This window comes from Oscillibacter acetigenes (assembly GCF_025567605.1).
GTDB classification, from domain to species: Bacteria; Bacillota; Clostridia; order Oscillospirales; family Oscillospiraceae; genus Oscillibacter; species Oscillibacter welbionis.
Genome location: NZ_JAOQKG010000003.1, coordinates 186,142 through 237,131, shown reverse-complemented (window position 1 = coordinate 237,131; position 50,990 = coordinate 186,142). Strand labels below are relative to the sequence as shown.

The following is a 50,990-nucleotide window of genomic DNA, read 5'->3' as shown; positions in this document are numbered from 1 at the left end:
TCGCCAATGTGGCAGGTGCCGATCAGCAGCATGCACAGCCGGGACTGGCCAATGCCGCCGCCGATGGACTGGGGCAGCTGGCCGTTCAGCAGCATCTTGTGGAAGGGCAGCTCCCGGCGCTGGTTGCAGTTCGCGGCGGTCAGCTGGCGGTCCAGAGCCGCGGCGTCCACCCGGATGCCCATGGAGGACAGCTCGAAGCTCCGCTCCAGAATGGGGTTCCACATGAGGATATCGCCGTTCAGCTCCCAATCGTCGTAGTCGGGAGCGCGGCCGTCATGGCGCTTGCCGGAGGCTAGGGTCTTGCCGATCTGCATCAGAAACACGGTGTGATGCTTGCGGCAGATCTCCACCTCCCGCTCGTTGGGCGTCAGGTCGGGATAGCGGTCCTCCAGCTCCTGGGTGGTGATGAAGTACACGTCCCGGTCCGGCTTGAAGGTCAGGGCAGGGAAGGCGTTGCGCAGGGCAGCGGAGGTGTCGCAGATGGCGCCCACGATGTCGCGCACCGTCTCCTTCAGGTACAGCACGTTCCGGTCTTTGGGAGAGATATGCTTCTCCCAGTCCCACTGGTCCACATAGATGGAGTGGAGGTTGTCCACCTCCTCGTCCCGCCGGATGGCGTTCATGTTGGTGTAGAGGCCCGTTCCCTCGGGGAACTCGTACCGCTTCAGGGCCAGGCGCTTCCATTTGGCCAGGGAGTGGACCACCTGACCGTCGGTGCCCACATCGGGGATGTCAAAGGAGACAGGACGCTCCACGCCGTTCAGGTCATCGTTCAGGCCGGTGCGGCCGTCCACGAACAGGGGGGCGGAGACCCGGTGCAGGTTCAGGCGCACACAAAGGCTGTGCTGAAACTCCTGGTGGATCAGCTCGATGGCCCGCTGGAGCTCGTTGTTGCTGAGGGGCATCCGGTAGCCGGAGGGGATGGTGGTTTTACTCATAGTCGGAAATGCATCCTTTCTGTGGATTGTGATTCAGAGGAACAGCCCCGCGGCGAGGGGCGTCACGTAGGCCTCCGTCAGCGCCGCCAGGATCAGCAGCGGCAGCAGAAGGAAGACCAGCAGCCGGGCCGCCAGCCCCAGGCACGCGCCCAGAGGAAGGGCGGCCGGATCGCGGCGGCAGCGGCGGGTCAGGTGCCCGCAGATGTACAGCCCCATGGAAAAGGCCAGGATCAAGGCGGGCAGCTCGAAAATCCCGTGGGGCAGCAGGCTGGCGGCATACAGCAGCATGGTGGTGTCCGTGGCAGCATAGCAGGCGGCGAGGCCGCCCAGCAGCACCGCGTTCACGCCCAGCGCCAGGGCCGGGAGACGCACAAAGGGGATCAGCCCATAGAGCATGGTGACGGCACAGGCCCGCAGATTGTTGGCCAGCAGCAGAAGCGGGGAGAGGTTCCCGGCCCCGTCCGTCAGGTCCATGCCCTGGAACAGGTGCTGGAGATAGGCGGAAAAGCCGAGCCGCAGCTCCGGCACCGCCAGACACACGCCGAAGGCCAGGAAGACCAGCAGGAAAAAGGCGATGGCGGCGCGCCGGACCTCGGCCTCATATCCGTTCCGCCAGGCCCGGAGCACCGGGGCGAACTGGGCCGCCAGAAACCGCCTCATGCCCGGAGCTTGTCCAGGCCCAGCCGCAGGCGGCGCAGGGTCTCATCCTTACCAAGGATGTGGCAGATCTCCACGGCGCCGCCGGGGGTCACCAGCTTGCCGGCCGCGGCGATCCGCACCGGCCACATGAGGGTGGCGTTCTTCACGCCCAGGTGTTCCGCCAGGGCGATCAGGGTGTCGTGGACTGCGTCCGCCGTCCAGTCGCCGATGCCCTCCAGGGCGGGGATGGCGGCCTCCAGCATGGCCTGGGAGACCTCGGGATTCGTCTTGGATTTCTTGTTGGTGAAGCACTCCACGCCGTAGTCCGGCAGCTGGTCGAAGAAATCCACCTTCTCCGGGATCTCGGTCAGCTTCTCACAGCGGGCCTGGAGCAGGGCGGCCACGGCGGACACATCAATGGCGGGGTTCTTCACGGCCTCACGGATATAGGGCTCCGCCGCTTTGGCGAAGTCCTCCGGCGCCATGGCGCGGAGATACGTGGCGTTGAAGTACGTGAGCTTGTCGATGTCAAAAATGGCGGGGGACTTGGAGATACCGGCGATATCGAAGGCCTCCACCAGCTCGCTGAGGGAGAAGATCTCCTGCTCGCTGCGCTCGCCCTTGGGGGCCCAGCCCAGCAGAGCCACATAGTTCAAAATGGCCTCCGTCAGATAGCCCTGGGCCTTCAGGTCCTCGTAGGAGGGGTCCCCGTGGCGCTTGGACATCTTGTTGTGCTGGTCCCGCATAACGGGGGAGCAGTGGACGTAGGTGGGGATGTCCCAGCCGAAGGCCTCGTACAGCAGATTGTACTTGGGGGCGGAGCTGAGGTACTCGCTGCCCCGTACCACGTGGGTGATGCCCATCAGGTGGTCGTCCACCACATTGGCGAAGTTGTAGGTGGGCAGGCCGTCCCGCTTCAGCAGCACCTGGTCGTCCAGGGTCTTGTTCTCCACGGTGATGTCGCCGAAGGACACGTCGTGGAAGGTGGTGGTGCCCTCGCGGGGGATCCGCTGGCGGATCACATAGGGCTCGCCGGCCTCCACACGCTGTCGGGCCTCCTCCGGGGACAGATCCCGGCAGGGATCGTCGGCGCGGTCAAAGTCACCGGCGTCCTCCTCGGATGCGGCCTTCTCGCAGAAGCAGTAGTAGGCGGCGCCCTTTTCCACCAGCAGGTGGGCGTAGGGCTGATACAGGTCCCGGCGCTCCGACTGGATATAGGGGCCCACGGGGCCGCCTACGTCGGGGCCCTCGTCATGGGTCAGGCCGCACTCCGCCATGGTGCGGTAAATTACGTCCGTGGCGCCCTCCACCAGGCGGCCCTGGTCGGTGTCCTCGATCCGCAGGATGAACGTGCCGCCGGCGTGCCGGGCGATGAGCCAGGTGTACAGGGCCGTCCGCAGATTGCCCACGTGCATATAGCCGGTGGGAGAGGGGGCGAACCGGGTGCGGACCTTCCCCTTGGGGATGCGGGCCTCCATCTCCTGGAAAAAGCTCTGATCCAATGCCATGCAAATACCTCCATATCGGGTAAATTACAAAAAATAACAACGTACATTATCCCCTGAAACCCTTGGAATGTCAAGGGCTGATTCTGTCCGGCGGCACACGGGCGCCGGACGCGGGGGGCAGGGTGGGGGCGGTATACATCCGCTCCGGGAGATGGTCGTCCCCGGTGACCATGGTCAGAAACGTCCAGCCGTACCGCTCGTAAAAGGCGGTGTGGTCCGTCACCAGGTAGAGCCGGGGGATCCCCATGGCGCCCAGGTCCCGCCGGATGAAGTCCAGCAGGCGCCCGGCGGTCCCGCGGCCCCGCCAGGGGGGCTCCACAAACAGGGCGCAGAGATTGGGCGTCAGGTCCTTCCGGTCGTGGAAGTCGTTTGCGATGACGCCGGCCCCGGCCAGCAGGCGCCCGCCGTCCCGGACCACGTACCACTGGGGAACCGGCGCCTTCCGGCGGAGGCACTGCTCCATGCTCTCCCGGTAGGACTCCGCCGGGATTCCCCAGCGGCGGCTGAACCAGACGGCGGCCGCGTCCGCCAGGACGGGCGCGTCCCGCAGGGGGAGAATGGGCTGTTCCATACGGCTCCTTTCTGAGACTGCGAATATACAGCAAAAAATCCCGAACCGGGTGGTTCGGGATTTCGTTTGTCCATGTCAGACCGCTCTGGTGACCTTGCCGGAACGCATACACCGGGTACAAACATACACATGGCGGGGAGAGCCGTCGACAATTGCCTTCACACGCTTCACATTGGGCTTCCACATCCGATTGGAACGCCGATGAGAGTGAGAGACCTTGATGCCGAACGTAACGCCCTTATCGCAGAACTCGCACTTAGCCATCCGTTGCACCTCCTTGCTGTTGCGTACTTCCATGCCATCTGCAGGCACAACTGGTATCATAACAGAAAAGTTTTGAAAATGCAAGTAAAATTTTCAAAAAAACACAAGCTTTTTTCAACTGTACGCCAAGGGGGCGTCAGCGCACCGCCGCTTCCCCGGCAAATACCGCCGCAACGCCGAGGATCAGGCTTGCCGCCGCATAGAGCAGGGCCGCCGCCGTGCGCCCGCTTTGCAGAAGATCTCCGGTTTCCAGGGCAAAAGAGGAGAAGGTGGTGAAGCCCCCGCACACCCCTGCCTTCAGGAAGAGCACCAGCTTGGGGTCGGGGGCGGCCCGCTTCAGGGCCAGCGCCGTCACGGCGCCGATGAGAAAGGAGCCGATCAGGTTGATGGCAAGCGTCCGGACGGGAAAGCCCCAGTCCCTTCCCAGTGGAATCTGCCCAGCCAGATAACGGCACACGGACCCCAGGAATCCCCCAAGCCCCACGGCAATACAGTTCAGCATGGATGCCACGCTCCTTTTCATGTCATCTGTGGAAATACCACCGGCCGCACCTATGGTAACACAACCGGCGGCCGGAGGCAAGAGCCCGCCCCGCTCCGACAGACCGGCCGGATTCGGCCGCGGGCACAGGGCCCGACCGGGAAACCGGCGGCTGGGTGTTGCGCAAGCGGTGAGATTCATATATAATAGAGTTACTTCCGCACACCGGAGCGCGGGTGCGGCGATCCATCCACCGCGCCGGGCGTGGGCCCGGCCTGGGAGAAAACCGGCGTCCCAGTCCCGGGCGCCGCAAGAAAAGGGGAGGACACGATGCAAGAACATGGCCTGAAGATCTCGGAGCTGGTCACCCTCTTCAATCTGGAGGTGCTGAACAGGGGCAGCGACTATGACACGGCGCTGCTCACTATCACGGACGTGAACCGTCCCGGCCTCCAGTTTCATAGCTTCTACGACTACTTTGACCCCCGCCGCCTCCAGGTGCTGGGCAAGGCGGAGATCACCTATCTCAAGGGGTTGACGACGGAGCAGCGGCGCAAGTGCTTCGACGACCTGTTTCTTTACGACATCCCGGCCCTGGTGATCTCCCGGGGGCTGGACTGCTTCCCGGAGTGCCTGGAGAGCGCCCGGGTCCACGAGCGGACGCTGCTGCGGACCGAGGAGACCACCGTGGAGTTCACCAGCCACACCATCGAGTATCTGAACCGGGTGCTGGCGCCCTGCGTCACCCGCCACGGCGTACTGCTGGACATCTCCGGCGAGGGCGTGATGATTACCGGCGACTCCGGCATCGGCAAGAGCGAGTCCGCCATTGAGCTCATCATGCGGGGCCACCGGCTGGTGGCGGATGACGCGGTGGAGATCCGCCGCATCTCCAACCAGCTGATCGGCACCGCGCCGGAGGTGATCCGCCATTATATCGAGCTGCGGGGTATCGGCGTCATCGACGTGCGCCAGCTCTTCGGTATGAGCGCCATCATGGAGGAATCCCGGATCGACCTGGTGGTCCAGTTCGAGCAGTGGGACGAGACGAAGTTTTATGACCGGCTGGGCATTGAGGATCACCACATCGACATCATGGGCGTGGAGATCCCCTGCGTCACCATCCCGGTGCGGCCGGGCCGGAACCTGGCCAGCATCGTGGAGGTGGCGGCCATGAACAACCGCCACCGGCGTTACGGCTTCAACGCCGCCCAGGAGCTGGCCCAGCGGGTGGACCTGCGGGCGGAGCAGGGCAGCCGGAAACAGAAATGAGCGGATTCTTCATCGGTATCGACGTGGGCGGCACCAACCTGAAGGCGGGCCTGACGGACGAGACGGGCCGCCTTCTGGCGGCGGCGCGCCGCCCCCTGGACTTCCGGGGGGCGGAGACCTTTGCGGCGGACCTGGCGGATCTGGCGGCGGAGGTGCTCTCCACCGCCGGAGCGGTGCCCGGGGACGCGGAGGGCGTGGGCATCGGCCTGCCGGGGGCCGTCTCCGGCGGAGAGGTTCTGTACACCACCAACATCCCCCTGGAGCGGACGGATCTGGCGGCCCTGTTCCGCCGGCGGCTGGACCTGCCGGTGCTGCTGGGCAACGACGCGGACTGTGCTGCCGTAGGGGAGTATTTCCAGGGCGCGGGCCGGGGTCTGCGGGACTTCGTGGTGCTGACCCTGGGCACCGGCCTGGGGGCCGGAATCATTCTGGACGGCCGCCTGCGGGGCGGCGAATCCTCCAGCGAGGCGGGGCACATGGTGCTCCATGCTGGAGGAGAGCCCTGCCCCTGCGGGCGCAGGGGCTGCTGGGAACAGTACGCCTCCGCCACGGCGCTGATTCGCCGGACGGAGGCGGCCATGGCCGCCCATCCGGAGAGCGCCCTCTGCCGTCTGGCAGAAGAGGCCGGCGGCGTGGACGGCCGGACGCCCTTTCTGGCGGCAGAGGCGGGGGACGAGACGGCCCTTGCCGTCTGCCGCGCCTATGTGGAGGAGCTGGCGGAGGGCACGGCCAGTCTCATCAACATCCTCCGGCCGGAGGCGGTGGCCTTCGGCGGAGGTGTGGCCGGGGCGCCGGAGCATCTGCTGCTGGAGCCCCTGCGCCGCCGGGTCGGGGCGCTGTGCTTCTCCCGCCACGGCGGGCGGGCCACCCGCATCCTCCGGGCGGAGCTGGGCAACGACGCCGGCGTCATCGGTGCGGCCCTGCTGGGCCGGGTAATCTGAAGTATGAGGAGGTCCAGAAATGGACTGGTGGATCACATTTGACCAGCAGGCGGCGGATTATCTGCCGGACCTGCGGATCGAGAAGGAGGAGCCCATGGACCGGCACACCTCCTTCCGCATCGGGGGGCCGGCCCGGCGCATGGCTTTTCCGGAGCGGGGAGAGCAGCTGGTGCTGCTGCTGGACATGGCCGCCCGCTGCGGCGCCCGTCCCCTGGTGATGGGCAACGGAACCAACCTGCTGGCCCCGGACGAGGGGCTGGACCGGCTGGTGATCGACACCTCCGCCGGCCTGAGCCGAGTGGAGGCCGGCGGGACGCCGGGGACCATTCTGGCGGAGGCGGGGGCCTCCCTGGCCCGGGTGGCGGATTTCGCCTGCCGGCAGGGGCTGGCGGGCCTGGAATTCGCCCACGGCATCCCGGGCACGGTGGGCGGCGCGGTGTGCATGAATGCCGGCGCCTACGGCGGGGAGATGGCCCAGGTGGTGCGGGAGGCAACCCTGCTGCTGCCGGAGGAGGGCATCCGGACCCTCACCGGGGCGGAGATGGCCTTCGGCTACCGCCGCAGCTTTCTGACGGATCACCCGGATGCGGTGGTGCTGCGGGCGGAGTTCTGCCTGACGCCCGGCAACCCGGCGGCAATCCGGGGCCGGATGAAGGAGCTGCTGGAAAAGCGCAGGGCCAGCCAGCCGCTGGAGTTCCCCAGCGCGGGCAGCACCTTCAAGCGGCCGGAGGGCTATTACGCCGGGACGCTGATCGACCAATGCGGCCTGAAGGGGCTGACGGTGGGCGGCGCCCAGGTCAGCGAGAAGCATGCGGGCTTTGTCATCAACCGGGGCGGCGCCACCTGCGCCGACGTGAAGGAGCTGATCCGCCAGATCCAGGAGCGGGTCTTTGCGCAGGCCGGCGTCCGGCTGGAGCCGGAGGTCCGGATCATCGACTGAGAAAGGGGCGGTGCGGACATGGAAATCCTCATCATCTCCGGCCTCTCCGGGGCCGGGAAGAGCAAGGCGGCCTCCTTTTTGGAGGACATGGGCTTTTATATCGTGGACAATATGCCCGCCGCCATGATCCTGAAATTTGCGGAGTTCTGCGCCGGGGGCAACGGCCGCTACGACCGGGTGGCCCTGGTGTACGACGTGCGGACGGCCAGCTCCTTCACGGAGCTGTTCGACGTGCTGGATAAGCTGAAGGACATGGAGGCCCAGTGCCGGATGCTGTTTCTGGAGGCCGCGCCGGAGGTCATCATCAAGCGGTACAAGGAGACCCGCCGCCGCCATCCCCTGGCGGCAGACACCGACTCCCTGGAGGAGGCGGTGAAGAAGGAGCGGGCCATGATGGCCCCCGTCAAGGAGCGGGCGGACTTTGTCATCGACACCTCCCGCACCTCCACCGCCCAGCTGCGGGGAGAGCTGCTGCGCCTCTTCGGCCAGGAGGGGGAGAAGGGGGGGATGACAGTGAGCGTCACCTCCTTCGGCTTCAAGTACGGCCTGCCTCTGGAGGCGGATCTGGTGTTTGACGTGCGGTTCATGCCGAATCCCTTCTATATGGAGGACCTGCGTCCCCGGACGGGGCTGGACCAGGCGGTGGCGGACTATGTGTTCCACTTCCCACAGACCCAGGACTACATGCGCCGTTTGGAGGACCTGCTGGCCTTCTCCCTGCCCCTGTACGCGGAGGAGGGAAAGACCTCTCTCACCATCGCCGTGGGCTGCACGGGGGGTCACCACCGCTCCGTGGCGGTGACCCATGCCCTGGCGGGCTTCATCCACGGCCTGGGCTATCAGGTGCTGGAGAACCACCGGGACATGACCCGGGGAGGCTGAGCCGTGAGGGAGCAGGAATACCGCGTCCCCCGAGCCCATGGCCCCAAGGTGGCCGTCATCGGCGGCGGCCACGGCCTGTCCAACATGCTGCGGGGACTGAAGCAATATACGGAGAACATCTCCGCCATCGTCACGGTGGCGGATGATGGCGGCGGCTCCGGCATGCTGCGCCAGGACCTGGGGATGCCTCCGCCGGGGGACATCCGCAGCTGTATGGAGGCCCTGGCAAACACGGAGCCGGTGATGCGGGAGCTGCTCCACTACCGCTTCACCGAGGGGAGCCTGGCGGGGCAGAGCTTCGGCAACCTGTTTCTGGCGGCGCTGAACGGCATCTCCCCGTCCTTTGACGCGGCGGTGCGCCGCATGAGCCAGGTCCTGGCCATCACCGGACGGGTGCTGCCGGTGACCACGGCGGACGTCCAGCTGGAGGCGGAATTTGAGAACGGCGCCACGGTGGTGGGGGAGTCCAAGATCTTTTACTGCAAAAAGCAGGAGGACTGCCGCATCCGCCAGGTGCGTCTGATCCCCTCCCGGCCCAAGGCCCTGCCGGAGGCGGTCTCCGCCATCGCCGACGCGGATATGATCGTCCTGGGGCCCGGCAGCCTGTACACCAGCATCATCCCCAATCTGCTGGTGGATGGCATCGTGAAGGCGATCCGGGAGTCCGACGCCCTGAAGGTCTATGTCTGCAACGTCATGACCCAGGAGGGGGAGACGGAGGGCTACACCGTATCCGACCACATTGCCGCCATCTTCGCCCATTCGGCGCAGGGCCTGTTCCGCCTGTGCCTCACCAACTCCTCGCCCATCCCCAAGGCGGTGGCCGCCCGGTACGCGGAGGAGGGGGCCGAGCGCATCCGCTGCGACAAGTCCGCATGCGCGGCCTTGGGCGTGGAGGTCGTGGAGCGGCCGGTGGCCACGGTGGAGAGCGGCTTTGTCCGCCACAGCTCCGCGGCCCTGGCCCGGGAGCTGATCCTGCTCCATGCGGAGCGGAGCGTCCGGATCGCCGGTGCCCGATTCCGCCCCCGGGAGGACGCCTACCAGATGGAGGAGCAGAAATGAGCCCCACAATTACCCAGAGTTGGAGGAGACCCACCCATGTCCTTTTCCTTTGAAGCCAAAAACGAGCTGTGCCGCCTGCCGGTGCAGAAGCTGTGCTGCGCCCGGGCGGAGGCCTACGGCATCCTGCTGTACTGCAACACCTTCAGCGCAAGCGAGGTGCGGATCATCACCGGGAACCCCGCTCTGGCTGCCCGGCTTCCCAAGCTGTTTCACCGGGCCTTCGGCCTGCGGTTCGACCGGCTGCCGGAGGAGGGGGAGAGCGGCAAGCTGGTGTTCCAGATCACAGACGGCGGCAAGCTCCGCCGGATCGTGGACCTGCTGGGCTTCAGCCCGGAGCAGAACCTGGCCCTGCACATCAACTTCGGACTGCTGGAGGAGGAGTGCTGCCGGGCGTCCTTCCTGCGGGGGGTGTTCTTCGCCGGGGGCAGCGTCACGGACCCGGCCAAGCGGTACCACCTGGAGCTGGCGACCTCCCACCTGCAGGTGAGCCGGGAGCTGGAGGTGCTGCTGCGGGAGTGCGGCTATCCCCCCAAGAGCGTGGCCCGCAACGGCAGCTTCATCACCTACTTCAAGCAGAGCGACCAGATCGAGGACTTCCTGACGCTGATCGGTGCGCCCGTGGCCGCCATGAGCGTCATGTCCGCCAAGCTGGAAAAGGACCTGCGCAACAGCGTTAACCGCCGCCTCAACTGCGACAGCGCCAATCTGGACAAGGCGGTGGAGGCGGCCCAGGAACAGCTGGAATCGATCCGGAAGCTCCAGCGGGCGGGCCTCCTGGACCAGCTGCCGGACAAGCTCCAGCTGACGGCGGCCCTGCGGCTGGAGAATCCGGAGCTGACCCTCAGTGAGCTGGCGGAGGAGTTTGACCCGCCGGTGACCAAGTCCTGCCTGAACCACCGGCTGCGGAAGATCACCCAGCTGGCAAAAGGGCTGTAAAGTAAATGCGCTTTACAATTTATCAAAGAAAAGTTGGAGGAATATACAATGGATCGCTGTGCGGCAGCCTATGCATATCACAAACAGGGGTATAACTGTGCCCAGTCTGTGGCCGGGGCCTTTGCGGACCTGACGGGCACGGCGCCGGAGCAGCTGATGGCCGCCATGGGCGGCTTCGGCGGCGGCGTGGGCGGCAGCCATGAGGAGCTGTGCGGCGCCGTCAGCGGCGGCGTGCTGGTGCTGAGTCTGCTGCACCCCCATACGGACGGAGAGGACAGGGCCGGAAAGGTGCGCCTCTACGCCCAGGCCAAGGAGTTCCGCCGCCGGTTCCAGGAGGTGTTCGGCCTGACCCGGTGCGGAGACCTGCTGCGGGCCCGGCCCGGCGTCACAGAGAGGAACCCGGCCTCCCAGCGGCTGGGAGTCACCGCCCACTGCGACAACATGATCGTCACGGCTGTGGAGATCCTGGAGCAGATGCTGCAGGAGGAGCCCGCATGACCTGGGCAGAGCTGTATTCAGAGGCTGCGCGGCCCACGCTGGAGGAAATCGACGCCTATGCGCATACGCCCCTTTGGCCGCAGCTGCGCGCGTATCTGGCGGCGGCCTATGGAGCGGGACCGCGGCTGGAGTACAGCCGGTGCGGTCTGGAGCCGGGATGGAATGTGAAGTTCCGCAGGGGCAGCAAGTCTCTCTGCACGGTCTACCTGCGGCCTGGGTTTGTGACGGCCATGGTTTCTGTCGCGCCCAAGGATGAGGAGGCCGCCCAGATGGTCCTGCTCACCTGCACGGCAGAGACACAGGCGGTCTACCATCGGTCCGCTGCATCCAAAATGGGCCGCTGGCTCATGCTGGACATCACGTCACCGGAGATGCTGGAGGATGTGAAAGCTCTGCTGGCCGTGCGGGTCAAGCCCGCAGAGTGAGCACCCCGCCCTTTGCAAGGACGGCGCGTGCGATTTTGGAAAGGAACATGCTATGTCTTTTGTCCATCTCCACGTTCATACGGAATTCAGCTTATTGGACGGCGCCTGCCGCATCCGGGACCTGCCCGGCATCGTGAAGGCCATGGGCCAGACCGCCTGCGCTGTCACGGACCACGGCGTCATGTACGGTGCCGTGGACTTTTACCGCGCCTGCAAGGCGGAGGGGGTCAAGCCTATCATCGGCTGCGAGGTGTACGTCACCCCCCAGGGCCGGACCCGGTTCGACAAGGTCCACGAGCTGGACGCGGAGAGCCGCCATCTGGTGCTGCTCTGCGAGAACGAGGAGGGCTACCGGAACCTGTCCTACCTGGTGTCCATGGGGTGGACAGAGGGCTTCTATATCAAGCCCCGGATCGACCTGGAGCTGCTGCGGCAGTACAGCGGGGGACTGATCGCCCTGTCGGCCTGCCTCGCCGGGGAGATCCCCCGGCGGCTGCGGAACGGGGAGTACGAGAACGCCAAGGCCTATGCCCTAGAGCTCTCCCACATCTTCGGCCCGGACCGCTTCTATCTGGAGCTCCAGGACCACGGCATCCGGGACCAGGCCATCGTGAACCAGGGCATCCTCCGCATCCACCGGGAGACGGGGCTGCCTATGGTGTGCACCAACGACGCGCACTACCTCCGGAAGGAGGACGCGGAGGCCCACGATGTACTGCTGTGCATCCAGACCGGCAAGACCATCGACGACGAGAACCGGATGCGCTATGAGCCCCGGAACTTCTACCTCCGCAGCGAGGAGGAGATGGCGGCCCTGTTCGCGGGCTACGAGGGCGCGCTGGAGAACACGTCGAAGATCGCCGACATGTGCAATCTGGACTTTTCCTTCGGCAAGTACCACCTGCCGGAATTCCGGCTGCCGGAGGGGTACGACAGCTTCTCCTATCTGAAAAAGCTCTGCGACGAGGGCTATCGGGAGCGGTATGGAACGGACGACCAGTACCGGGACCAGCTCCGGTACGAGCAGGACATGATCGAGAAGATGGGCTTCACCGACTACTTCCTGATCGTCTCCGACTTCGTCCGCTATGCCAGAAGCGCAGGCATCCCCGTGGGTCCCGGCCGGGGCAGCGCCGCGGGCAGCATGGTCAGCTACTGCCTCCACATCACGGACATCGACCCCATGAAGTACAACCTGTACTTCGAGCGGTTCCTGAACCCGGAGCGGGTCAGCATGCCGGATATCGACATGGACTTCGGCGACACCCGCCGGGGCGAGGTGGTGGACTACGTCCGCCGGAAGTACGGGGATGACCACGTGGCCCAGATCGTCACCTTCGGCACCATGGCCGCCCGGGGCGTGATCCGGGACGTGGGCCGGGTGATGAACATGCCCTATGCCGACGTGGACGTGATCGCCAAGCAGGTGCCCGCCGGGCCCGGCGCCCTCCACATCACCCTGGACGACGCCCTGCGCCTGTCCAAGCCCCTGCGGGAGCAGTACGAGACCGATGAGCAGGTGAAAAAGCTCATCGACACCGCCAAGGCCCTGGAGGGGATGCCCCGCCACGCCTCCACCCACGCCGCCGGCGTGGTCATCACCAAGCGGCCGGTGTACGAGTACGTGCCCCTGGCGAAGAACGACGACGCCGTGGTGTGCCAGTACGTCATGACCACCCTGGAGGAGCTGGGCCTCCTGAAGATGGACTTCCTGGGGCTGCGGAACCTGACGGTGCTGGATGACGCGGTGAAGATGGTCCAGGAGCGCCTGCCGGACTTCAAGCTCTCGGACATCCCGGAGGACGACCCGGAGACCTTTGAGATGATCTCTGCCGGCAAGACCTCCGGCGTGTTCCAGATGGAGTCCGCGGGCATGACCGGCGTGTGCGTGGGCCTGCGGCCCCAGAACATCGAGGACATCACCGCCATCATCGCGCTCTACCGCCCCGGCCCCATGGACTCCATCCCCCGGTTCATCGCCTGCAAGCATGACTCCAGCAAGATCAAGTACCTCCACCCGTCCCTGGAGCCGATCCTCTCCGTCACCTACGGGTGCATCGTCTACCAGGAGCAGGTGATCCAGATCTTCCAGCAGCTGGCGGGATACTCTCTGGGGCAGGCGGACATGGTGCGCCGGGCCATCTCCAAGAAAAAGGCCGCCCAGATCGAGAAGGAGCGGGAGGCATTCCTCCACGGCGATCCGGAGCGGAACATTGCGGGCTGCGTGGCAAACGGCATCCCGGAGGAGACGGCTCAGGCCATCTATCAGGATATCTACGACTTTGCCAACTACGCGTTCAACAAGGCCCACGCCGTGTCCTACGCGGTGGTGGCCTATCAGACCGCCTGGTTCAAGTGCCACTACACCCGGGAGTACATGGCGGCGCTGCTGACCAGCGTGCTGGACAACTCCGACAAGGTGGCGGGCTACATCAGCGAGTGCCGGGACTGCGGCATCGCCCTGCTGCCGCCGGACATCAACCGCTCCGCCGACCGCTTTACTGTGGAGGAGGGGGGCATCCGCTTCGGGCTGGTGGCCATCAAGAACATCGGCCGGGGCTTCATCCAGGCGGTGATGCGGGAGCGGGAGCAGGCGCCCTTCACGTCCCTCTACGACTTCTGCGACCGAATGGCGGGCAGCGACATCAACAAGCGGGCGGTGGAGAACCTGATCCGCTCCGGCGCCTTCGATGCCCTGGGGGCCAGGCGGTCCCAGCTGATCCAGGTGTACGAGTCCGTCATGGACGCGGTGGCGGACAGCCGCCGCCAGAACTTGGAGGGGCAGATGGATTTCTTCTCCCTGGCGGACGGCAGCAGCGGCGGGAGAAAGAATGTGAAGGAAATCCCCTTGCCGGACATCGACGAGTACACCCCCGAGGAACGGATGCTGATGGAGAAGGAGACCACGGGCCTCTATCTCTCCGGCCACCCCATGGACCAGTACCGGGAGGCGGTGCGGCGGCTGGGGGCGCCCACTATCGGCTCCATTCTGGGAGACTTCGCCCAGGAGGGCGGCCCCACACGGTTCGCCGACGACCAGCGGATCACCATCTGCGGCATCGTCACCTCCAGCAAGACGAAGACCACCCGCAACAACTCCCTGATGGCCTATGTGACGGTGGAGGACGACACCGCCTCCATCGAGCTGCTGTGCTTCGCCCGGGTGCTGGAGTCCTGCGGGCCGTACCTGAAGGAGAACCAGGCAGTGGTGGTGAAGGGGCGGCTCTCCGTCCGGGACGAGAAAGCGCCCCAGATCCTCTGCGACAGCGCGTATCCGCTCTCTGCCGCAGGCGCTCCGGCGGCGGAAGGGCAGGCCGCGAAAGCGCCGGATCAGGTGCTGTACCTGAAGTTCCCTAGCCTGGACCACCCCAGCGTGCGCCACATGAAGCTGGTGTTCCAGATGTTTCCCGGCAACGCCGCTGTGAAGATGGTGATGGCGGACACCCGCAAGGTCTACGGCACCCATGCAAGCCTCCACGAGGCCCTGCTGCAGGAGGCCCGGGAGACGTTGGGAGAGGCCAATGTGGTGGTGAAATAGAACGGAACGCCCGTGTCCAAAAGGACACGGGCGTTTTTCATTCACAAGCGCCGTTTCAGCTTCAAGACCAGCTCCACAACCCCGGCGCCCAGGGTCAGGCAGGCGGCCTGGATGGTCCAGAGCATTGGCCCTTCACTGCCGGGGATGGGGATTGTGCTGGCCCAGAGGAAAAGGATCAGGGCCAAAGCTGCCGCCCCCGCTGTCAGCAGCCAGCCGCGCCGCCAGCGGCGCAGCAGCCAGCGGAACAGCAGACCGGCCAGAAGGGGGAAGACCGCGACGAGCATCCAGTTCCATACGATCTGAAGCAAGAGAATCCCTCCTTATCTCCCAAAACGGGCCGACAGGCCGTGGAGCGGGGACCCGGCGGCCAGGAGAAGGAGCCCCCTCGCCGCCCCTCCTTACGGGGCCTCGTCCTCGGGCTCGGAGGACATCAGGGCCCGCATGATCTCGCCATACAGCCGCTCCGGGGATTTCTGGAACCGCTCCGTCAGCATGGCGGCCATGTCCTCCCGGGGGATGGCCAGCCGCAGGTCCATCACGCTGCCCATGTCGTCCGACAGCTCCAGCCGCACCGTGTAGGTGCCGTTGGGCCGCTTCTCCGTGGAGGCCTTCACCTGGCTCTTGCGCCGCAGGTGGCGGTTGCAGGCCGCCAGGTTCTTGTCGCACCGCAGCCGCACGGAGTAGGGGAGGCTGGACTCGCAGATCCGGCTGTTCCGCAGGCCCTTGTCGGTGATGGCGTACAGCCCGTCCGCAGACAGCGTCAGATGCTCAGTCCGCACCAGATCGGAGAGGCACTCGGCAAAGTCGAAATAGTCCACGCCCTCGTCGCACATGGCCAGATCCCACACGGTATCAAAGGGAATCGGCTCGATCACCCGGGCGGTGATATACAGAATCAGAAACTTGATCTCCAGCTTGTCATGGATAAAGCCGGGCATCCGCGTCACCTCCTTGGAATGGGATTGGATACAATTGTATTATACCGCAGGACCGCCGGGTTTGTATAGTCCGAATTTCCCCGCCGCCGCACCAATGGGAGCCGGGCGCATACACTGGATTGAAAGAGCTTCTCTTTCATCCAGCTACTTATTAGGAGGTATTGCAATGCCCGAGAAAGTTATGCCCGGTCCCGTGGAGGACTCCTGCGGCATCCGGGAGGCGGTTTGCATCCATACCAGGAAGATTTTTGATTCCTGCCGCGATAAGGACTGCATCGAGGACCTGCGGTTTTACCCCAAGCTGCAGTGTGTGGACATCATCAACCGCGCCCTGTCCGTGAAGGGCGGCAGCGCCAAGCTGCTGTACGTCTATGTGGATGTGGAGCCCGTCAGCTTCAACCGGGGCTTCTACACCGTGGATATGCGCTTCTTCTACCATGTGACGCTCCAGGCCTATCTCAGCTGCCCGGTGCCGGTGACGGTGGAGGGCCTGTGCGTCTTTGACAAGCGGGCCATCCTGTTCGGCAGCGAGGGGAACGCCAAGATCTTCTCCTCCGAGATGCGGGCCGGAGAGCCGGATCCCCAGATGATGCAGCGGTCCAACACGCCCATCGCCGTGGTGGAGGCCGTGGACCCCATCGTGCTGGACGCCCGCATCATGGACTGCTGCTGCAAGCGGGACTGCGACTGCGACCTGTGTGAAATCCCCACCTTCGTGGGCGACTGCTTCGGCGGGGAGCTGTCCAGCGGGGACGACAGCCGACGGATCTATGTGACCCTGGGCCAGTTCTCCATCGTCCGGCTGGAGCGGGACACCCAGCTGCTGGTGCCCGTCTACGACTACTGTATGCCCGACAAGGAGTGCGCCTGCGGCGACGGCTGCGAGGACCCCTGCGCTCTGTTCCGGAACATCTCCTTCCCGGTGGGCGAGTTCTTCCCGCCCAACACCGTCAAGCGGCCGGAGAGCTGCGACGACATCAAGAGCTGCTGCAAGTGAGCGGCAGACCAACAGGACCCCGGCTGCTTGCCGGGGTCCTGTTTTGCTACATCCTGTGCCGGTACCAGAGGGTGAGGCCCCATTCCAGAAGCCCCCAGGCGAGGCAGAACCCAACCAGCCCCCAGGTGATCCACATGGGCAGCTCCAGAAAGCGGGCATAGGCCGCGCCGAAATACAGGACCGCGCCCTGCATGACCCGGGCGGCCCGGGCCGCCGCCTTTTCGCAGATCATGGTGTTCCGCTCGTCGTGCTGTTCTTTGTAAGCCTGAACGAGTACCGGGTCGCGAATCCGAATGACCCGACACAGCAGGGAGCCGAGGGAACCGCCCACCAGTACGGACCCACCCGCAGCCAGCAGAGCAAAGACGGGCTTGGGGAGATGCTGGGGGAATTGGAGCGGGACCGCGCACAGCAGAAGCCCCGCCGCGATCAACAGCAGATACCAGCGCTTTTTCATCCCGGCGCACCCCTTACATCTCCCGCTCGTAGCGGATCATGAGATACAGCTCCAGCACGGATTTGGCTACGAAGACACCGGTGGCAGCCAGGGGGACCCACAGGGGCGCATCCAGGCCGATGGAGAGCCATGCCGCCGCCAGAACGTTCCACTGGAGGACCTCGCCGGACACGGCCTTGGCCCGGTTCCGGATAGCCACATTCCGCTCGTCTTTTTGTTCGATGTCGTGCTGCCGGGCCATCTCCGGGTGCTTCGCCTCGTGGCGGAGGTTCAGCAGGGTGGACCCCGCCATGGCCAGCAGGCCGGAGCCTATGCCGCAGAGCATCCCGCCCAGGGAATCGGGCACCCGGCCGTCCAGCAGCAGGGACAGGACCAGCAGGACGATGCCCATGGCCAGAAGTCCCTGGAACAGGCGCTTTTTTTGTGTGCGGTTCATACAGAGTCCCTCCTTCAATACTGACGGCGGTACCAGACGGTGAACATCCAGTCCAGAAGCAGTTTTACGCAGGCCAGGCCCAGCAGGGTGATGTTGACCCACTTGGGCACGCCGAAGAAGTACAGGTAGGCAGCGCCGAACAGCAGCAGCCACAGCAGCACGTCCCCGGCCCGGGCCCTGGCCATGGCCCGGATCATGGCGCCCCGCTCGTCGTGGTCCTCCCGGTCCCGCTCCCGCCGGGCGGGGTCCAGGTCTCGGGTGGACAGCAGCTCCGCCATGGCGCAGAAGAACAGGAGGCCGCCTGCAAGGCCAAAAAACCCCGGCACAGCGGCGGGAGCGGCGGGAAACGTCCGCGCCGCCCAGAGGGCGGCCCCCGCTAGCAGCGCCCCCGCCGCGGCGGCCGAGAGATACCAGCGTGTGTTCCGCTTCATGACAGCGCCTCCTCACATCTTCCGCTGGAGCCATTTGTAAAGCCCCAGGAACGCCAAAGTGTAAAACAGATAGATGCCGATGAACACCCAGCCCACCCAGTCGGGAATGCCGAACCGTTCAAAGCTCTGGAAAATCAGGCCGGAGACCACCAGCAGTCCGACGGTCCAAAATCCGGCGATGCAGCCGGCCCGGTCCCGGATGGCCTGGTTCCGCTCGTCGCATTGGGCCTTCTGCCTCTGCCGGTAGTCCGGGTCCCGGGAGAGCCGTTTCAGCTGGAGCAACGTCCCGGCGCAGGTGCCGAACAGCACCGCCCCGGCCATACCCAGCAGGGAGGCCGCGCCGCCGGAGAGACCGGGCGCACCCGGCGCATTCAGGACGAACATCGGGATGCAGCAGAGCAGCCCCGCGATTGCCAGGGACATCAATATGACCTGCTTCTTCATGTGCCATCCTCCTCATAGATGAAAATGTCCTCAATGGTGGTGCCGAAGTACCGGGCCAGCTTGAAGGCCAGCAGGATGGAGGGGTTGTACCGCCCGTTTTCCAACGACCCGATGGTCTGGCGGGACACCTCCAGCGCCTCCGCCAGCTCCTCCTGCTTGATCCCCCTGGCCTTGCGCAGCGCCTCCAGGCGGTTTTTCAAGGGCGATTCCCCCTTTCATACGCCCCATCCGCTTCTGACGGATGGAAAGTTTGCTTTCCGTCTTCAACTTAGCACACTTCCGGTACCATGTCAAGTACGCTTTCCATTTTTCCGGGCTTGTCCCATTTTTCCACTGAGGGAGTCATATCCGGGGACAACCCCTCATAGAGTATAGCGTGTTACGAAAGGGGGCGCGGCCCGTGAAGGAGGAAGAACGCCGCTATGAGGAGGCGGCCCGGGTGCTGCCGGGCCGCCTGCGGGAACAGGCTCTGGCCCAGCCGCCGGAGGTCCGGCAGATGGCGGAGGAGTTCCGCCTCCGGGCGGGGCAGCCGCTGGCGGTGCTGCTGCCGGAGGGGGAGCGGTCCCTGGGGGCCGCCGTGACGCCGGAGGATCTGGAGACTCTCTGCGACCTTGCCACCGACTACTCCCGCTATGCGGCGGAGGAGACCCTGCGGGAGGGGTATCTCTCCGTGCGGGGCGGCTTCCGGGTGGGGCTGTGCGGCACGGCGGTGATGAAGGACGGGGAGAGCACCGCCCTGCGGGACCTGTCCTCCGCCGCTGTCCGCATCGCCCGGGAGCAGAGGGGGATCGGGGAGGCGGTGGCGCCCCGGCTGTTTCGGGACGGGCGGTATCAGAACACCCTGCTGCTGTCGCCCCCCGGCGGCGGCAAGACCACGCTGCTGCGGGATCTGGTGCGGTGCCTCTCCTCCGGCGGCACCGGCAGGCCGGGTCTGCGGGTCTCCCTTATCGATGAGCGGGGGGAGGTGGCAGTGATGGTCCGGGGGAGGCCCCAGATGGACGTGGGGCCCCGGACGGACGTGCTGGACGCCTGCCCCAAGGCCCTGGGCATCCCCATGGCCCTGCGGGCCATGAACCCCCAGGTCATCGCCGTGGACGAGATCACGGCGGAGGCGGACCTCCGGGCCGCCATGCAGGCCGCCGGGTGCGGCGTGGGGCTGCTGGCCACCATCCACGCCGCCGATGCCGCAGAGCTGACCCAGCGGCCGCTGTACCGGCAGCTGCTGGCGGAGAAGGTGTTCCGGCTGGCGGTGCGCATCCGCCGGGATGAGGCCGGAAGGACATACGAAGTGGAGGAACTGCCATGGTGAAGCTGGTGGGCGCGGTGTGTATCCTGGGGGCCGGGACCTGGGCCTGGCGGCGGTCGGCGGCGGAGCGCAGGCGGGAGTTGGACACGCTGGCGGACCTGACCGCCCTGCTGGACCGCATGGGGGAGGAGATCCGGCTCCGCCGGACCAGCCTGCCCCGGCTGCTGGGGTCCCTGGGCCGGGACCGGACGGGACCTGTCCGGGACTTTTGTACATCGGTGGCGGCGTCGCTGGCGCGGGGCGCGCCCCTGGGGCAGAGCTGGCGGTCCGCCGCGGAGGCGCTGCCCCTCGGTCCAGAGAGCCGGACCGCCCTGACCGCCCTGGGAGATTCCCTCCAGGGGGATGAGGAGAGCGTATGTAAAGCATTAACCCTTGCCGGAAAGATCCTGGAAAAAAACCTGGCGGCGGCCCGGGACCACAGGCAGGAGACGGAGAAGCGGTCCGCGGCGCTGTGGCTTTCCAGCGCGGCGCTGCTGGTGATTTTACTGATTTGAGGATAGACGCATGGAAGTGGATTTGATTTTCAAGATCGCCGCCATCGGCATCCTGGTGGCGGTGCTGAACCAGCTGCTGATCCGCTCGGGCCGGGAGGAGCAGGGGCTGATGGTGGTGCTGGCAGGGCTGGTGTGCGTGCTGATGCTGATGGTCCGAGAGATCAGCGACCTGTTCGACCTCATCAAGTCCCTGTTCGATTTCTGACATGGAGCAGGTCATCCAGGTGACGGGGCTGTGCGTGGTGGGGGCGCTGCTGGCCCTGGTGGTGAAGCGGGGCAGTCCGGAGACGGCGCTGCTGCTGGCGGTGGGGGCCGCCGTGGTGGTGGCCCTGGCCCTGGCGGGCGTGGTGAAGGAGCTGCTGGCCTTCCTGGGGGAGCTGGGGTCGGCCAGCGGCGTGTCCGCGGACCTGTTTGTGCCCCTGTACAAGACCATCGGCATCGCCCTGGTGGTGCAGGTGGGAGGCAACCTCTGCCGGGACGCGGGGGAGAGCGCCCTGGCCTCCGTGGTGGAGACGGCGGGGACCCTCTGCGCCCTGCTGGCGGCCCTGCCGCTGCTGCGGGCGGTGCTGGACATGCTGTTGGAGCTGATGGGATGAAATGGTGGATCTGTTTGACGGCGCTGGTGCTGGCGCTGACCACCTCCGCCGCGGCGGCGGACCTGCCGGCGGAGCTGGAGCGGGCCGCCCCGGAGGCGGCGGAGGATCTCACGGGCGGGGACCTCTCCGGCGGGACAGGCTTTGCCCAGGGGGTGGGGAACATTTTAGACCGGCTGGCGGACCAGGTGGGGGACGTGGTCCGGGAGCGCACCCGGGGCGCGGCGGCGGTGCTGCTGGTGGTGGTGCTGTGCGGCGTGGTGGAGGGCTTCGCCCAGGGGACCGGGGGGAAGGGGGCGGCGTTCCTGCCCATGGCGGGGGCGCTGTCCATCACCCTGGCCTCCGCCGGGAGCCTGGACTCCCTGATGGGGCTGGGCAGCCGGACCATCGGGGAGCTGGCGGACTTCTCCCAGGCGCTGCTGCCCACCCTGGCGGCGGCCACGGCGGCCAGCGGGGCCGTCACCACCGCCACGGTGCAGCAGGTGTCCACGGTGTTCTTCGTGGATCTGCTGCTGCGGCTGATCCGGCAGCTGCTGCTGCCGCTGGTGTACCTGTACATCGGATTGCTGACGGCGGCGGCCTGCCTGCCGGAAAACCGGCTGGGGGCCATTGCCGAGGCGCTGAAAAAGCTGGTGACCTGGATCCTCACCACGGCGCTGCTGGTGTTCACCATCTACCTCTCCATCGTGCGGATCATCTCCGGCTCCGCCGACAGCGCCACGGTGAAGGTGGCAAAGGCCGCCATCTCCGGCGTGGTGCCGGTGGTGGGAGGCATCATCGCCGACGCGTCGGAGACGGTGCTGGCCGGGGCCGGGATGCTGAAGAACACCATCGGCGTCTTCGGGATGCTGGCCATCCTGGCGGCCTGCGCCTATCCTTTCCTGCAGCTGGGGGTCCAGTACCTGCTGTACAAGCTGACGGCGTATCTGGCCTCCGTGGTGGGGGCGCCGGGGCTGTGCAAGCTCATCGACGGGCTGGGAGGCGCCTTCGGCCTGATTCTGGGCATGACCGGCGGCTGCGCGCTGCTGCTGCTCATCTCCGTGCTGGCCTCCGTGGGGGCGGTGATGCCATGATGGAGGCGGTGCGGGCGTGGCTGACCTCCGTGGTACTGGTGTCGGTGCTGCTGTCGGCGGCCCAGAGCCTGATCCCGCCGGGCACCGTGCGGAAGGCGGCGGGCTTCACCGGCGGGCTCATCCTGCTGCTGGTGCTGCTGCGGCCGGTGCTGGGGGCAGACCTGGAGCATCTGGAGCTGGATTTCGACCACTACCAGGCGGCGGTGGAGGAACGGCAGGAGGAGCTGGCCGACACACAGACCGAGGCCATGGCTTCTATCATAGCGGAGCAGACAGAAGCATATATATTGGACAAAGCGGGCGAGCTGGGGCTGGAGGTGACCGTCCGGGTGGAGACGCGGACGGAGGGAAACGGCATCCCGGTGCCCTGGTCCGCGGAGCTGACGGGCAGCTGGTCGCAGGCGCTGGCGTCGGCGCTGGAGACGGAACTGGGCATCCCGGCGGAGAGGCAGGTTTGGCATGAGCGGGAAGCAGAAAACTGAAGGAGTGCGAAGGATATGGGACAAGTACAAATTCGTGGCGCTGGTGGCGCTGGCGGGAGCCGTGCTGCTGCTGTGGCCCGGCGGGGACGGGAAGACGGCGGAGCGCGCCTCGCCCCAGGCGGCCGCCCTGGTGGAGGCGGAGCTCCAGCAGGAGATGGAGGACATTCTGGGCCGCATCCAGGGCGTGGGGGAGGTGCAGGTGCTGCTGACCGTGGAATCGGACGGCGAGCGGCAGCTGGCACAGGACTCGGAGCTCTCTTACAGCGGCTCCACCGCGGCGCCGGAGGACTACTCCCGTTCCTCCCAGACCGTGCTGGTGGACGACGGGAGCGCCGAGGCGCCGGTGGTGACCCGGACGGTGTATCCCACCTATCGGGGGGCCCTGGTGGTGTGCCAGGGCGGGGACCGGGCGGACGTGAAGCTGGCGGTGACGGAGGCGGTGGCGGCCCTGACCGGCCTTTCCGCAGACCGCATCACCGTGGCAAAATCGCAGTGATGATTTGGAGGAGGAGACAGCCCATGAGCGCGAGATGGAAGCGGAATACCGTGGTGGCCACGATGGTGCTGCTGGTGTGCGCAGCAGTGGCCCTGAACTGGAAGTACACCGGCGAGCAGGCGGCGGACGCCGTGGAGGAGACCGGCACCAAGATCCTGGGGGAAGCCACGCTGGTCAGCGGTCAGGAGGACGGCGGCGAGGCCGGGACGGATGAGGAGGCGGTCTACACCGGCGGGGACTACTTCGCCTCCGCCCGGCTGACCCGCCAGCAGGCCAGGGACAACGCCATCTCCCTGCTGCAGGAGGCGGCGGACCAGTCCGGGGCCGACGCGGCGGTGGCCAACGAGGCGTCGGAGGGCATCCAGGTGCTGGCGGGCTACACCATGAAGGAGGCCCAGATCGAAAACCTGGTGACCGCCAAGGGCTATACCGACTGCGTGGCCTTCATGGGGGAGGACAGCATCAGCGTGGTGGTGGACACCGGCACCGGCGAGCTGACGGCCGAGGACGTGGCCAAGATCACCGACATCGCCATGACGGAGACCGGATACCCAGCCAGCGGCATCAAGATCATGGCCTCAAATTAGCTGTTGTATTTTCCCGGGAAACATGGTAAAATAACACCCTGGAACCATTCTTCTGGGACGCGGCGGGCGACCCCCGTCTCTACCAAGGATCAAACAGTGAGGAGAGGCTTACGATGGGCGAGAGCAAAGAGTATATGACGCTGCCGGAGGAGAACGGGAGCATCAACATTTCCGAGGAAGTGATTGCCGCCATCGCCGTGGGCGCCGTCCGGGATGTGGAGGGCGTGTCCGGCATGGTGACTGCCATGGGCGGCAGCGTCACGGACCTGGTCCACAACAAGAAGAACGCCCAGAAGGGCGCCAAGGGTGTGAAGATCGACATGACCGGCGCCGCCCTGGTGCTGGACATCTATCTGACGGTGGAGTACGGCCACCCCATCCCCACGGTGGCGGAAAATGCCCAAAAGGCCGTCATCGGCGCGGTGGAGGCCATGACCGGCTGCTCTGTGGAGGCGGTCAACATCCACGTGGGCGGCGTGACGCTGGCCTGAGTCCCGGATGGGAATGAGAGAGAAAAGGACGTAGTTGAGGTTATGGTACGGAACACCGCGCGAGAGATCGCCATTCATCTGTCCTACGAGCTGAGCTTCACCGACAAGCCGGTGGAGGAGCTGCTGGACGAGCGCCTGACACCGGAGTCCTTCGCCGCCCTGGCGGAGGAGGACCCGCTGTATCAGGAGACGCCCAACGCCAAGCAGGCGGACTACATCCGCCGCCTGGTGCGGGGCGTGGCCGACCACGCTCCGGAGCTGGACGGGTATATCGCCAAATACGCCAAGGGGTGGAATTTTGCCCGGATCCCCCTGGTGGCCTCCGCCATCATGCGGGTGGCCATGTATGAGATTTTGTACATGCCGGACATCCCCCACGGCGCCTCCATCAACGAGGCGGTGGAGATCGCCAAGAAGTATGAGACGCCGGAGACGGTGAAGTTCATCAACGGCATCCTGGGCACCTTCGTGCGCCGGGAGACAGCGGAATAAGGGCAGTCCTGCGGAGCGGGACGGGGGCGTGACGCCGCCGTCCGGCTCCTCGTTTTCTGCCCGCAGGGACCAAGGAGCAAACGCGTATGGAACCACATATCTATGGTGTCACAGAGGTGAATCAGCTGGTGAAGGGCCTGCTGGACAGTGCCCCGGCTTTACAGGGCGTCGCCGTCCGGGGAGAGTTGTCCAACTACAAGATCTACCCCTCCGGCCACCACTATTTCACCCTGAAAGATCAGGAGGGGGCCCTCCGGTGCGTCATGTTCCGGGGACAGGCCTCCCGCCTCCGGTTCCGGCCGGAGAACGGCATGAAGGCCGTGGCCTCCGGCCGCATCACCGTGTTCCCCCGGGACGGGGCCTATCAGCTCTACTGCGACTCCCTGATCCCGGAGGGGGTGGGGGACCTGGCGGTGGCCTTCCAGCAGTTAAAAGAAAAGCTGTGGAAGGAGGGCCTCTTTGACCCTGCCCACAAAAAGCCCCTGCCGCCCTATCCGGAGAAAATCGCCATCGTCACCTCCGGCGCCGGGGCGGCGGTCCACGACATGATCCGCATCCTCCGCCGCCGGTATCCCATCGCCAGGGTGATCCTGCTGCCGGTGCGGGTCCAGGGGGCCGAGGCCCCGCCGGAGATCGTGGGGGCCATCCGGTACGCGGACAGGTGGAAGATCGGGGACGTCATCATCACCGGCCGGGGCGGCGGGTCCATGGAGGACCTGTGGGCCTTCAACGACGAGCGGGTGGCCCGGGCCATCTACGACTGTGAGACGCCCATCATCTCCGCCGTGGGCCACGAGCCGGACGTGACCATCGCCGACTTTGTGGCGGATGCGCGGGCGTCCACCCCCTCCAACGCGGCGGAGATCGCCGTGCCGGACCAGGTGGAGCTGCTGCGGTGGCTCCGGGGCGCAGGGGAGCGGATGGCGAGAAGCGAGACGGCGCGGCTGGAGACCGCCCGGCAGCGGCTCACCGCCCTGGCGGCCAAGCGGGTGATGACGGACGGAATGGCCTACGTCCAGGACAAGCGGCTGGACCTGGACCACTTACAGCAGCGGCTGGGGGACGTGACCGGCGCGGTGCTGGGGCGGCACCGGCAGAAATTCGCGGCCCTGGCGGCGTCGCTGGACGCCATGAGCCCACTGGCGGTGCTGGGCCGGGGCTACGCCGTGGCCCGGGATGAGCAAGGGAAGATCTTGAAAAGCTGGCGGGAGACGGCGCCGGGCAGCCGGGTGTCCGTCACGTTGGGAGAGGGCGGCTTCACCGCCGTGGTGGACAAGCCCTATACGAAGGAGGAACAGCCATGAGCGCGAAGAAACAGACGTTCGAGCAGGAGATCGCCCGGCTGGAGGAGATCGTGGCGGCACTGGAGAAGGGGGATGCCCCCCTGGCGGACTCTCTGGCGTTGTTTGAGGAGGGGACGAAGCTGATCGCCGCCTGCTCCCAGGAGCTGGACGTGGCGGAGCAGAAGGTGGTCAAGCTGATGAAGGGCCCCGACGGCGCGCCGGTGGAGCTGCCCTTCGGAGAGGAGGAGCAGGGATGAGCGAACAGGTGTTTCAGACCCGGTATGAGACCTACCGCACGGCGGTGGAGTCGTATCTGGAGACCCTCTTTGCCGGGAGTCCGGACTGGCGGGACCTGTATGAGTCCATGCGATACAGCCTGCTGGCGGGGGGCAAGCGCATCCGGCCGGTGCTGACCCTGGAGTTTGCCCGGCTGGCGGGCCTTGCGGACTGGAAGACGGCCCTGCCCATGGCCTGCGCCCTGGAGCTGGTCCACACCTACTCCCTGATCCACGATGACCTGCCCTGCATGGACAACGACGACCTGCGCCGGGGCAAGCCCACCAACCACAAGGTCTACGGCGAGACGCTGGCCGTGCTGGCGGGGGACGCCCTCCAGCCGGAGGCCTACCGCCTGATCCTGACGGCGCCGGGGCTGGACGAGAGCCGCCGGGCCGCCTGCGGCCGCATCCTGGCGGAGGTCTCCGGCGCGGACGGCATGGTGGCGGGCCAGGTGCTGGACACCCTCCACGCCCCGAAGACCGAGGCGGAGGTGACGGAGGTCCACCGGCTCAAGACCGGGGCCATGATCGCCGGGGCCTGCCGCCTGGGCGTGGCCGCGGCGGGCGGAAGCGGCGGGCTGATGGCCGCCGCCGAAACGTACGCCCAGGAGCTGGGGCTGGCCTTCCAGATCCGGGACGACATGCTGGACGTGTGCGGCGACGCGGCGGAGTTCGGCAAGCCCATCGGCTCCGACAAAGAGGAGGGGAAGGTCACCTTCATGGACCTGCTGGGGCTGGAGGGCTGCGGCCGGGCGGTCCGCGCCCATACGGAGGTGGCCAAGGCCGCGGTGGCGGACTGGGACACGGACGGCTTCCTGGCCGCCCTGGCGGACTCCCTGGCGGAGCGGAACAAGTGAAGAGCGGGGCCGCCGTCCGGCGGCCCCTTTTCTGTCCGGCGCCGGGGACTGTCCGCATCAGGAGGACAGCCCGGCCGGTCACAAAAAATTTACGGACGCATATACGGAATATGTTGTATATTTATTAGATTTGTGATATACTGTATGGCGCTAAGCGGCGGCGCAGTATTCTAGTCAGATCATCCGTCTCCGAAGGAGGGGCTAAAAATCCTCTGAAGGGCACACCGATGAAACCTCTGGTGCCTGCTTGATACGCCCAGTTTCGGGTGGGTGCTGGGGGGAAGCCTGGCTTTGCCTGCGCTTGCGGACTCAGGGCGCTTTCCAATGGCATGGTGATGACGACCCTGTTTCCGTGGAGACCTGTTCTTGTGCGCGGACGTACTCCCAGTGTGGTATTCCGGGCCGCGTACGAAGCAGCTGATGAACCTGCAGCGCGGTGCATCGGCCCTGCGGGGCCGTAACGCTGTGTGCAGACGTAGCCTGCCTTGCGTGAGGCGGGTGGATGGGGGAACAACAGGCGGGGCCCTCTGGCCAGAGGGCCCGTTTGATCGCCCCCTGAAACCCGGTTTGCAAAAGAGGCTAAAGGGACGGATCGACTGGGGTGGAAATCACCTAGGCTGTCCTGACCGGGCTGAAAAGGGATTGCAGTGCGGACTAAGTGGCGATCGGGTGGCATGGCTGGCGACACTGTGCCGCGGCACCGAAGGGGGAACCGCCTCCATCGGCAACGAGAGGTGTGCCGCGGGGAAATCCAACCCGTACCTAAGCCGTAAGATTTACCTTTTCCGCCGCCGCCGACTTAGCCAACTGGAATTCATTCCCAAGTGGAGGGACTTTTTTTGAGCGATACCCCAAAGCGAAAGCGCGGACGGGAGCGGGAGAGGCCGGGCCCCTACCGGTGGGCCGTGCAGGTCTTTTTTCTTGCCATCGTCCTGTCTGCGGCATTGAGCCTTGCGTCGGAAACCAGTCTCAGCGGCGCGGGTGCGGCGGCTGCCGCGCTGGTGCTGGCGGTGTTCATCGGCCTGGGCATCCTGTTCGACATCATCGGCGTGGCGGTCACGGCGGCGGACCCCAGGCCCTTTCACTCCATGGCCGCCCACAAGGAGCCCGGCGCCAAGGAGGCGCTGGTCCTGCTGCGGAACGCCGGGCGGGTGTCCAGCGTCTGCAACGACGTGGTGGGGGACATCTGCGGCATCGTCAGCGGGACCACCACCGCCGTGATCGTGGTGCGGCTCCAGACGGCCTTTGCCCTGCCGGAGAGCGTGCTGCTGAGCGTGGCGGTGACGGCCCTGGTGTCCGGCCTCACCATCGGCGGCAAGGCCCTGGGCAAGACGGTGGCCCTGAACAAAAGCACCAGCGTGGTCTACTGGGTGGGAAGGTTTCTGCACCTGTTCCACCGCTGAGAGGAGGCTGGGTCATTTGATCTTAGAGAATATCCATACCCCGGCGGACGTGAAGGCCCTGGACCGGGAACAGCTGGAGCCCCTGTGCCGGGAGCTGCGGCAGTTCCTGGTGGAGCATGTGTCCAAAACCGGCGGCCATCTGGCCTCCAACCTGGGAGCGGTGGAGCTGACGGTGGCCATCCACCGGGTCTTCGACACATCGAAGGACCGGCTGGTGTTCGACGTGGGGCACCAGTGCTACGTCCACAAGGCCCTCACCGGCCGGCAGGCGCTGTTTGACACCCTGCGGCAGTTCGGCGGCCTCTCCGGCTTCCCCAAGCCCCGAGAGAGCGAACACGACGCCTTCATCGCCGGACATGCCTCCAACTCCGTCTCCGTGGCCCTTGGGATGGCAAGAGCAAGAACTTTACAGCACTTGGATTACAGTGTTCTGGCGCTGATCGGGGACGGCGCCCTGACCGGGGGACTGGCCTATGAGGGCCTCAACAACGCCGGTGCCTCCGGCGAGCCCCTGATCGTCCTTCTCAACGACAACGGCATGTCCATCAACCCCAACGTGGGGGCGGTGGACAGCCATCTGAGCCAGATCCGCTCCAAGCCCGCCTACTACCATTTCAAGAAGTGGTACCGGGGCCTGTTCGGACAGCACCCCATGGAGAACCCGCTGTACCGGTTCAACCACAAGGTCAAGACGTCCCTGAAAAAGGCCCTGTGGCCCGGCAGCACCCTGTTTGAGGACATGGGCTTCACCTACCTGGGGCCCATCGACGGCCACGACCTGGACCGGCTGGTCCACGTGCTGGCCTGGGCCCGGGAGCTCCAGTGCCCGGTGGTGGTCCACGTGAAGACCGTGAAGGGCAGGGGCTACTCCTTCGCGGAGCAGAACCCGGACAAGTTCCACGGCGTGGGGCCATTCGATCCGGAGACGGGCCTTGTGAAGAAGAGCGGGGGAGACGACTTCTCTGCCGTGTTCGGCAAGACGCTGGCCGCCTGCGCCGCGGAGGATGGGCGCGTCTGCGCCATCACCGCCGCCATGGCGGACGGCACCGGCCTGGCCCCCTTTGCCAAAGAGTTCCCGGACCGGTTCTTCGATGTGGCCATCGCTGAGGGGCATGGCGTCGCCATGGCCGCGGGCCTGGCCAAGCAGGGGATGCTCCCGGTGTTTGCCGTGTACTCCTCGTTCCTCCAGCGGGGCTACGACATGCTGATCCATGACGTGGCCCTCCAGCGGCTCCATGTGGTGCTGGGGGTGGACCGGGCGGGTCTGGTGGGGGCCGACGGCGAGACTCACCACGGCTGCTTCGACGCGCTGTTCCTGTCGGAGATCCCCGGGTTTACGGTGCTGTGCCCCGCCAGCTTTGCGGAACTGCGGCGGATGCTGCGGCAGGCATTGTTTGAGATCGGCGGGCCTGTGGCGGTCCGGTATCCCCGGGGCGGCGAGGGCGATTACCGGGAGGACCGGTCCGGTGCGCCGGTGGTCCGGCTCCGGGAGGGGGAGGACGTCACGCTCCTCACCTACGGCGTGCTGGTGAATCAGGCCCTGGCGGCGGCGGACCTGCTGGAACGGCAGGGCGTCAGGACCGAGGTGCTGAAGCTGAATCAGATCTCCCCCCTGGAGTATGAGACGCTGGCGCCCTGGCTGGCGGGGAAGAAGCTGCTGGCAGTGGCGGAGGATGCCTTCGGCGCCGGGTGCGTGGGCCAGCGGACGGCGGCCATCCTGGCCCAGCACGGCCAGGCGCCGGAGAAGCTGGTGCTCATCAACCTGGGCAAGACCTTCCTGCCGGAGGGGACCGTGCCCCAGCTGGAGCATCAGGCAGGCATCGACGCCGCGGGCATCGCCCGGGCGGTACAGGAGGCGCGTACATGAGTGAAAAAAAACGGCTGGACGTCCTGCTGACGGAGCGGGGCCTTCAGGAGAGCCGCCAGCGGGCCCAGGCGGTCATCATGAGCGGCGAGGTCTTTGTGAACGGCCAGCGGGTGGACAAGCCCGGCACCGCCGTGGCGGAGGACGCCCAGATCGAGGTCCGGGGCGGCACGCTGGCATACGTCAGCCGGGGCGGGCTGAAGCTGGAGAAGGCCATGGCGGCCTTCCCCATCGACCTGAACGGCGCCGTCTGCGCCGACATCGGCGCCTCCACCGGCGGCTTCACCGACTGTATGCTGCAAAACGGCGCGGAGAAGGTCTACGCCGTGGACGTGGGCTACGGCCAGCTGGCCTGGAAGCTCCGCAGCGACCCCAGGGTGGTGTGCCTGGAGCGGACCAACGCCCGGTATCTCACCCACGAGCAGGTGCCGGACGCGCTGGACTTTGCCTCCGTGGATGTGAGCTTCATCTCCCTGAAGCTGATCCTGCCGCCCCTGAACGGCCTGCTGAAGGACGGCGGCCACGCCGCCTGCCTGGTGAAGCCCCAGTTCGAGGCCGGGCGCGAGAAGGTGGGGAAGAAGGGCGTGGTCCGGGACCCGGCGGTCCACCTGGAGGTGCTGGAGCACTTTCTGGACCACGCCGGGGACGCGGGCTTCACAGTGCTGGGACTGACCTATTCCCCCATCCGGGGCCCGGAGGGGAACATCGAGTACCTGGGATATCTGGAAAAGGGTCCCCGGCAGGAGCGTACATTTGACTTGAAGGCCCTGGTGGACGAGTCTCACCAGACCCTGAAGGAGCACGGAGAGGGAGGCAACCCATGAAAAAGATCATCCTCTGCCCCAACCCCAACCGAGACCGGGGCATGGAGACCACCCGCAGGGCAGACGCCATTCTGCGGCAGATGGGCTTCCAGACGGTGGTGTGTCCCCCCTTCAAGGACCAGAAGGACGGGGCCTATGGGGACTACAAGACCCGGCCCCTGACGGCGGAGCTGAAAAGCGCCGACCTGCTGATTACCTTCGGCGGGGACGGCACCATCCTGCATCTCGCCAAGCTGGTGGCCCTGAACAAGATTCCGGTGCTGGGCATCAACATGGGGGGCCTGGGCTTCATCGCGGAGCTGGAGGCCGGGGAGCTGGAGGCCCTGCGGAAGCTGAAGGACTGGGACTTCCAGACGGAACAGCGGATGATGCTGGACGTGACCGTCCAGCGGGAGGGCCGCCAGATCTACACGAATCTGGGCCTGAACGACGCGGTGATCCGGGAGGGTCCCATCTCCCATGTGATCCATCTGAAGATCTCCTCCGACGGGCGGCACCTGGCGGATATCGCCGGAGACGGCGTCATCGTGGCCACGCCCACCGGGTCCACGGCCTACTCCCTGTCCGCCGGGGGGCCGGTGGTGGAGCCGGTGGCCCAGACCATGGTGGTCTGTCCCATCTGCACCCACAACATGCGCTTTTCGTCCTATGTCCTCTCGCCGGAGCACACGCTGACCATCGAGCTGGAGCGCAACGGCCGCAAGCCGGTGTATCTGTTCGTGGACGAGAGCCGGGCCTTCTCCCTGAAGGCCGACGACAAGATCCAGGTCCGCCGGTCCAAGCACACCGTGCGGCTGGTGCGGCTGTCGGAGCGGAGCTTCTGTGAGATCTTTGCACAAAAAATGCTGCCAGGAGGATTTGAAGATGAAAAATGACCGGCAGAGCATGATCCTGGAGATCATCAGCCAGGAGAATATCGAGACCCAGGAGCAGCTGCTCGTCCGTCTCCAGGAGCGGGGGATCACCAGCACCCAGGCCACCATCTCCCGGGACATCAAGCAGATGCACCTCATCAAGGAGCCGGTGGGCCATGGAGTGTACAAGTACGCCGTGTCCGGCAACCGGACCCGGCTGAACTTCGCGGAGAAGCTGCGGACCATCTTCCGGGAGAGCATCACCAGCATCGACAGCGCACAGAACATCGTGGTCATCAAGACCATGCCGGGCCTGGCCAGCGCCGCCTGCGCCGCGCTGGACGACATGGGCGTCGCCTACATGGTGGGGTCCCTGGCGGGAGACGACACGGCCTTTCTGGTGATGCGGGACACGGAGTCCGCGGCCAGCTTCTGCGAGGAGATCAAGGAGATGCTGTGAGGCATCCCCGGCGGGAGCCGGTTCCTCCCGTCCAACGGGATGCGCCCTACAAAATATGGAACAGATTCGATATTAAGGAGATCACTGGATGTTCAAAGTGCTGAAAACCGAGGGCCGCGCCCGGCGCGGCGAATTCTCCTGCGCCCACGGCGGCGTGGTCCAGACGCCGGTGTTCATGAACGTAGGCACACAGGGGGCCATCAAGGGCGGCGTCTCCGCCCATGATCTGAAGGAGGTGGGCTGCCAGATCGAGCTCAGCAACACCTACCACCTGCACCTGCGGCCGGGCGACCATATCGTCCGGCAGATGGGGGGGCTCCACAAGTTCATGGACTGGGACGGCCCCATCCTGACGGACTCCGGCGGGTTCCAGGTGTTCTCCCTGGCCTCTTTGCGGAAGATCCGGGAGGAGGGGGTCACCTTCGCCTCCCACATCGACGGGCACAGGATCTTCATGGGGCCGGAGGAGTCCATGCAGATCCAGTCCAACCTGGGCAGCGACATCGCCATGGCCTTTGACGAGTGCGTGGAGAACCCCGCGACCTACGAATACGCCAAGGCCAGCTGTGAGCGCACCGCCCGCTGGCTGGAGCGGTGCAAGGCCGAGCACGACCGCCTCAACGCCCTGCCGGACACGGTGAACCCGGGGCAGATGCTCTTCGGCATCAACCAGGGCGCCACGTTTGCGGACCTGCGGGTGTGGCACATGGACCAGATCGCCAAGATCGACTGCGACGGCTACGCCATCGGGGGGCTCGCGGTGGGGGAGCCCGCGGAGGTGATGTACGAGATCATCGACGCGGTGGAGCCCCACATGCCCAAAGACAAGCCCCGGTACCTCATGGGCGTGGGCACTCCCAGCAACATCATCGAGGGCGTGGCCCGGGGCGTGGACTTCTTCGACTGCGTGATGCCCTCCCGCAACGGCCGCCATGGCAAGCTCTTCACCTGGGAGGGCACGGTGAACATCCTCAACGAGAAGTACGCCACCGACCCCCGGCCCATCAGCGAGAGCTGCGGCTGCCCCGCCTGCCGCCACTTCTCCCGGGCGTACATCCGGCACCTGTTCAAGGCGGATGAGGTGCTGGCCCTGCGGCTGGCGGTGCTGCACAACCTGTACTTCTACAATGAGCTGGCCGCCCGCATCCGCCGGGCCCTGGACGAAGGGACGTTCGCGGATTTTCGGGCCCGTTACAGCGGAAATTTGGAAAAACGCGCATGACCCCCTTGCAAAAGCTGGTATATCTGCTATAATATTGTCATTCTGACTTTGGAACGAAAAGGAGTTTTGTTGTTATGGAAGGCGCTTCCTCCTCTATCATCATGCTGGTTGTTCTCATTGCGGTGTTCTACTTCATGCTGATCCGCCCGGAGAACAAGCGGAAGAAAAAGGCCCAGGAGATGCGGGACAGCCTGAAGAAGGGTGACACCATCACCACCATCGGCGGCATCGTGGGCAAGATCGTCATGGTCAAGCCGGACACCATCGTCATCGAGACCAGCGACGACCGGGTTCGTATGGAGCTGACCAAGTGGGCCGTCTCCACCACCGGCGTCCAGTCCTCCGGCGAGGAGAAGTCCTCCAAGGAGGAGAAGAAAGAGGACGAGGTCAAGAAGACCGAGGAGATCCCCGAGGCTCCCGCCGAGGAGACCGATGCATCCTCTGAAGAGGAAAAGAAGGACTAACCCATCATAAAACCACCCTCCCTTGTCATAAGCTCGGATAGAGCGATGACAGGGGAGGAATTTTTATGGGTAACGGGCGGAAACAGACAGCCCTGTGGCTGGTGTTCGTAGAGGGCGCGGCGCTGTCTCTGGGGATCTATCTGCTGCTGACGGTGCTGCTGTCCGCGCTGGTGGTGAAGGCGGTGCTGCCGGAGGAGGGGAGCTTTCCCGCTGTGGCGGCGTCGTGCTGTCTGGCGTCCTTCGCCGGGGCCATGCTCAGTGTCCGCCGCTCCTCCTGGGGCAGCCTGGCCAGCGCCATGGTGAGCGCCGCGGGCTTTCTGCTGGCGGTGGTGGCTGTGGCGCTGCTGTGCTGGCAGCAGATCACCTGGCTGGGCCGCGGGGGCGTGCTGCTGCTGTGCGGCGCAGGCGGGGGACTTCTGGCGGGCCTGCTGGGCGGGCGCCGGAGGAAGCGGAAGCGCCGTCCGGTCCGCAGGGGCCGCAAGGCCTGAAAAGCCGCTTGTGAATTTCACCAAAAATACAGATCTGAGCCCTGCCGCGGAGACTGCGGCCACAGTAGGGAGGTCTCCCGCGGCAGGGGAGACGGCGGCGGCAAATGTGGGGCGCCGCCGCTTTTATGTCTACAAGATATTGTCGTTTTTCGGGGCGGGGGAGGTGATCTCTCACGCCGATTTTACAAAGTTAACATAATATTGTTTACATAATATTTTGCCATAACTCACAAAAAACGGAAAATTCCCGTAAATTCCTTGCAAAATCCGGCGAATTCAACTATATTAGAACAAGCAAGGTCTTACGTCAACCGCTACATAAATCCGCCTGCCCCCGCATAGGATGCGGTGAGGTGAGGCGGATTGAACACGAGAACATTGACGAAGCGGCCCACGGTCCAGCTGCCCACGCTGCCCCGCCTGCTTCTGCTGGCGCTGTTCTTCCTGGCCGGCGTCCTTTTGGGACAGGTCCTGTCGGGCCGGGTGCCGGACACCACGGGGGACGAGCTGCGGCGGTATCTGGAGGACTACGTCCGCCTGGGGGGCGAGGGAGCGCCCACTGTCCAGACGGCTCTGTCGGCCCTGGTGATCTATTTCCGCTATCCGCTGTTTGCATTTCTGCTGGGGTTCGCCTCCATCGGGGTGGTGCTGCTGCCCTGTGTGACGGCGGCTTACGGCTTTTTTCTGTCCTTTTCCGTGTGCTGCTTCACGGCGGCCTTCGGCGTGGACGGCGTGCTGCTGGCCCTGGCGGTGTTCGGCCTGCGGTGCATGGTGACCCTGCCCTGCTATTTCCTGCTGGCGGCGGCCTCCTGGGGGACGTCCGCGGGACTGGCGGCCGTGTCCTTTGGGAGAGGACGGCGGACTGCCCCTGTGGTCTACGGCCGGGCCTGCTGGGTCCGGTTCGGCGCCTGCTGTCTGGCGCTGCTGGCGGGTGTGTGTGCGGAGCTGTTTTTGTCCCCGGTGCTGCTGCGGCTGATGCTGGAGCGCATCCTGGGGTAGAGAGAAAGAGAGAGGGAGGAGAGCACCCTTGGCAAGAGACGACATTGCGGACTTTGGGACTTATCTGGCGGAGGAGCGTCACGCCTCCCAGAACACCATCTGCTCCTATCTGCGGGACGTGACCCAGTTCTCCGCGTATTTGCGGGAGCACCAGAGCTGCACGCTGCGGCAGGCCGGCGGAGAGATGATTCAGGACTACATGAGCTGGATGCGGGGGCGGGGGAAGTCCGCCGCCTCGGTGACCCGGTTCCTGGCCTCCGTCAAGTCGTTTTACAACTTTCTGCTCTCCGCCGGCGCCGTAAAGGCCAACCCCGCCAAGAGCATCAGCGCGGACCGGGCAGAGCGGAAGTATCCGGAGATCCTCACCAGCAAAGAGGTGGAGCTGTTTCTGGAGCAGCCCCGGTGCGTGGACGCCAAGGGATACCGGGACCATGCCATGCTGGAGCTGCTGTACGCCACCGGCATCCGGGTCAGCGAGCTGATCTCCCTGGACCTGAAGGACCTGAATCTCTCCGCGGGCTTCATCCGGTGTGCCAGCCGGGGCAAGGAGCGGATCATCCCCCTGTACCACACGGCCGTGAAGGCGCTGCAGGACTATGTGCGGGATATCCGGCCCCAGCTGATCGCCGACGGCGGCGAGCAGGCCCTGTTCGTGAACATGAACGGCGAGCGCATGAGCCGCCAGGGGTTCTGGAAGATCATCAAGTACTATCAGGAGAAGGCGGGGATCGAAAAGGACATCACCCCCCACACCCTGCGCCACTCCTTTGCCGTCCACCTGCTGGAAAACGGCGCGGACCTGCGGTCCATCCAGGAGATGCTGGGCCATGCGGACATCTCCTCCACCCAGATCTACACCCATGTGGTGAAGCGCCAGCTGAAGGATGTGTATCAGAAAGCCCATCCCCGGGCGTAATTCCAAGGGGAGCACCGGCGCCTCCCGCCGACGCTCCGGCGGGCAGAGCCCGCCTCTGCCGATCCCCTCGCCTTTGCACGGCAAAGACGGCCCCCGGCCGACTGCGGCCAGGGGCAGAGGCGTCCCGTCCAGGCACATGCCCTGGCCGGGACTTTTTTCTGCGCAAACGCACGGCAGACCACGGAAATGCACAGCGGCGTTCTGCCTGCCTGTGAAAAAATTTTCCGCCGCCGCAAACAAAACCGGCTGCCTGGGACTCAAATAGGTGAAGAGAAGAGAAAGGAGGACCGCCATGGATCACGACGAATTCGCCCGCCGGGCGGAGGCTCTCCGGGCCCGGCTGTACCGGACGGCGTACCTGTACCTGGGCAGCGAGGCCGACGCCCTGGAGGCGGTGGACGAGGGCGTATACCAGGCCCTGCGGGCTTTGCGGCAGCTGCGTCAGCCGGACTTTTTTGAGACCTGGCTCACCCGGATCGTGCTGAACGCGTGCCACCGGGAGCTGCGGCGCCGGCGGCGCCTGGCCGGGGAGGAGGCTCTGCCGGAGAGCGCCGGTCCGGATGCCTATGACGCCCTGCCCCTGAAGGAGGCCGTCCGCCGCCTGCCGGAGGAATTGCGGGCGGTGGTGATCCTGCGGTACTTCGCAGGATACACCCAGGCGGAGACCGCCCGGGCATTGAACATTCCCCAGGGCACCGCGGCCACCCGCCAGCGGCGGGCATTGCAGCTGCTGCGCCTGGAACTGGGAGAGGAGGGAGACGCATGACCCGAAACGAGGAATATCAGGCCCTGCTCCAGGAGCTGGAGACCACACCGGCGGCCCTGGACGGCGCTGTGGAGCGGGCGCTGCGCCGCCGGAAACGGGACCGCCGCCTGCGGCTCTTCGGCGTCCCGGCGGGGAGCCTGGCGGCCTGCTTCGCCGCCTTTGTGCTGCTGGTGAACCTGTTCCCGCCCTTCGCGCGGGCCTGCGGCTCAGTGCCGGTGCTGCGGGAGCTGGCCCAGGCGGTGGCCTGGTCGCCCAGCCTCTCCGCCGCGGTGGAGAACGACTACGTCCAGCCCATCGGCCAGTCCCAGACGGTGAACGGCGTCACCGCCACGGTGGAGTATGTGATCGTGGACCGCAAACAGCTGAACATCTTCTACACCCTGGACTATGCCCCGGACCTGGGGCCCATGTGGGCGGACTGCCGGATCACCCCCGGCGACGGCAGCGCGGGAGACGCCGGCGGCCGGACGGAGAAGCCGGGGGAGCTGGTGGAGATCAAGCGGGACTTTGTGGACCGGGACGTGCCCGGAATCCTGGATCTGACCCTGTCGGTCTACCCGGCAGAGCAGGACGGGGGCGGGCCGCCTGCGGAGAACACCGGCGACGGCTACTTTGACCAGCCGGTCGATGACCAGCCGGCGTATCTGGCGGAGATGACGTTCCACCTGGAATTCGACCCCTATTTCACCGCCCAGGGGACGCTACTGGAGCTGAACCGGACCTTTGCCCTGGACGGCCAGACCTTCACGCTGCAAGAGGCGGAAATCTACCCCACCCATCTGCGGCTGACCCTGACGGCGGACCCGGACAACACCGCCTGGCTGGCGGGCCTGGACCTGTACCTGGAGAACGAGCACGGCGAGCGGTTTGAAAAGAGCCTGGGCGGCATCACCGCATCCGGGGACCCGGAGGGGGAGGGCATGGGCACCTTCTGGCTGGACAGCCCCTTCTTCAGCCAGGGGGAGCACCTGACCCTCCACATCACCGGCGTCCGGTGGAAGGACAAGGACGCGCCGCCGGTGAAGCTGAATCTGGCGGAGGGCACCGCCGAAAACCTGCCGGAGGGCACCTGGTTCCAGGGCGCAGAGCGCCTGCCGGAGGGATGGATCGTGTACCTGGTGTCCCCGCTGATGGAGAACCGGACCATGGGGAGCGTGTTCTCCAGAGGGGCCTGGGACGAGGACGGGAACTATTATGAGATCTGGCAGTTCGGCTCCTCCTACGGCTACTGGGACGAGACGGCGCAGGAGCGCGTAGGGGAGGACCGGTGGTATACCGAGGACTTCCCCCTGGCGGGACTGGCGGGCGACACGGCCTATCTGGACCCCTGCTACAACCGGATGGCCGCCGTTGATGCGGCGGTTCCCATCCAATAGGCGAGGGGGAGTCAAATCCCCCGCCTTCCATGCGAACGAGAGAGCGCCCGCCGCAAGGCGGGTGCTTTTTTGCCCGCCGAACGGCGGCCGGGGTGATCCTGCCGGGGAGAAGCCCGCGCGTTTTCCCTGTTGCGCTTCCCTGGAAAATTTGTTATACTGTTACAGTATGTATACTGGAGGGAAAGCGCCATGCGGATCCTGGGCATCGACCCCGGCTACGCCACCATCGGCTTCGGCCTCATCACGGCGGAGCGGGCACAAGTGAACATGCTTACCTACGGCGCCATCACCACCCCGGCGGGGCTGCCGCTCTCCCGGCGGCTGTACCAGATCGGCACCGATATGGAGGACCTGATCGGCCAGCTGAAGCCGGATGTCATCTCCATCGAGGAGCTGTTCTTCAACACGAACCTGACCACCGGCATCGCCGTGGCCCACGCCCGCGGCGTGCTGCTGTACACGGCGGAAAAGTGCGGGATCCCGCTCCACGAGTACACCCCCTCCCAGGTGAAGATGGCGGTGGTGGGCTACGGCAAGGCGGAAAAGCGCCAGGTGATGGACATGACCCGCCGCCTGCTGCACCTGAAAGCCGTCCCCCGGCCCGACGACGCCGCGGACGCCCTGGCCCTGGCCCTGTGCCATGCCCGGAGTGCCACGTCCCGCCTGCCCCTGCAGGACAGCAGGGTCAAGGAGACCATCTGAACAGTCAGGAACCGGACCGCTCCGCCGGACGCCGGAATTCCGAACTCCCAAGGAAGTGTGATTATCCATGTTTTACTATCTGGACGGCACCGTGGCAGAGATTCTGCCCTATCTGGCGGTCATCGACTGCGGCGGCGTGGGCTACGCCTGCAAGACCACCAACACCACTCTGGCCCAGCTGAAAAAGGGCCAGCGGGGGAAGCTCTACACCTATCTGGACGTGGGGGAGAACGCCTTCGGCCTGTACGGCTTCGCCACGGCCAACGAGCTGAACAGCTTCAAGCTGCTGATCGGCGTCAGCGGCGTGGGGCCCAAGGCGGCGCTGGCCATCCTCTCCGCCGCCACGCCGGAGTCCCTGGCCATGGCCATCGTCACCGGGGACGAGAAGAGCCTGACGGCGGCGCCGGGCGTGGGCAAGAAGATCGCCCAGCGGATCATCCTGGAGCTGAAGGACAAGATGGCCCGGGAGAGCGCCGCCACGGGGCTGGACTTCTCCGGCGGAGCCGCTGTGAGCGTCCCGGCCTTTACAAATAAGGCCACAGAGGCGGCCCAGGCCCTGGCGGTGCTGGGCTACACCAGCGCTGAGGTGGCCCAAGCGCTGAAGGGCGTGGACGTGGAAACTCTGTCTCTGGAGGAGATCATCCGCCAGTGCCTGAAAAAGATGGTGAAGTGAGTATGAAGATCCTGTCCGTGATTCTGCTCCTGGCCGCGCTGGCCATGGCCTTTCTTGCCATGATATTCGGAACCCGCTTTGCGGCCCTGCTCAATAAGGGCCAGCAGCGCCACGGCCTGCCGGAAAAAGAGCGGCGGCAGCGCAACCGCAGCGGCGCGGTGTTCGCCCTGTGCCTGTGCGCGGTGTTCGGCCTGGCCTGGCTGGCGGTGCATCTGTTCCAGGCGGGCTGACCGCCCCGGCCGGAATTTTGGAGCACATTCAGAGCACATGAGGAAGTGAACCCATGAGCATCGACTTTGGAAACGACATCTATGAAGAGCCCATCGTGGCCAAGACCTTCCTGCAGGAGGACGCCCAGGAGGGGTCCCTCCGGCCCAAGACCCTGCGGGAGTATATCGGCCAGGAGAAGGCGAAGGACAACCTGGCCGTGTTCATCCAGGCCGCCCAGAAGCGGGGAGAGGCCCTGGACCACGTGCTGCTCCACGGCCCGCCCGGCCTGGGCAAGACCACGCTGGCCGGGATCATCGCCCAGGAGATGGGGGCGGGCATCCGCATCACCTCGGGCCCGGCCATCGAGAAGCCCGGGGATCTGGCGGCGCTGCTGACGAACCTCAACGAGGGGGACATCCTCTTTGTGGACGAGATCCACCGGCTGAACCGGTCCGTGGAGGAGATCCTGTACCCGGCCATGGAGGACTACGCCCTGGACATCATCGTGGGCAAGGGCCCCAGCGCCAACTCCATCCGGCTGGACCTGCCCAGGTTCACCCTGATCGGCGCCACCACCCGGGCGGGGCAGCTGTCCGCGCCCCTGCGGGACCGGTTCGGCGTGACGCTGCGGCTGGAGCTGTACACGCCGGAGGAGCTCTCTCAGATCATCACCCGGTCCGCCGCCATTTTGAACGTGGACATCGTGCCGGAGGGCGCCTATGAGATCGCCCGCCGCAGCCGGGGCACGCCCCGGATCGCCAACCGGATGCTGCGCCGGGTCCGGGACTTCGCCCAGGTGAAGGCCGACGGCGTCATCACCAAGGATGTGGCGGACCAGGCCCTGTGCGCGCTGGAGATCGACCACCTGGGGCTGGACCCCATCGACCGGCGGATGCTGGGGGCCGTCATCGAGAACTACGGCGGCGGTCCCGTGGGCCTGGAGACCCTGGCCGCCACCATCGGCGAGGAGGCCGTGACCCTGGAGGACGTGTACGAGCCATACCTGATGCAGCTGGGCTTCCTGACCCGGACGCCCCGGGGCCGGTGCGTGACGGCGAAGGCATACCAGCACCTGCATAAGCCCATCCCCGGCGGCATGACGGCGGATCCGCCGGACATGGACCAGCTGACGCTGTGAGGAGGCGGTTTTCATGAAGCGGACCCTGGCGGAGCGCGTCGCATTTCTGATGCTGTCGGCGGCGCTGGCCGTCGGAGCTTGGGCCGTCACAGGCCGGGCTGCCTGCTCCGTGACGGCGCCCTATCAGTTTCCCGTCCAGCCCGGCACGCCGGAGTGGGTGGAGCTGTCCGCCAACGCCCGCCGTGCCGCCTGCCGCCTGCCGGCGGGGCTGGCGGAGCAGATGACCTCCGAGGCTCTGCTGGAGACGGCGCTGGACTATCCGTTCAACGCCTCCATGTATGTGTCCAGCGACCTGGAGGGGATGTTCGGAAAGCGGGCGGCCCTGGCGGGCAACGGCGCCCTGGCGGAGCTGGTGACCCGGCCGGACGCGGAGGAAGTGATCGCCCGCGCGCTGGCGGCGCCTGCGGAGGCAGGGGAGGACCCCCTGCGGGGCGTGTATCTGGAGACCTTCTGCGCCTGGCTGCCGGAGCTTTCCGGGATGGCGGGCGTCTGAGGTGTCACAGGGGCAGGCCCCGGCCGGTGCGCAGGCCCAGCAGAAAGGCATGGATGGCGGTGAATTCCCGGGCCTTTTCGTAATCCGCCGCCATCTCAGAGGTGAGCTCTCCCTCCAGAAGGGAGAGGGGCATCTCGTAGTCGTCCGGTGGGGCAGCGTCCAGCTGGGGGCGGATGTAGTGGGCGTACAGCCATTTCATGAAGTCGGACATTGCGAATGCTCCTTTCAAAATACAATGGATGCGTTGTGCTTAGCTGCAGTATAATACAACGGATACATCGTGTCAAGAGGTGACGATATGACATTGCAAGAGCGAATGCGGGAACTCCGCAAAGAGCGGAAGGAGACCCAGAGACAGGTGGCCGACGCCATCGGTGTGACGGACCGGCAGTACCAGCGGTTTGAGACCGGGGTCAATCTGCCTGGATTTGAAAATCTCGTGGGCATTGCGGACCACTTCGGCGTATCGCTGGATTATCTGGCCGGCCGGTCGGACCGGAGGGAGATGTAGAGGCGGTTTCCCGCCGTTCAGAGGAACCCGCTCCTGCAGGGGGCGTACAGCCTTTTCACAAAGCCGGACATTGCGAATGCTCCTTTCTGCAAACAACTTTTAAGCTGTTTGCAGAAAGGATATATCACGACTTTTAGGTTGTGCCAAGGAGATCATATATGGAGTTTTATGAGCGAATGCGGGAACTCCGCAAAGAGCACGGCGAGACCCAAGCGCAGGTGGCCGCAGCCGCCGGAATGACAGACCGGCAGTATCAGCGGTTTGAAACAGGCAAACAAAAGCCGGGGTTTGACAGTCTGCTTGCCCTGGCGGACCACTTCGGCGTGTCGCTGGATTATCTAGCCGGCCGGTCGGACCGGAGGGAGATGTAGAGGCGGTTTCCCGCCGTTCAGAGGAACCCGCTCCTGCAGGGGCGTGCGGCCCGTTTTTGGAGTCAGACATTGCGAATACTCCTTTCTCACGCTTCATAAAGCGTGAGAAAAATATAACACGCTTTACAGAGCGTGTCAAGGGGGATTTATGGAATTAAACGAGCGATTGCGGGAACTCCGCAAGGAACAAGGAGAAACCCAAAAGCAAGTGGCCGCCGCCATCGGGATTGGGGAGCGGCCCTACCAATACTTGGAGTCCGGCGAGCACCGGCCCAGCCTGGACACGTTGATCGCCCTGGCGGACCATTTCGGCGTATCGCTGGATTATCTGGCTGGCCGGTCGGACCGGAGGGAGTTGTAAAGGGCCGCCGTCCGGCGGCCTCGGGAATCTTTGCTCCCGCAAGGGGCTTGTCCAGCGGGATGCACCCCCCATTTTCTTTTCGGTCTTGCCCGAAAAGAAAACGGGCCGTGCACGGTCCAAAAGAAAAGAACGCTTTTGGCCGCAACTCTGCACGGGCGTGCAAAGTTGCTGTACGGGGGTTGGCGTGAGATGGTGCCTGCGTGTTTGCGAGGACTGGCCAACGGGCGCGGCGGGGTGCGGTACAGGCTTGAACGCTGATTCCCGCGGCGTGGATGCGGAGGTCAACGGGGTGCAAGGACGCATTTGACCAGCTCCTCTTTCCGCGCGTTCCGCTTCGCTACGCGCTGCCCTGGCGGTCGTAGGGGCCGATGCCTTTATCGGCAGCTCCCGCGCGGGACAGCTAGCGGCAGCGAAAAGAGAAGCAGCTCCATGCGATGACCATCCCGACGACCTCCGCACGATCCGCCACGGGACGGCAGTTGGAGAAATCGCAGAAGAGTATAGCGTGCCCGAAGGCCGGGCCAAATCGGCGCTTGCACCGATCCGCCGCCCCCCGTCGCGCGGAGGGCCACTGCACCGGAGCGCGCCAACGCTTTTCCCTTTGGACCGTGCACGGCCCGTTTCTCTTTTGGCACGACAAAAGAGAAATGGGGGGTGCATCCGCCCAGCCATCAACATAGCTGAATCCCCGTCCCATGGGGACGGTCACATCATAAGAAACAAACGAGGTAATATCAATGGGCAAACTATTTGGAACCGACGGCATCCGCGGCGTGGTGGGGGAGAACCTCACTGCCGACATGGCCTTCCGCGTGGGGCAGGCCGTGGGCACTGTTCTGATGGAGGACAAGGGCAGCCGCCCCACCGTGGTGATCGGCAAGGACACCCGCATCTCCTCCGACATGCTGGAGTCCGCCCTGATGGCGGGGCTCTGCTCCGTGGGCAGCGACGTAAAGCCGGTGGGCACCATTCCCACCCCGGCGGTGGCCTATCTCACCGTGCAGGAAAAGGCGGACGCGGGCATCGTGATCTCCGCCAGTCACAACCCCTATGAGCACAACGGCATCAAGGTCTTCAGCGGACAGGGCTACAAGCTCTCCGACAGCGTGGAGGCCCGGATCGAGGAGAAGATCCTCTCCCAGGAGCCCATGAAGCTCCGAACCCGGGGGGAGATCGGCCGCCGCCACCACGGTATGCGCCAGCTGAAGCGGGACTATATCGACTTCGTGGCCTCCACCATCGAGTCCGATCTGGCGGGGCTGAAAATCCTGGCGGACTGCGCCAACGGCGCTGCCAGCGCCACCGCGCCGGAGCTGTTCGGCCGCTTCAAGGCCCGGACGGACTTCATCCACCGGGACCCGGACGGGGTGAACATCAACAGCCACTGCGGCTCCACCCACCTGGAGGACCTGGCCGCCGCCGTGGTGCGGGGCGGCTATGACATCGGCGTGGCCTTTGACGGGGACGCGGACCGCTGCCTGCTGGTGGACGAGACCGGCGGCGTCATCGACGGCGACAAGGTCCTGGCGGTGTGCGCCCTGGACATGAAGCGCCGGGGAAAGCTCAACGGCAACGCCCTGGTGGCCACGGTGATGAGCAACCTGGGCCTCCACGAGTTCTGCCGGAACAACGGCATCGACCTGCTCTGCACGGATGTGGGCGACCGGAACGTGCTGGAGAAGATGCTGGAGCGGGACTACCGCATCGGCGGGGAGCAGTCCGGCCACACCATCTTCACCGATGTGGAGACCACCGGCGATGGTGAAGTGACGGCCCTCCAGTTCCTGCAGGTGCTGGCCCGGTCCGGGGAGAAAGCAAGTTCCCTTGTCAGCTGCTGCGCCGTCTACCCCCAGGTTCTGGTGAACGTGGAGGTGCCCCACAGCGGCGGCGTGAAGGAGGCCATTATGGCGTCCCCCGCGCTGGCGGAGGCCGTGAAGCGGGAGGAGGAGGCCCTCGCCGGCGCTGGCCGGGTGCTGGTGCGCCCCTCCGGCACGGAGGCCCTGATCCGGGTGATGGTGGAGGCCAAAACCACGCAGATCGCCCAGGCGGTGGCGGACCGGCTGGCAGATTTCATCAAATCGCAAAAAAAATAAAAATCTGTTTCTCGGATTTTTTTACAAATTGCTTGACATTTCACTGGATAGACAGGTATAATACGATATGTACAAATTTAGCGAGAAGACACCCCAGCCCCTGGACCAGTGCAGCGATGAAACGCTGTGCCAACTGGTTGCCGGCGGCAGCCGCGAAGCGGAGGAAGCTCTTGTGACGCGGTACAACCGGCTGGTCCGGACCTGCGCCCGCCCCTTCTTTCTGGTGGGCGGCGACAGCGAGGATCTGACCCAGGAGGGCATGGTGGGCCTCCTCAAAGCCGTTCGGGAGTATGACGCCTCCAAGGAGGCATCCTTCCGGACCTTCGCAGAAATCTGCATTCGTAACCGGCTGTATTCCGTCCTCCGCGCCGCGGCGCGGGATAAGCACATGGCTCTCAATCAGTCGGTCCCCTTGGATACACCCTTCTTTGACGCCAATTCCTACACCTCTGGTACCAGCGATCTGACTCAGCGCGATCCCGAAGCGTATCTCATCGACAGGGAACATACCGCTGCCCTCTTATCCGGTGTCCGGAAACAGTTGTCCGAGTTTGAAGCAAAGATTTTGGGGTACTATTTAGACGGTCTTTCATGCAGGGAAATTGCCGAGACGGTAGGCAAGCCCCCAAAGTCCGTGGACAACGCCGTGCAGCGCATTCGGCGCAAGGTGGCACGGCAGCTTCTTTCCGGCGATCTCAGCGGAAGCTGAACGCAATATATTTTTCTTTTCAAAGAGAGGGTAACATCATGTACGAAGACAAGACCTTAGTTTGCAAGGAGTGCGGCCAGGAGTTCGTGTTCACCGCCGGCGAGCAGGAGTTCTATGCCGAGCGCGGCTTCCAGAACGAGCCCCAGCGGTGCAAGGCCTGCCGTGACGCCCGCAAGAACGCGGCCCGCGGTCCCCGGGAGTATTTCACCGCTGTCTGCGCCGCCTGCGGCGGCGAAGCCCGCGTGCCCTTCGAGCCGAAGTCTGACCGTCCCGTGTACTGCAGCGAGTGCTTCGCCAAGATGCGGGACCAGCAGAGATAAACGAATCAATCCGTTTTGGTCTCTTGCAGAGGCGGCGCCCGGTGGGCGCCGCTTCTTCTTTTGCCGTGGGAGCCGGCCGCCGCGCCCCGCGCCGGGGAAACGGGAGGCATTCCGGAAAAATGTGCCGGTGCGGACGCCGAATCTCCACATTTCCAGGCTTTTCAAAGATTTTCTCTTGAAAAACATCGAAAACTAGAGTATAATACCCCTGCTGAATTTCAGATTAGAATTGGAGGAACCTCTGATGATCGAGATCAAGAAGGACACCATCATCGGTGACATTCTGGACGTGGCGCCTCAGACCGCGCCCATCTTCCTGTCCATCGGCATGCACTGCCTGGGCTGCCCCTCTTCCCGGGGCGAGACTGTGGAGGAGGCCTGCATGGTCCACGGCGTGGACTGCGACAAGCTGCTGGCCCTGGTGAACGAGGAAGCCAACAAGAAAGCGGAATGACCGGAACGGGACGCATACGGGAGACCGTATGCGTCCTCCTCCGACAGCCGGAACAGGAGGGCGCCATGGGAAAACATCTGGAACTGACGCCGCGCCTGCGGCAGATCGCCGCCTGGGTCCGCCAGGGTGCGCACCTCGCTGATGTTGGCACGGATCACGCCTATCTGCCCGTGTGGCTGACGCTGCAGGGCCGCGTGGCCTCTGCCATTGCCAGCGATCTGCGGCGCGGCCCCCTGGACCGGGCGCAGGAGACCGGCCGGCGCTACGGTGTGGGGGACCGGATCACCTTCCGCCTGGGCAACGGTCTGGCCGCCGTGGCGCCGGAGGAGTGCGACACCATCGTCATCGCCGGCATGGGGGGCGAGAACATCGCCCAGATTCTGGCCGGGGCACCCTGGACCGCCGACGGCCGCCACACCCTGCTGCTCCAGCCCCAGAGCCGGGCGGAGGCGCTGCGCCGCTTCCTGGCGGAGCACGGCTACGCCATAGCGCGGGAGGCGCTGGTGCGGGACCGGGGCTTTCTCTATCCCGTGATCGAGGCCGGGGCAGGGGAGATGCATCTCACGCTGGGCCGGCAGTGGGCCGGGGCGGACCTGCTCTACGACCCCCTGGGGGACCGCTACATCATCGAGAAGATCATCCAGCTCCAGGCGGCGGCGGCCGGGTCCAACCGGGCGTCGGCGCCAGAGGCCCGGGAACGGGGCGATTACGCCAGGGCCGTCATCACGGAGCTTCTGCAAATGAGGGAGGAGTGGCGCCATGCCAACTGTCCGGGAAATTGAACAGGCCCTGTTCCGACTGGCCCCGAAGGAGGGCGCCATGGACTGGGACAACGTGGGCCAGCTGCTGGGGGACCCGGAGGCGGAGGTCCGGCGGGTCCTGGTGGCCCTGGACATCACGGAGGCCGTGGCGGACGAGGCCATCGCGGAAAACTGCCAGCTGATTGTCAGCCACCATCCGGTGATGAACTGCAAATGGCTGCCGGTGCAGACCGTCCGGCAGGACACGCCCCAGGGGCACCTGCTGCTGAAAATCCTGAGGAGCGGCCTGTCCGCCATCTGTATGCACACGAACCTGGATGTGGCCCCCGGCGGCGTCAACGACGCGCTGGCCGCCGCGCTGGGGCTGGAGGACCCTGGGCCGCTGGGGGACCCGGAGGGGCTGTGCCGGATGGGAACACTGGCAAGTCCTATGCCTTTACAGGAATTTGCAAAGCACGTCTGCCGGGCGCTCCAGGCCAACGGCGTCCGCTACGCCGGGGACAGCGGCCCGGTGCGGAAGGTCGCGGTGGGCGGCGGCGCCTGCGGCGACTATGAGGATGCGGCCATCGCCGCAGGGTGCGACGTGTTCGTGACCTCGGACCTCAGCTACCACCAGTTTTTAGACGCGGCAGGGAAGGGCATCCGCCTGATCGACGCGGGCCACTTCCCCACAGAGAATCCGGTGTGCACCGTGCTGGCAGAGTACCTGCGCGGCCGGTTCCCGGGCCTCACCGTCACCAAATCCGCCTCCCACCGGGAGGTCATCCAGTATTACGTAGAAGGAGAGTAATGTACCATGTCCGGACATTCCAAATGGCATAATATCCAAAAGACCAAGGGCGCGGCCGACGCCAAGCGCTCCGCCGCCTTCACCAAGATCGCCAAGGAGATCATCGTGGCCGTGAAAGAGGGCGGCGGCTCCGGCGACCCCAACAACAACTCCCGTCTGGCCACGGTTATCGCCAAGGCCAAGGCCGTCAACATGCCCAACGACAACATCAAGCGCACCATCGACCGGGCCCTGGGCTCCGGCAGCACCGACAACTACGAGGCCGTCACCTACGAGGGCTACGGCCCCGGCGGCGTGGCCGTCATTGTGGAGGCCCTGACCGACAACCGCCAGCGCACCGCGCCGGAGGTCCGCCACGCGTTCGACAAGTGCAACGGCAACCTGGGCGCCCAGGGCTGCGTCAGCTGGTCCTTTGACAAGAAGGGCGTCATCGTCATTGACAACGAGGAGGGCGAGCTGGACGAGGACACCGTCATGATGGACGCTCTGGAGGCCGGTGCCGCCGACTTTGAGGCTGACGGTCCCGCCCTAGAGATCACCTGCGACCCCGACGCCTTCAACGATGTGGTGAAGGCCCTGGAGGGGAAGGGCTACGCCTTCGCCAGCGCGGAGATCGAGATGGTGCCACAGAACTACATCACCCTCACCGGCGAGGGAGACGTGAAGAACATGGAGAAGCTCATCGACATGCTGGAGGACAACGACGACGTGCAGAACGTCTGGCACAACTGGGATAACGACTGAGCATCGCTGGATAGAGAGAGGACGGGGAGACCCGTCCTCTTTTCGTCCTCTAGAATATTCAACAAAACTTTTCTTTTGTGCAAAAAAACGCCGGAGAGGCGGGCCTGACCGGTCCCCCTTACCATTACCATAACAATGACCATAACCATCACCATAACCCTAACTCTAGCTATTACCATAACGGGAGAATTTTACAAAATCCTCCCGGAGATTGCATAGAGCCGTGCATCAGATGGGGAGGGGACGCCTTTTCTTGAGAGGAGTGGTTTTTCGTTGGCAGAGGAACACAAGAAGAGTTTTATGCTGTATTTCGATAATTTTCCCTGTGTGGCGGCCCTGGACGCGGAGCAGCGGGGGGAACTGCTGCTTCTGCTGTACCGCTATGCCATGGCGGCGGACAAGGCTCCCACGGATCCGGAGGAGGTTTTGCGGCAGCACCCGGGCTTGAGGGAGGAGACCCGCATGGCCTACCGGTTTCTGGCGGAGACCATTCGGCGGGATACAGAGAAGTGGAAGGAAAAGCAGCGGCGCTACCAAGAGGCGGCGGCGCGGCGGCAGGGGGATGGGGCGATCTCCCGGCAGGCCCTGGAACAGGCCGCGCCCAAGGATTACAGCGACATCCGGAAGTACCTACGGGACGTCTCTACCGCTGGTCGGTTGCCAAAATCGGACCCATAGGGTAGACTGAGGGCGAGGTGATACACGTGAACAAGGAGCGGCTGGGCGATTTCATCGGCAGCGAGCGGAAAAATCTGGGCCTGACCCAGCGGGATCTGGCGGCGCGGCTGCATGTGACGGACAAGGCCGTCAGCAAGTGGGAGCGGGGACTGAGCTACCCGGATGTGACGCTGCTGGAGCCCCTGGCGGCAGCCCTGGACCTGACGGTGGAGGAGCTGATGGCCTGCCGGAGGCAGGCGGCGAAAGGAGCGGAGGAGACCATGCAGAGCTTGTTGGATATCTCCCGTGACAGCGTGCGGCAGGAGCGGCGGCGCTCCTGGCAGCGGCTGGCGGCGGTGCTGGTGCTGCTGGCCGTAACTGCAGCCGTGGTGGCGTATACGCAGATCGTGGTGACGGAGGAGGGGTATTACAGCATCGTTCTGAAAGAGACTGTGAATGGCAGGAACTGTGTCTATGTGGAGGACCGTGGACACCTGATCCGGCTGAAGTGCGGGGAGGATGTGGACTTTGATGCCCTCACGCTGCGGGACGAGCGGGGAGATACCATTTCCTATCAGATGGACTTTCAATGGAACCGGCTGACCCGCACTGGTACGGTGTCTGCCTGTGAGGACACCGGCGTCACCGTTCTGGGAGGTGTCATGGATGTCACCTATGAGGGGGATTCCGGCAGCGTGCCGCTTCTCTTCGGCGATACCAGCGTCCAGTATCTCCGGGACGGGTATTACCCGGACCCCTACGCAGAGTCCGAAAATCTGGTGTTTTTATGTGACGTCCGGTTTTGGCCCTATCATCCGGAGGAGCCGGACCCCACCGGCATCAACACCCGGGCAATCCTGGAAGTGGAGGACTGCATCAACGCCGAGGCGCTGGACGTGGATGGGGACGGAGCGCTGGAGGTGGCCGTCCGCACCCGCTGGCCGGAGAAGCCGTACACCGTCTACGACTATGTGGATGGAGAGATTGTGGAGTCATGGCCGGACACCCTGCCGGAGGAGATTTTGGAACAGATGTGGGCCCCGTGGGAAGGGCTATGAGAGGTGCTGCCTATGGAATCTCCTGCGCCCCCCTCTGAGAGCGGCGGGTGGGGTCTCCTTCCACCCGGAGACAGGGAGCCAGCATCTGGCCTTTCACAGCCGGGAGCGGGTCCTCCGCTGCATCGACCAGTACACCGCGCGGCAGTACCGGCATCAATCGGTACAAAAAGAGGCCCTGGCTTTCGCCAGGACCTCTTCTTGTACGAGCAAGACTGTAAGCCGGGTTCTGTATCAAACAGTCATCTATCTCGACGTACCGTCGCCGGTACGCTCCAGCCA

66 protein-coding genes and 1 other RNA gene (1 of these 67 running past the window's edge) are annotated in these 50,990 nt (G+C 65.3%); 52 read left to right on the top strand and 15 right to left on the bottom strand.

The genetic code is table 11. The features are described from left to right. From asnA to crcB, 6 genes are all read right to left on the bottom strand, one after another. On the bottom strand, window positions 1-938 hold a 938-nt coding region (gene asnA / locus OCV80_RS07970), incomplete at its 3' end, for an aspartate--ammonia ligase (protein WP_267288341.1). A gap of 33 nt (window positions 939-971) precedes the next feature. Further along, window positions 972-1,598, bottom strand: a complete 627-nt coding sequence (locus OCV80_RS07965) for a stage II sporulation protein M (protein WP_021751469.1) — start codon at window positions 1,596-1,598, stop codon at window positions 972-974. Beyond that, complete coding sequence (gltX, locus tag OCV80_RS07960) at window positions 1,595-3,085, bottom strand: glutamate--tRNA ligase (protein ID WP_025545310.1); 1,491 nt, start codon at window positions 3,083-3,085, stop codon at window positions 1,595-1,597. The genes OCV80_RS07965 and gltX overlap by 4 nt, the downstream gene beginning before the upstream one ends. 70 nt (window positions 3,086-3,155) lie before the next feature. Continuing rightward, complete coding sequence (locus OCV80_RS07955) at window positions 3,156-3,656, bottom strand: GNAT family N-acetyltransferase (protein WP_021751467.1); 501 nt, start codon at window positions 3,654-3,656, stop codon at window positions 3,156-3,158. Window positions 3,657-3,731: 75 nt separating this feature from the next. Beyond that, window positions 3,732-3,920 (bottom strand): 50S ribosomal protein L28, encoded by a 189-nt coding sequence (gene rpmB, locus OCV80_RS07950; RefSeq protein ID WP_021752119.1) that lies wholly within the window; start codon window positions 3,918-3,920, stop codon window positions 3,732-3,734. Between the two features lie 136 nt (window positions 3,921-4,056). Further along, window positions 4,057-4,422, bottom strand: coding sequence for a fluoride efflux transporter CrcB (gene crcB / locus OCV80_RS07945; protein WP_025545313.1), 366 nt, complete (start codon window positions 4,420-4,422; stop codon window positions 4,057-4,059). A gap of 309 nt (window positions 4,423-4,731) precedes the next feature. On the opposite strand from crcB, the gene hprK reads away from it, so the two are divergent. Genes hprK through OCV80_RS07900 form a run of 9 tightly spaced genes read left to right on the top strand, consistent with a single transcriptional unit; the run spans window position 4,732 to window position 14,895 of the window. Beyond that, a complete protein-coding gene (hprK, locus tag OCV80_RS07940; protein ID WP_119310931.1) occupies window positions 4,732-5,673 on the top strand; it encodes an HPr(Ser) kinase/phosphatase in 942 nt (313 codons plus the stop codon). Beyond that, window positions 5,670-6,614: an ROK family protein gene (locus OCV80_RS07935; RefSeq protein WP_267288340.1), complete on the top strand. Its 945-nt coding sequence runs from the start codon at window positions 5,670-5,672 to the stop codon at window positions 6,612-6,614. Before hprK ends, OCV80_RS07935 begins: the two co-directional genes overlap by 4 nt. A gap of 19 nt (window positions 6,615-6,633) precedes the next feature. Beyond that, the gene (gene murB / locus OCV80_RS07930) at window positions 6,634-7,554 is read left to right on the top strand and encodes a UDP-N-acetylmuramate dehydrogenase (RefSeq protein ID WP_267288339.1); all 921 of its coding nucleotides are present in this window, start codon (window positions 6,634-6,636) and stop codon (window positions 7,552-7,554) included. Window positions 7,555-7,572: 18 nt separating this feature from the next. Continuing rightward, window positions 7,573-8,436, top strand: coding sequence for an RNase adapter RapZ (gene rapZ / locus OCV80_RS07925; RefSeq protein WP_021750230.1), 864 nt, complete (start codon window positions 7,573-7,575; stop codon window positions 8,434-8,436). 3 nt (window positions 8,437-8,439) lie between these two features. Then, window positions 8,440-9,498 carry a gluconeogenesis factor YvcK family protein gene (locus OCV80_RS07920; protein ID WP_267288338.1) on the top strand — a complete coding sequence of 353 codons (1,059 nt, stop codon included), beginning with the start codon at window positions 8,440-8,442 and terminating at the stop codon, window positions 9,496-9,498. 36 nt (window positions 9,499-9,534) lie between these two features. Then, complete coding sequence (gene whiA / locus OCV80_RS07915) at window positions 9,535-10,434, top strand: DNA-binding protein WhiA (protein ID WP_119310935.1); 900 nt, start codon at window positions 9,535-9,537, stop codon at window positions 10,432-10,434. Window positions 10,435-10,482: 48 nt separating this feature from the next. Then, window positions 10,483-10,932 (top strand): C-GCAxxG-C-C family protein, encoded by a 450-nt coding sequence (locus OCV80_RS07910; RefSeq protein WP_021750233.1) that lies wholly within the window; start codon window positions 10,483-10,485, stop codon window positions 10,930-10,932. Further along, a complete protein-coding gene (locus tag OCV80_RS07905; protein WP_021750234.1) occupies window positions 10,929-11,357 on the top strand; it encodes a DUF3788 domain-containing protein in 429 nt (142 codons plus the stop codon). The genes OCV80_RS07910 and OCV80_RS07905 overlap by 4 nt, the downstream gene beginning before the upstream one ends. A 52-nt stretch (window positions 11,358-11,409) precedes the next feature. Further along, window positions 11,410-14,895 carry a DNA polymerase III subunit alpha gene (locus OCV80_RS07900; RefSeq protein ID WP_267288337.1) on the top strand — a complete coding sequence of 1,162 codons (3,486 nt, stop codon included), beginning with the start codon at window positions 11,410-11,412 and terminating at the stop codon, window positions 14,893-14,895. 41 nt (window positions 14,896-14,936) lie between these two features. Here OCV80_RS07900 and OCV80_RS07895 read toward each other — a convergent pair whose 3' ends face one another. Both OCV80_RS07895 and OCV80_RS07890 read right to left on the bottom strand, forming a co-directional pair. Beyond that, the gene (locus OCV80_RS07895) at window positions 14,937-15,203 is read right to left on the bottom strand and encodes a hypothetical protein (protein ID WP_036630864.1); all 267 of its coding nucleotides are present in this window, start codon (window positions 15,201-15,203) and stop codon (window positions 14,937-14,939) included. Window positions 15,204-15,293: 90 nt separating this feature from the next. Further along, window positions 15,294-15,833, bottom strand: coding sequence for a DUF4364 family protein (locus OCV80_RS07890; protein WP_021750237.1), 540 nt, complete (start codon window positions 15,831-15,833; stop codon window positions 15,294-15,296). 166 nt (window positions 15,834-15,999) lie between these two features. On the opposite strand from OCV80_RS07890, the gene OCV80_RS07885 reads away from it, so the two are divergent. Then, the gene (locus OCV80_RS07885) at window positions 16,000-16,830 is read left to right on the top strand and encodes a hypothetical protein (RefSeq protein WP_021750239.1); all 831 of its coding nucleotides are present in this window, start codon (window positions 16,000-16,002) and stop codon (window positions 16,828-16,830) included. A gap of 46 nt (window positions 16,831-16,876) precedes the next feature. Here OCV80_RS07885 and OCV80_RS07880 read toward each other — a convergent pair whose 3' ends face one another. Genes OCV80_RS07880 through OCV80_RS07860 form a run of 5 tightly spaced genes read right to left on the bottom strand, consistent with a single transcriptional unit; the run spans window position 16,877 to window position 18,798 of the window. Continuing rightward, window positions 16,877-17,287: a hypothetical protein gene (locus OCV80_RS07880; protein ID WP_021751895.1), complete on the bottom strand. Its 411-nt coding sequence runs from the start codon at window positions 17,285-17,287 to the stop codon at window positions 16,877-16,879. 13 nt (window positions 17,288-17,300) lie between these two features. After that, entirely contained in the window at window positions 17,301-17,723 is a 423-nt protein-coding gene (locus OCV80_RS07875; protein ID WP_119310939.1) for a hypothetical protein, read from the bottom strand. A 14-nt stretch (window positions 17,724-17,737) separates the two neighbouring features. After that, on the bottom strand, window positions 17,738-18,154 hold the full coding sequence (locus OCV80_RS07870) for a hypothetical protein (RefSeq protein WP_119310940.1): 417 nt from the start codon (window positions 18,152-18,154) through the stop codon (window positions 17,738-17,740). Between the two features lie 12 nt (window positions 18,155-18,166). Then, the gene (locus OCV80_RS07865) at window positions 18,167-18,598 is read right to left on the bottom strand and encodes a hypothetical protein (protein WP_025545064.1); all 432 of its coding nucleotides are present in this window, start codon (window positions 18,596-18,598) and stop codon (window positions 18,167-18,169) included. Next, window positions 18,595-18,798: a helix-turn-helix transcriptional regulator gene (locus OCV80_RS07860; protein WP_025545063.1), complete on the bottom strand. Its 204-nt coding sequence runs from the start codon at window positions 18,796-18,798 to the stop codon at window positions 18,595-18,597. Before OCV80_RS07860 ends, OCV80_RS07865 begins: the two co-directional genes overlap by 4 nt. A gap of 200 nt (window positions 18,799-18,998) precedes the next feature. On the opposite strand from OCV80_RS07860, the gene OCV80_RS07855 reads away from it, so the two are divergent. From OCV80_RS07855 to OCV80_RS07710, 30 genes are all read left to right on the top strand, one after another. Then, the gene (locus OCV80_RS07855) at window positions 18,999-19,907 is read left to right on the top strand and encodes an ATPase, T2SS/T4P/T4SS family (RefSeq protein WP_021751893.1); all 909 of its coding nucleotides are present in this window, start codon (window positions 18,999-19,001) and stop codon (window positions 19,905-19,907) included. Beyond that, complete coding sequence (locus tag OCV80_RS07850; protein ID WP_021750247.1) at window positions 19,901-20,398, top strand: stage III sporulation protein AB; 498 nt, start codon at window positions 19,901-19,903, stop codon at window positions 20,396-20,398. Before OCV80_RS07855 ends, OCV80_RS07850 begins: the two co-directional genes overlap by 7 nt. 10 nt (window positions 20,399-20,408) lie before the next feature. Then, on the top strand, window positions 20,409-20,603 hold the full coding sequence (spoIIIAC, locus tag OCV80_RS07845; protein WP_021750248.1) for a stage III sporulation protein AC: 195 nt from the start codon (window positions 20,409-20,411) through the stop codon (window positions 20,601-20,603). A 1-nt stretch (window position 20,604) separates the two neighbouring features. Next, window positions 20,605-20,994 (top strand): SpoIIIAC/SpoIIIAD family protein, encoded by a 390-nt coding sequence (locus tag OCV80_RS07840; RefSeq protein ID WP_021750249.1) that lies wholly within the window; start codon window positions 20,605-20,607, stop codon window positions 20,992-20,994. Further along, window positions 20,991-22,064 (top strand): stage III sporulation protein AE, encoded by a 1,074-nt coding sequence (locus OCV80_RS07835; protein ID WP_256264489.1) that lies wholly within the window; start codon window positions 20,991-20,993, stop codon window positions 22,062-22,064. Before OCV80_RS07840 ends, OCV80_RS07835 begins: the two co-directional genes overlap by 4 nt. Beyond that, on the top strand, window positions 22,061-22,546 hold the full coding sequence (locus OCV80_RS07830; RefSeq protein WP_021749009.1) for a stage III sporulation protein AF: 486 nt from the start codon (window positions 22,061-22,063) through the stop codon (window positions 22,544-22,546). The genes OCV80_RS07835 and OCV80_RS07830 overlap by 4 nt, the downstream gene beginning before the upstream one ends. A gap of 4 nt (window positions 22,547-22,550) precedes the next feature. Continuing rightward, on the top strand, window positions 22,551-23,042 hold the full coding sequence (locus OCV80_RS07825; RefSeq protein ID WP_145985068.1) for a stage III sporulation protein AG: 492 nt from the start codon (window positions 22,551-22,553) through the stop codon (window positions 23,040-23,042). A gap of 23 nt (window positions 23,043-23,065) precedes the next feature. After that, the gene (locus OCV80_RS07820) at window positions 23,066-23,629 is read left to right on the top strand and encodes a SpoIIIAH-like family protein (protein WP_136891732.1); all 564 of its coding nucleotides are present in this window, start codon (window positions 23,066-23,068) and stop codon (window positions 23,627-23,629) included. 113 nt (window positions 23,630-23,742) lie between these two features. Next, window positions 23,743-24,120: an Asp23/Gls24 family envelope stress response protein gene (locus tag OCV80_RS07815; RefSeq protein ID WP_021749006.1), complete on the top strand. Its 378-nt coding sequence runs from the start codon at window positions 23,743-23,745 to the stop codon at window positions 24,118-24,120. 42 nt (window positions 24,121-24,162) lie between these two features. After that, the gene (gene nusB / locus OCV80_RS07810; protein ID WP_021749005.1) at window positions 24,163-24,612 is read left to right on the top strand and encodes a transcription antitermination factor NusB; all 450 of its coding nucleotides are present in this window, start codon (window positions 24,163-24,165) and stop codon (window positions 24,610-24,612) included. 86 nt (window positions 24,613-24,698) lie between these two features. Next, window positions 24,699-25,916: an exodeoxyribonuclease VII large subunit gene (xseA, locus tag OCV80_RS07805; protein ID WP_119310944.1), complete on the top strand. Its 1,218-nt coding sequence runs from the start codon at window positions 24,699-24,701 to the stop codon at window positions 25,914-25,916. Then, window positions 25,913-26,152: an exodeoxyribonuclease VII small subunit gene (gene xseB, locus OCV80_RS07800; protein ID WP_267288336.1), complete on the top strand. Its 240-nt coding sequence runs from the start codon at window positions 25,913-25,915 to the stop codon at window positions 26,150-26,152. Before xseA ends, xseB begins: the two co-directional genes overlap by 4 nt. Further along, window positions 26,149-27,030 (top strand): polyprenyl synthetase family protein, encoded by an 882-nt coding sequence (locus tag OCV80_RS07795; protein WP_267288335.1) that lies wholly within the window; start codon window positions 26,149-26,151, stop codon window positions 27,028-27,030. The genes xseB and OCV80_RS07795 overlap by 4 nt, the downstream gene beginning before the upstream one ends. Window positions 27,031-27,869: 839 nt before the next feature. After that, entirely contained in the window at window positions 27,870-28,433 is a 564-nt protein-coding gene (locus OCV80_RS07790; protein ID WP_025545655.1) for a hypothetical protein, read from the top strand. 16 nt (window positions 28,434-28,449) lie between these two features. Further along, window positions 28,450-30,300, top strand: a complete 1,851-nt coding sequence (dxs, locus tag OCV80_RS07785) for a 1-deoxy-D-xylulose-5-phosphate synthase (RefSeq protein WP_267288334.1) — start codon at window positions 28,450-28,452, stop codon at window positions 30,298-30,300. Further along, window positions 30,297-31,121, top strand: coding sequence for a TlyA family RNA methyltransferase (locus OCV80_RS07780; protein WP_267288333.1), 825 nt, complete (start codon window positions 30,297-30,299; stop codon window positions 31,119-31,121). The genes dxs and OCV80_RS07780 overlap by 4 nt, the downstream gene beginning before the upstream one ends. Continuing rightward, on the top strand, window positions 31,118-31,996 hold the full coding sequence (locus OCV80_RS07775; RefSeq protein WP_021748959.1) for an NAD(+)/NADH kinase: 879 nt from the start codon (window positions 31,118-31,120) through the stop codon (window positions 31,994-31,996). The genes OCV80_RS07780 and OCV80_RS07775 overlap by 4 nt, the downstream gene beginning before the upstream one ends. Next, window positions 31,986-32,435 carry an arginine repressor gene (argR, locus tag OCV80_RS07770; protein WP_021748960.1) on the top strand — a complete coding sequence of 150 codons (450 nt, stop codon included), beginning with the start codon at window positions 31,986-31,988 and terminating at the stop codon, window positions 32,433-32,435. The genes OCV80_RS07775 and argR overlap by 11 nt, the downstream gene beginning before the upstream one ends. Window positions 32,436-32,523: 88 nt before the next feature. Then, on the top strand, window positions 32,524-33,657 hold the full coding sequence (gene tgt / locus OCV80_RS07765; RefSeq protein WP_136891736.1) for a tRNA guanosine(34) transglycosylase Tgt: 1,134 nt from the start codon (window positions 32,524-32,526) through the stop codon (window positions 33,655-33,657). 74 nt (window positions 33,658-33,731) lie between these two features. Then, a complete protein-coding gene (gene yajC, locus OCV80_RS07760) occupies window positions 33,732-34,121 on the top strand; it encodes a preprotein translocase subunit YajC (RefSeq protein ID WP_021748962.1) in 390 nt (129 codons plus the stop codon). 65 nt (window positions 34,122-34,186) lie between these two features. Beyond that, entirely contained in the window at window positions 34,187-34,609 is a 423-nt protein-coding gene (locus OCV80_RS07755) for a DUF3792 family protein (RefSeq protein WP_021752115.1), read from the top strand. A gap of 363 nt (window positions 34,610-34,972) precedes the next feature. Further along, a complete protein-coding gene (locus OCV80_RS07750; RefSeq protein WP_051320057.1) occupies window positions 34,973-35,608 on the top strand; it encodes a stage II sporulation protein M in 636 nt (211 codons plus the stop codon). A gap of 28 nt (window positions 35,609-35,636) precedes the next feature. Further along, window positions 35,637-36,524, top strand: a complete 888-nt coding sequence (gene xerD / locus OCV80_RS07745) for a site-specific tyrosine recombinase XerD (RefSeq protein WP_181446418.1) — start codon at window positions 35,637-35,639, stop codon at window positions 36,522-36,524. Between the two features lie 292 nt (window positions 36,525-36,816). Continuing rightward, a complete protein-coding gene (locus OCV80_RS07740) occupies window positions 36,817-37,290 on the top strand; it encodes a sigma-70 family RNA polymerase sigma factor (RefSeq protein WP_021750306.1) in 474 nt (157 codons plus the stop codon). After that, window positions 37,287-38,666 (top strand): DUF4179 domain-containing protein, encoded by a 1,380-nt coding sequence (locus OCV80_RS07735; protein WP_119310947.1) that lies wholly within the window; start codon window positions 37,287-37,289, stop codon window positions 38,664-38,666. Before OCV80_RS07740 ends, OCV80_RS07735 begins: the two co-directional genes overlap by 4 nt. A 189-nt stretch (window positions 38,667-38,855) precedes the next feature. After that, a complete protein-coding gene (gene ruvC / locus OCV80_RS07730) occupies window positions 38,856-39,368 on the top strand; it encodes a crossover junction endodeoxyribonuclease RuvC (RefSeq protein WP_021750693.1) in 513 nt (170 codons plus the stop codon). 67 nt (window positions 39,369-39,435) lie between these two features. Beyond that, window positions 39,436-40,041 carry a Holliday junction branch migration protein RuvA gene (ruvA, locus tag OCV80_RS07725; RefSeq protein ID WP_021750694.1) on the top strand — a complete coding sequence of 202 codons (606 nt, stop codon included), beginning with the start codon at window positions 39,436-39,438 and terminating at the stop codon, window positions 40,039-40,041. Continuing rightward, complete coding sequence (locus OCV80_RS07720) at window positions 40,017-40,271, top strand: hypothetical protein (protein WP_136891737.1); 255 nt, start codon at window positions 40,017-40,019, stop codon at window positions 40,269-40,271. The genes ruvA and OCV80_RS07720 overlap by 25 nt, the downstream gene beginning before the upstream one ends. 53 nt (window positions 40,272-40,324) lie before the next feature. Beyond that, window positions 40,325-41,389 carry a Holliday junction branch migration DNA helicase RuvB gene (gene ruvB / locus OCV80_RS07715; RefSeq protein ID WP_021750696.1) on the top strand — a complete coding sequence of 355 codons (1,065 nt, stop codon included), beginning with the start codon at window positions 40,325-40,327 and terminating at the stop codon, window positions 41,387-41,389. Between the two features lie 13 nt (window positions 41,390-41,402). Continuing rightward, window positions 41,403-41,882 (top strand): hypothetical protein, encoded by a 480-nt coding sequence (locus OCV80_RS07710; RefSeq protein WP_119310948.1) that lies wholly within the window; start codon window positions 41,403-41,405, stop codon window positions 41,880-41,882. 4 nt (window positions 41,883-41,886) lie between these two features. Here the strand turns inward: OCV80_RS07710 and OCV80_RS07705 are convergent, their stop codons facing one another. Next, complete coding sequence (locus tag OCV80_RS07705; protein ID WP_021750699.1) at window positions 41,887-42,093, bottom strand: hypothetical protein; 207 nt, start codon at window positions 42,091-42,093, stop codon at window positions 41,887-41,889. 87 nt (window positions 42,094-42,180) lie between these two features. Here OCV80_RS07705 and OCV80_RS07700 point away from each other — a divergent pair, with 87 nt between their 5' ends. From OCV80_RS07700 to OCV80_RS07645, 12 genes are all read left to right on the top strand, one after another. Continuing rightward, window positions 42,181-42,393, top strand: a complete 213-nt coding sequence (locus OCV80_RS07700; protein WP_021750700.1) for a helix-turn-helix domain-containing protein — start codon at window positions 42,181-42,183, stop codon at window positions 42,391-42,393. Between the two features lie 158 nt (window positions 42,394-42,551). Further along, complete coding sequence (locus OCV80_RS07695) at window positions 42,552-42,764, top strand: helix-turn-helix domain-containing protein (protein ID WP_036628729.1); 213 nt, start codon at window positions 42,552-42,554, stop codon at window positions 42,762-42,764. Window positions 42,765-42,912: 148 nt separating this feature from the next. Then, window positions 42,913-43,125 (top strand): helix-turn-helix domain-containing protein, encoded by a 213-nt coding sequence (locus tag OCV80_RS07690; RefSeq protein ID WP_021750702.1) that lies wholly within the window; start codon window positions 42,913-42,915, stop codon window positions 43,123-43,125. A gap of 737 nt (window positions 43,126-43,862) precedes the next feature. Continuing rightward, window positions 43,863-45,218 carry a phosphoglucosamine mutase gene (gene glmM, locus OCV80_RS07685; RefSeq protein WP_021750703.1) on the top strand — a complete coding sequence of 452 codons (1,356 nt, stop codon included), beginning with the start codon at window positions 43,863-43,865 and terminating at the stop codon, window positions 45,216-45,218. A 67-nt stretch (window positions 45,219-45,285) separates the two neighbouring features. Continuing rightward, window positions 45,286-45,927 (top strand): sigma-70 family RNA polymerase sigma factor, encoded by a 642-nt coding sequence (locus OCV80_RS07680; protein ID WP_021750704.1) that lies wholly within the window; start codon window positions 45,286-45,288, stop codon window positions 45,925-45,927. Window positions 45,928-45,965: 38 nt separating this feature from the next. Continuing rightward, on the top strand, window positions 45,966-46,247 hold the full coding sequence (locus OCV80_RS07675) for a zinc-ribbon domain containing protein (RefSeq protein ID WP_021750705.1): 282 nt from the start codon (window positions 45,966-45,968) through the stop codon (window positions 46,245-46,247). A gap of 244 nt (window positions 46,248-46,491) precedes the next feature. Then, window positions 46,492-46,701, top strand: a complete 210-nt coding sequence (locus tag OCV80_RS07670) for a DUF1858 domain-containing protein (protein WP_021750706.1) — start codon at window positions 46,492-46,494, stop codon at window positions 46,699-46,701. A gap of 65 nt (window positions 46,702-46,766) precedes the next feature. Next, the gene (locus OCV80_RS07665; protein ID WP_036631075.1) at window positions 46,767-47,483 is read left to right on the top strand and encodes a tRNA (adenine(22)-N(1))-methyltransferase; all 717 of its coding nucleotides are present in this window, start codon (window positions 46,767-46,769) and stop codon (window positions 47,481-47,483) included. Further along, window positions 47,461-48,252, top strand: a complete 792-nt coding sequence (locus OCV80_RS07660) for a Nif3-like dinuclear metal center hexameric protein (protein WP_119310950.1) — start codon at window positions 47,461-47,463, stop codon at window positions 48,250-48,252. Before OCV80_RS07665 ends, OCV80_RS07660 begins: the two co-directional genes overlap by 23 nt. A 6-nt stretch (window positions 48,253-48,258) precedes the next feature. Then, entirely contained in the window at window positions 48,259-48,996 is a 738-nt protein-coding gene (locus tag OCV80_RS07655) for a YebC/PmpR family DNA-binding transcriptional regulator (protein ID WP_021750709.1), read from the top strand. 273 nt (window positions 48,997-49,269) lie between these two features. Beyond that, on the top strand, window positions 49,270-49,674 hold the full coding sequence (locus OCV80_RS07650; protein ID WP_025545387.1) for a DUF6291 domain-containing protein: 405 nt from the start codon (window positions 49,270-49,272) through the stop codon (window positions 49,672-49,674). A 26-nt stretch (window positions 49,675-49,700) separates the two neighbouring features. Next, window positions 49,701-50,711 (top strand): helix-turn-helix domain-containing protein, encoded by a 1,011-nt coding sequence (locus OCV80_RS07645; protein ID WP_136891740.1) that lies wholly within the window; start codon window positions 49,701-49,703, stop codon window positions 50,709-50,711. Window positions 50,712-50,910: 199 nt separating this feature from the next. On the opposite strand, the gene rnpB is transcribed toward OCV80_RS07645, so the two are convergent. Then, window positions 50,911-50,990, bottom strand: an RNA gene (gene rnpB / locus OCV80_RS07640) — RNase P RNA component class A (it continues 521 nt past the right edge of the window).

What these genes read in the sequence shown, in the direction of transcription:
- OCV80_RS07910 (WP_021750233.1), top strand. Translation starts at nt 10,483, where the DNA reads ATGGATCGCTGTGCGGCAGCCTATGCATATCACAAACAGGGGTATAAC.
- murB (WP_267288339.1), top strand. Translation starts at nt 6,634, where the DNA reads ATGGACTGGTGGATCACATTTGACCAGCAGGCGGCGGATTATCTGCCG.
- OCV80_RS07885 (WP_021750239.1), top strand. Translation starts at nt 16,000, where the DNA reads ATGCCCGAGAAAGTTATGCCCGGTCCCGTGGAGGACTCCTGCGGCATC.
- OCV80_RS07955 (WP_021751467.1), bottom strand. Translation starts at nt 3,656, where the DNA reads ATGGAACAGCCCATTCTCCCCCTGCGGGACGCGCCCGTCCTGGCGGAC.
- argR (WP_021748960.1), top strand. Translation starts at nt 31,986, where the DNA reads ATGAAAAATGACCGGCAGAGCATGATCCTGGAGATCATCAGCCAGGAG.
- tgt (WP_136891736.1), top strand. Translation starts at nt 32,524, where the DNA reads ATGTTCAAAGTGCTGAAAACCGAGGGCCGCGCCCGGCGCGGCGAATTC.
- xseA (WP_119310944.1), top strand. Translation starts at nt 24,699, where the DNA reads ATGGAACCACATATCTATGGTGTCACAGAGGTGAATCAGCTGGTGAAG.
- OCV80_RS07890 (WP_021750237.1), bottom strand. Translation starts at nt 15,833, where the DNA reads ATGCCCGGCTTTATCCATGACAAGCTGGAGATCAAGTTTCTGATTCTG.
- OCV80_RS07870 (WP_119310940.1), bottom strand. Translation starts at nt 18,154, where the DNA reads ATGAAGCGGAACACACGCTGGTATCTCTCGGCCGCCGCGGCGGGGGCG.
- nusB (WP_021749005.1), top strand. Translation starts at nt 24,163, where the DNA reads ATGGTACGGAACACCGCGCGAGAGATCGCCATTCATCTGTCCTACGAG.
- OCV80_RS07880 (WP_021751895.1), bottom strand. Translation starts at nt 17,287, where the DNA reads ATGAAAAAGCGCTGGTATCTGCTGTTGATCGCGGCGGGGCTTCTGCTG.
- OCV80_RS07755 (WP_021752115.1), top strand. Translation starts at nt 34,187, where the DNA reads ATGGGTAACGGGCGGAAACAGACAGCCCTGTGGCTGGTGTTCGTAGAG.
- OCV80_RS07780 (WP_267288333.1), top strand. Translation starts at nt 30,297, where the DNA reads ATGAGTGAAAAAAAACGGCTGGACGTCCTGCTGACGGAGCGGGGCCTT.
- OCV80_RS07680 (WP_021750704.1), top strand. Translation starts at nt 45,286, where the DNA reads ATGTACAAATTTAGCGAGAAGACACCCCAGCCCCTGGACCAGTGCAGC.
- OCV80_RS07705 (WP_021750699.1), bottom strand. Translation starts at nt 42,093, where the DNA reads ATGTCCGACTTCATGAAATGGCTGTACGCCCACTACATCCGCCCCCAG.
- ruvC (WP_021750693.1), top strand. Translation starts at nt 38,856, where the DNA reads ATGCGGATCCTGGGCATCGACCCCGGCTACGCCACCATCGGCTTCGGC.
- rapZ (WP_021750230.1), top strand. Translation starts at nt 7,573, where the DNA reads ATGGAAATCCTCATCATCTCCGGCCTCTCCGGGGCCGGGAAGAGCAAG.
- OCV80_RS07735 (WP_119310947.1), top strand. Translation starts at nt 37,287, where the DNA reads ATGACCCGAAACGAGGAATATCAGGCCCTGCTCCAGGAGCTGGAGACC.
- OCV80_RS07700 (WP_021750700.1), top strand. Translation starts at nt 42,181, where the DNA reads ATGACATTGCAAGAGCGAATGCGGGAACTCCGCAAAGAGCGGAAGGAG.
- OCV80_RS07670 (WP_021750706.1), top strand. Translation starts at nt 46,492, where the DNA reads ATGATCGAGATCAAGAAGGACACCATCATCGGTGACATTCTGGACGTG.
- OCV80_RS07660 (WP_119310950.1), top strand. Translation starts at nt 47,461, where the DNA reads ATGCCAACTGTCCGGGAAATTGAACAGGCCCTGTTCCGACTGGCCCCG.
- OCV80_RS07850 (WP_021750247.1), top strand. Translation starts at nt 19,901, where the DNA reads ATGGTGAAGCTGGTGGGCGCGGTGTGTATCCTGGGGGCCGGGACCTGG.
- ruvB (WP_021750696.1), top strand. Translation starts at nt 40,325, where the DNA reads ATGAGCATCGACTTTGGAAACGACATCTATGAAGAGCCCATCGTGGCC.
- OCV80_RS07865 (WP_025545064.1), bottom strand. Translation starts at nt 18,598, where the DNA reads ATGAAGAAGCAGGTCATATTGATGTCCCTGGCAATCGCGGGGCTGCTC.
- spoIIIAC (WP_021750248.1), top strand. Translation starts at nt 20,409, where the DNA reads ATGGAAGTGGATTTGATTTTCAAGATCGCCGCCATCGGCATCCTGGTG.
- OCV80_RS07775 (WP_021748959.1), top strand. Translation starts at nt 31,118, where the DNA reads ATGAAAAAGATCATCCTCTGCCCCAACCCCAACCGAGACCGGGGCATG.
- OCV80_RS07835 (WP_256264489.1), top strand. Translation starts at nt 20,991, where the DNA reads ATGAAATGGTGGATCTGTTTGACGGCGCTGGTGCTGGCGCTGACCACC.
- OCV80_RS07935 (WP_267288340.1), top strand. Translation starts at nt 5,670, where the DNA reads ATGAGCGGATTCTTCATCGGTATCGACGTGGGCGGCACCAACCTGAAG.
- OCV80_RS07695 (WP_036628729.1), top strand. Translation starts at nt 42,552, where the DNA reads ATGGAGTTTTATGAGCGAATGCGGGAACTCCGCAAAGAGCACGGCGAG.
- rpmB (WP_021752119.1), bottom strand. Translation starts at nt 3,920, where the DNA reads ATGGCTAAGTGCGAGTTCTGCGATAAGGGCGTTACGTTCGGCATCAAG.
- OCV80_RS07795 (WP_267288335.1), top strand. Translation starts at nt 26,149, where the DNA reads ATGAGCGAACAGGTGTTTCAGACCCGGTATGAGACCTACCGCACGGCG.
- OCV80_RS07740 (WP_021750306.1), top strand. Translation starts at nt 36,817, where the DNA reads ATGGATCACGACGAATTCGCCCGCCGGGCGGAGGCTCTCCGGGCCCGG.
- OCV80_RS07840 (WP_021750249.1), top strand. Translation starts at nt 20,605, where the DNA reads ATGGAGCAGGTCATCCAGGTGACGGGGCTGTGCGTGGTGGGGGCGCTG.
- OCV80_RS07675 (WP_021750705.1), top strand. Translation starts at nt 45,966, where the DNA reads ATGTACGAAGACAAGACCTTAGTTTGCAAGGAGTGCGGCCAGGAGTTC.
- OCV80_RS07690 (WP_021750702.1), top strand. Translation starts at nt 42,913, where the DNA reads ATGGAATTAAACGAGCGATTGCGGGAACTCCGCAAGGAACAAGGAGAA.
- yajC (WP_021748962.1), top strand. Translation starts at nt 33,732, where the DNA reads ATGGAAGGCGCTTCCTCCTCTATCATCATGCTGGTTGTTCTCATTGCG.
- OCV80_RS07815 (WP_021749006.1), top strand. Translation starts at nt 23,743, where the DNA reads ATGGGCGAGAGCAAAGAGTATATGACGCTGCCGGAGGAGAACGGGAGC.
- OCV80_RS07905 (WP_021750234.1), top strand. Translation starts at nt 10,929, where the DNA reads ATGACCTGGGCAGAGCTGTATTCAGAGGCTGCGCGGCCCACGCTGGAG.
- OCV80_RS07875 (WP_119310939.1), bottom strand. Translation starts at nt 17,723, where the DNA reads ATGAACCGCACACAAAAAAAGCGCCTGTTCCAGGGACTTCTGGCCATG.
- crcB (WP_025545313.1), bottom strand. Translation starts at nt 4,422, where the DNA reads ATGCTGAACTGTATTGCCGTGGGGCTTGGGGGATTCCTGGGGTCCGTG.
- xseB (WP_267288336.1), top strand. Translation starts at nt 25,913, where the DNA reads ATGAGCGCGAAGAAACAGACGTTCGAGCAGGAGATCGCCCGGCTGGAG.
- OCV80_RS07830 (WP_021749009.1), top strand. Translation starts at nt 22,061, where the DNA reads ATGATGGAGGCGGTGCGGGCGTGGCTGACCTCCGTGGTACTGGTGTCG.
- OCV80_RS07665 (WP_036631075.1), top strand. Translation starts at nt 46,767, where the DNA reads ATGGGAAAACATCTGGAACTGACGCCGCGCCTGCGGCAGATCGCCGCC.
- ruvA (WP_021750694.1), top strand. Translation starts at nt 39,436, where the DNA reads ATGTTTTACTATCTGGACGGCACCGTGGCAGAGATTCTGCCCTATCTG.
- OCV80_RS07965 (WP_021751469.1), bottom strand. Translation starts at nt 1,598, where the DNA reads ATGAGGCGGTTTCTGGCGGCCCAGTTCGCCCCGGTGCTCCGGGCCTGG.
- OCV80_RS07710 (WP_119310948.1), top strand. Translation starts at nt 41,403, where the DNA reads ATGAAGCGGACCCTGGCGGAGCGCGTCGCATTTCTGATGCTGTCGGCG.
- gltX (WP_025545310.1), bottom strand. Translation starts at nt 3,085, where the DNA reads ATGGCATTGGATCAGAGCTTTTTCCAGGAGATGGAGGCCCGCATCCCC.
- whiA (WP_119310935.1), top strand. Translation starts at nt 9,535, where the DNA reads ATGTCCTTTTCCTTTGAAGCCAAAAACGAGCTGTGCCGCCTGCCGGTG.
- OCV80_RS07655 (WP_021750709.1), top strand. Translation starts at nt 48,259, where the DNA reads ATGTCCGGACATTCCAAATGGCATAATATCCAAAAGACCAAGGGCGCG.
- OCV80_RS07900 (WP_267288337.1), top strand. Translation starts at nt 11,410, where the DNA reads ATGTCTTTTGTCCATCTCCACGTTCATACGGAATTCAGCTTATTGGAC.
- hprK (WP_119310931.1), top strand. Translation starts at nt 4,732, where the DNA reads ATGCAAGAACATGGCCTGAAGATCTCGGAGCTGGTCACCCTCTTCAAT.
- OCV80_RS07820 (WP_136891732.1), top strand. Translation starts at nt 23,066, where the DNA reads ATGAGCGCGAGATGGAAGCGGAATACCGTGGTGGCCACGATGGTGCTG.
- glmM (WP_021750703.1), top strand. Translation starts at nt 43,863, where the DNA reads ATGGGCAAACTATTTGGAACCGACGGCATCCGCGGCGTGGTGGGGGAG.